Raw genomic sequence first — 56,005 nt, forward strand, 5'->3', positions numbered from 1 at the left:
CGCGGCCAGCGGGCATTCGCCGCGTTCGCGGCAGGCCTGCAGCTCGCATTCCTGCGCGGCCTCATCATCATCCAGCGCGGTCAGGTCGAACGTCTGCTTGTTCTCGCCCAGCACATACATCACCGGATAGTCCCAGACGTCGTCGCTGCGGGTGCCCTTCACGAAAAGCCGGCCGTGCGCGCGCGGGCCTTCCAGGGCCACGGTCAGGCCGACGTCGCGCTGGCCATTGATCGCGGTCTGCATGCTGCCCAGCGGCATCGATTCGGCACGCAGCGGCTCGCCGAAGGCTTCCACCAGTTCGATGCTGCATCCGGCGCGGCGCATCGCCTCGCGCATCGGCGGGCTCTCGCGTGCCGCCTCGCTCCAGCGCAGCACGCTCCAGGCCACCACGCCACCGGCACCGGCCAACACCAGCAGCACGGCCAGCGGCATCGCCCAGCGCCAGTGACGGGACCACCAGCCGGCAGGCTTCGGGCCATGGGTGGGAATCGGCGGCGGCAGTGTCATCGGCGGGCTCCTTCCCGTTTGTGCATCAGGGCTTCAGGCAGCGTCCCAGGAAGGCTTCGGCCACACGGTAGCGATGCAGGGCATCGGCGCCGGACAGGCCATGCTTGGCACCCGGATAGGTCATCAGCTCGAACGGCTGCCCGCGCTTCTGCAGCGCGCTCATCAGGCTGGTCGAGTTGGTGAACAGCACGTTGTCATCGGCCATGCCGTGGATCAGCAGCAACGGCGAACGCAGGCCGTCGATATGGGTCAGCACGCGCGCTTCGCGGTACCCCGCTTCGTTGCGCGCCGGCAGGTCCATGTAGCGTTCGGTGTAGTGGCTGTCATACAGGCCCCAATCGGTGACCGGTGCGCCGGCCACGCCACAGGCGTACTGGTTCGATGCCTTGGCCAGCAGCATCAGGGTCATGTAACCGCCGTTGGACCAGCCCTGCACGCCGATGCGCGCCGGGTCCACCCACGGCTGCTGCTTCAGCCAGGCCACGCCGCGCAGCTGGTCGGTCACTTCCACCGTGCCCTGCTTCCCGTACAGCGCACCACCGAAGTCGCGGCCGCGGCGCGGGGTGCCGCGGTTGTCCAGCGAGAACACCACGTAGCCCTGCTGGGCCAGGTACTGGTTGAACAGATGGTCGCCACGGCCGGGCCAGCTGTCAGTGACGGTCTGGCTGGCCGGGCCGCCGTAGACGTACACCGCCACCGGGTAGCGCTTGGACGGATCGAAGCCGGCCGGCTTGATCAGGCTGTAGTTCAACGGGGTCTTGCCGTCGGCAGCCATCAACGTGCCGAACTCGACCGGGCGCTGCGCATCGCGGTAGCGCGCATACGGGTGCTTGGGATCGGCCAGGTCGTTCTCGACCAGCGTGGCGATCTTCTCGCCGTTGGCGCGGAACAGTTCGATCTGCGGCGGCGTGGTGCTGTTGGACCAGCTGTCCACGTAGACGCTGGCATTGCGGGCGAAGCTGGCGCTGTGCATGCCCGGCGCCTTCGACAGGCGCTGCGGCTCACCGCCCTGCAGCGACACCGCGTAGATCTGGCTTTCGCGCGAGGTCTCGATGCCAGCACGGAAGTAGGCCTTGCCGGCCTTCTCATCGACCGCCAGCAGTTCGTCCACCGGCCAGTTGCCATGGGTAAGCGCAGTGGCCTTGCCCTTGCTGTCGATGCGGTACAGGTGCTGGAAGCCGGTGCGCTCGGACGACCACAGCACGCTGCCATCTTCAAGGAAGCGCAGGCTGCTGTGCAGCGGCACCCAGGTCGGGCTGGTCTCGTGTACGAGCACGCGCTGGCGGTTGGAGTCGAGCGCCACTTCGACCAGGTCCAGCTGCTTCTGGTCACGCGACTGGCGCTGGAAACTCAGGTGCTGCGCATCGCGCCAATCGACGCGGGCCAGGTAGATGTCCTGTTCCTTGCCCAGGTCGATCCAGCGCGGCTGCGCATCGGCGGCCGGTGCGATCACGCCCAGCTGCACGCGAACGTTGGCGTCGCCGGCGGCCGGGTAACGCTGTTCGATCACATCGGTGCGGTCGGCGTAGACCTCGTAGCGCTTCTGCACCGGCACCGGCGCCTCGTCGATGCGGGCGAAGGCGATGGCCGAATCATCCGGCGCCCACCAGTAACCGGTATGGCGATCCATTTCCTCGTCGGCGACGAACTCGGCCACGCCGTTGCCGATGGTGGTGCTGCCGTCGCGGGTCAGCTGCAGCTGCTTGCCACTGGCCAGATCGATCACCCACAGGTTGCGGCCGCGGATGAAGCTGACGAAACCGCCCTTGGGCGACAGCTTGGCGTCGGTGGCGAAGCCTTCACCGTGGGTCAGCTGGCGCACGGCCGCCTGGCCCTGCTGCTTGAGGTCGTACAGGTAGAGTTCGCCGCCCAACGGGAACAGCAGTCGTTGCGCGTCCGGCGACCACTGGTAATCGACGATGCCGGTCATCGCGGCGATGCGCTGGCGCTCGCGTCGGGCCTTTTCCTCATCGCTGAGGGTCTCGGTGCCGGGCAGCACCACCTTGGAATCAACCAGCAGGCGGGTCTGGCCGCTGCCGATGTCGTAGGTCCACAGGTCCAGCTGGTTGCGGTCGCTGTCCTTGCCGCGCAGGAAGCTGACCTGCGAACCGTCCGGCGCCACCTTGGGCTTCATCAGGGTCGGGCCGGACAGCGGCAGCGGGCCGGTGATGGCTTCCAGGGTCAGCTTTTCGGCGTGGGCGGCGGTACTGGTGGCGAGCATGAGGGCGAGCGAAGCGAACAGATGGCGCATGGAGGATCCCGGCAAACGGCAGGTCCGCCTCCACGCGGGGCGCGGGACGGTCGTCCCTCATCCTAACCAAGCCCGTGCGGGAAGGCAGCATGACCTTCTGCCCATAAGCGGTGCGGACGAGTGCCGACCAACGGTCGGCACCCACCTTCAGATGCCGGGGTCAGCGCTGGCCGAACAGGTGCTTGCGTTCTTCGTCGCTGAGCGGCTTGCCGGCGTTCGGGTTCACCTGCTGGCGCAGCGCATAGGCGCGCTGGGTGGCCGGGCGCGCGGCGATGGCCTCGTGCCAGCGCTTGAGGTTGGGGAACGCGGCGAAGTCCACCGGCAGCGTGTCGTAGGCGCCGACCCACGGGTAGCTGGCCATGTCGGCGATGGTGTACGCGTCGCCGGCCAGGAAGGCGTGCTGGGCCAGGCGCTTGTCCATCACCCCGTGCAGGCGGCGCACTTCGTTGTCATAGCGCTCGATCGCATACGGGATCTTTTCCGGAGCATACACATTGAAATGCCCCATCTGGCCGCTCATCGGGCCCAGGCCCGCCATCTGCCAGAACAGCCATTCCAGTGTGGTGACGCGGCCGCGCGGATCGCTGGGCAGGAAGCGGCCGGTCTTCTCGGCCAGGTACAGCAGGATCGCACCGGACTCGAACACGCTCTGCGGGGCGCCGCCGTCGGCCGGGGCGTGGTCGACGATGGCCGGCATCTTGTTGTTGGGCGAAATGGCGAGGAATTCCGGCTTGAACTGGTCACCCGAGCCGATGTTGACCGGGTGGATGCGGTATTCCAGGCCGGTTTCCTCCAACAGCAGGGTCACTTTATGGCCGTTCGGGGTGGGCCAGTAATACAGGTCGATCATGGCGTCGGCTCGGGGTGTGGAAAGGAACCTGAAGTCTAGTGCGTGAGTTGGGTTGGCACCGTCATGGCGGGCCGGTAACCTCGCCTCTCCCCCGAAACGCAGCATCCCCCGCATGAGTGCAAACCGCCCGCCGCTCTCCCCGTTGTCCACGCTGATCTTCGCCTCGCGCTGGCTGCAGCTGCCGCTGTACCTGGGCCTGATCGTGGCGCAGTGCGTCTACGTGTTCCTGTTCGGCAAGGAACTGTGGCACCTGATCTCGCATTCGGTGTCGATGGGCGAGCAGCAGATCATGCTGATCGTGCTGGGCCTGATCGACGTGGTGATGATCTCCAACCTGCTGGTGATGGTGATCGTCGGCGGCTACGAGACCTTCGTCTCGCGCCTGCGCCTGGAAGGCCACCCGGACCAGCCGGAATGGCTGAGCCACGTCAACGCCAGCGTGCTGAAGGTGAAGCTGGCGATGGCGATCATCGGCATCTCCTCGATCCACCTGCTGAAGACCTTCATCGCCAGTGGCGCACTGACTGGCATCCCGCTGTGCACGCCGGAGCAGATGAGCGTGGCCGCCGCCAACATCGGTGTCGCCCGCTGCTCGATGCTGACTCAGGAAGGCGTGCTGTGGCAGACCATCATCCACTGCGTGTTCATCCTGTCGGCGATCGGCATCGCCTGGACCGACAAGCTGATGTCCAACGGCCACAGCAAGTCGCACGACAAGGCGCACGACCACTGAGGTCGGCGCCAGCAACGGCACGGCCGCCGTTGCCCATCCCGGCCACTGCTCTTGTACGCGGCGGCGGCCGGGATGCTAGATTGCACCCTCGCCGTTGCCGGCGGTGGCGTCGGGAAACGTCACCCTGCCGCGCCCGGACCGCAGGTCCCGGCCATGCATATCAATGATTTACGTCACGTCGTCTTCTAGAGGGGAGCAGGATGTCGCACGTCTCAACGATCACCGCCGCGCGCCGGTGGCTGCCGGTTGCCCTGGCACTGGCACTGGCTGCCTGCTCGGGCAAGGAGGAAACTGCCGCACCGGCCCCGGCCGCCGCACCCACCGCCGCTGCACCGGCCGCACCGGTGGTTGCCGCCAAGGTGCAGTCGATGGGCACCGAGCAGCTGCGTGAGTCGGCCAGCCAGGCCCTGCGCGAGAACCGCATGTACGCGCCGGCCGGCGACAACGCCATCGAGTACTACCTCGCCCTGCGCGACAAGACGCCGGACGACGCCTCGGTGAAGAGCGCGCTGACCGACCTGCTGCCCTACACCCTGATTGCCGCCGAACAGCACCTGGGCCGCGAGGACTACACCGAAGCGCAGCGCCTGGTGGCACTGATCGAGAAGGTGGACGCCTCTGCGCCGGCGTTGCCGCGCCTGAAGGACGGCCTGGCCAAGGGCGTGCAGAACGCGGCCAAGCGCACCGAGGCCGAAGCCGAGAAGGCGAAGAAGGACGCCGAGGACCGCAGCAAGCAGCAGACCGAACAGCAGCGCCTGGCCGAGCAGCGTGCCAAGGAAGCCGACGCAGCCAAGCAGATCGCTGCCCAACAGGACGCTGCCCGCCGGGACAACGAGCGCCAGGAAGCCGAGCGCCAGGCTGCGGCCCGCCGCGAAGCCGAGCAGAAGCAGCAGCAGGCTGCCGCCCAGCAGGCCAGCGCCGCACGCCAGGCTGCAGCTCCGGCGGCCGCTGCGGCGCCCAACCTGCGCCCGGTCAGCACACCGGCGCCGCGCTATCCGTCCGAGGCGCTGCGTGCAGGCACCTCCGGCGAGGTGCTGGTGGAGATCACCGTCGGCACCGACGGTTCGGTGACCAACGCCCGTGTGCTGCGCGCAACACCGTCGCGCGTCTTCGATCGCGAGGCCATGAACGCGGTCAAGCGCTGGCGCTTCGAGCCGGTCAGCGCACCGGTCACCACCCGCCGCACCCTGGTGTTCGCCCCGGGCGGCAGCTGACCACGAAAAGGGGACGGAGGGGATTAAGTCGTTTCCGCCCCGCAATGACCACACGGCCCGGCATGTCCGGGCCGTGTTCGTTTCAGGAGAGGCTGTCGATCAGGCGTTGCAGTGCCGGATCACGCGCGGCCAACACCTGGAACAGGCCCAGCGCATGCAGGCCCGGCAGCAGCGCACGCAGGTCGGCTTCGGCGGTGGCGCGGGTGGCGTCATCGCTGGCGGGGTCCTGCCAGTCACGGACGCTGGCGAGGAAGGCGCCGACGCTGCCCTTGCGCACGGTGAGGCCGTTCACCTGCACCTCGTTCTGATGGTCGGGAAGGATGTCGTGTGGCTGCATGGGTGATGCTCCTGTGGGATCGGGAGCCCAGTGTGCCGCCCAGCCAGCGGCACTTCTGCCGTATAACTGCCAATGGATATGGCAGATCAGACATCACCCGCGTTGATTGACCCCGCTTTGGCGAACGCCGAAGACGGTCCCCTCATCCTGGCCTCGCAGCTGCGGGTGCCGGGACGGCGCCGCACCGCACGCCACCAGCACGTGCGCGGCCAAGTGCTGGGTGCCCACCACGGCCTGCTGCGGATCGAGGCCGGCGATCTGCACTGGTTGCTGCCGGCGGGGCACGTTGCCTGGATACCGCCCTTGCTGCCCCACGCCCTGGTAGGGGCAGAGGCATTCGATGGCTGGAGCCTGTACTTCAACGCCGAAGCCTGTCTGGAGCTGCCCGCCGTGCCGCGCATTTTCCAGCCGAACGTGCTGTTGCAGGCGGCGATGATGCGCGCACTGAGTTGGCCACATCAGGCGCTGGACGCCGCGCAGGCACGCCTGGCCGGCGTGATCACCGATGAGATCGCCGCCAGCACGCCTTTGCCGCTTGCCTTGCCACAACCGCAGGATCGACGGTTGCGGCGGATCGCGGCGGCGCTGGCACGGTCGCCGGACGACCTTCGCAGCGTCGAAGCGTGGGCAGCCGCCAACGGACTGTCCGGCCGCAGCCTCGCCCGCCGGTGGCAGGCCGAAACAGGCATGACCCTGGGCCATTGGCGGCAGCGCCTGCGCGTGCTGCTGTCGCTGCCACGCCTGCTGGCCGGCGAGCCGGTGATCAGCGTTGCGCTGTCGATGGGCTACGACACCCCGAGCGCGTTCATCACCGTGTTCAAGCGCGAGATGGGGGTGACGCCTGCGCGGTACGCAAAAGACGCAAAAGGGGACGGAGGGGATTAAGTCGCTTCTGACTCATCCGACGCGGCTTCGCGGCGTTGCCTGATGTCCGGCTTCGCGGCCGCAATGACAGGCTGAAACCCCGTCCAGTCTCCAGATCCCATGCCCCGACAAGCACGCCTGATGCTGGCAGGCCAGGCCTATCACGTGATCCAGCGCGGCGTGAACAAGGGCGCGATCTTCATCGACGACGTCGACCGCCAACTGTTCCTGCATCTGTTGCACAGCGCATTCCTCAAGCACCACGTCGCACTGCATGCCTATGTCCTGATGGGCAACCACATCCATCTGCTCGCCACGCCGTCCACACAGCAGGGACTGGCGGGCGCAATGCGCATGCAGGGCAACAACTACGTGCAGGCGTTCAACCAGCGGCACGGACGCAGTGGGCCGCTGTGGCAGGGTCGCTTCCATTCCTCGATGATCGACAGCGATGCCTATCTTCTCAGCGTATACCGCTACATCGAACGCAATCCGGTTCGTGCCGGAATTGCGGTCAGCGCCGAAGATCATCCGTGGTCCAGCGTGCACGGCAACCTTCAACGACGCGATGATCCGATGCTGACACCGCATCCTGCGTTCAAAGCACTGGCAGCGACCGCTCGGAAAAGGGCGTCGTTGTATGCCGAGTTCCTGCGCGACGTGAATGCATCCGCCGACGTACCTGCGATCCGCAACCACAGTGCCAGGCAAAGCCCAATGGGGGACGCTGCATTCCTGCGGATGGTGGAACAGACGCTGGGACGCCCCGTGGTGATGCGCAGACGAGGGCGCCCGCGCAAGCAGGGGACGGGAGAGGCAGAAACGACTTAATCCCCTCCGTCCCCTTTTTGGTCAGCCAGAGATCGCCAGACGTTCGTTGTGATAGCGGCGCACGGCGGCGAACCACAGCACGGCGGCCAGGCCGAGGCTGGCGCCGAGGTAGATCGCCCAGATCGCCGGGGTGATGATCTCGTGGCGGATCACTTTCAGAAGCATCTGGTTCTGCGACAGGAACGGCACGGCGTACTGCCACAGCTCGCTCTTCAGCGGATAGGCCACCAGTGCGTAGCCGGGCAGCATCGGCAGCAGCATCAGCCAGGTCATGTGGCTCTGCGCTTCCTTCATGCTCTTGGCCGCGGCCGACAGGAAGGTCAGCAGCGAGGTGCCGATCAGCAGCATCGGCAACATCACCAGCAGCATCTGCAGCATCGAGCCGACGTTCATGTTGAACTGGCGGCCGATGTTGCCAGGTGCGATCTGCGCGCTCACCTTGAACGCGACCAGGGTCAGCAGCAGCGACACGAAACCGACCACGCAGGCGGCGGCGATCTTGCCGCTGACGATCGCGCTGCGCGAACCCGGCGTGGCCAGCAGGGGTTCCAGCGACTGCCGCTCGCGCTCGCCGGCGGTGGCGTCCATCACCAGGTAGGCGCCACCGATGAACGAGGTCAGCGTCAGCAGTACCGGCAGCAGCATCGACAGGATCATGCCGCGCTTGGCCTCGGCACTGGCCAGGTCCTGGCGCGCCACGTCCAGCGGGCGTGCCACCTGTGCGTCGATGCCGCGTGCCATCAGGCGCAGTGCACCGACCTGGCCGTTGTAGGTGGCCAGCGCCGCTTCCAGGCGTGCACTGGGTACTTCGGCCGCGCGACGCGTGCTGTCCTTGATCACCTCCACCAGCGCCGGCTTGCCCTCGGCCCAGTCCTTGCCGAAGTCATCGCTGATGCGCAGCGCCACATCGATGTCCTGGGTGCGGATGGCCTCGGCCAGGTCCTTCGGTGCCGGTGCGGCATTGAGGCCCTGTGCGGCGAGGAAGCGCACCAGGTTCGGCGCGTTCCCGGCGCCGATGGTCGGGATCTGCAACGGCTCTTCGATCTGGGTGCGTACCCGGCTCTCGGCCAGCTTGCCCATGCCCAGCAGCAGTACCGGGTACAGCAGCGGCCCGAACAGCAGGGTCAGCAGCAGCGTGCGGCGGTCACGCGACAGGTCGCGCAGTTCCTTGCGCATCACCGTCATCAGGGTCGACATCATGCTCATGCGTGCAGGCCCTCTTCGCTGCCGATCAGTTTCACGAACGCGTCCTCAAGATTGGCTTCGCCGGCCTGCGCACGCAGCTCGTCGGCGCTGCCGGCAGCCATCACCGTGCCCTTGGCGATGATCACGATGTGGTCACACAACGCGCCCACCTCCTGCATGATGTGGCTGGACAGGATCACGCAGCGCCCCTCTTCGCGCAGGCCCAGCAGGAAGCGGCGCAGCGCGCGCGTGGTCATCACATCCAGGCCGTTGGTCGGTTCGTCGAGGATGACGTTGCGCGGGTCGTGCACCAGCGCGCGGGCAATCGCGGTCTTGGTGCGCTGGCCCTGCGAGAAACCATCGGTCTGCCGGTCGAGGATGTCCCCCATGTCCAGCGCGTGCGACAGCACCTCGATGCGTTCGCGGATGCGCTCGGCAGACAGGCCATGCAGTTCGCCGAAGTAGGCGATGTTCTCGCGCGCGGTCAGGCGCTTGTAGACGCCACGCGCATCGGGCAGCACGCCCAGGTGGCGGCGCACCTCCACCGGATTGAGGGCGGCATCGATGCCATCGACACTGATGCTGCCCTGGTCGGGCGTCATCAGTGTGTACAGCATGCGCATGGTGGTGGTCTTGCCGGCACCATTGGGGCCGAGCAGGCCGGTGATCTGCCCATCCCCGGCGCGGAAGCCGACGTTGGCGACCGCCTGGATGCGGCCCGTGCGGGTATCGAAGGCCTTGTGCAGGTTGTCGGCGACGATCATGGTTCCCATCCGTTGAACGAGGTGAACGCCGGCACGTAGCTCAGCGTGTCCAGGCAGCCGGCATCCAGCGCCTTGGCATCGGTCTTGTCGATGAACTGTCCGAGCAGCCGCGGCATGCAGCCGGCGGTCAACGTGCCATGGCCCTGGCCACGGGCGACCAGCGCACGGCCGTTGGGCAGGCCCTTGAGCACCTGTGCGGCGTAGCGCGGCGGCGTCACCGGGTCCAGCTCACCGGACAGCAGCAGTGCCGGCACGTCGCTGCGCAGCGGCACGGCATCGGTTGCCGGCGCCGGACGGTGCGGCCACACCGGGCAGGCCGCGAAGAACGCGCTGGCGACCTCGTTGCCGAACAGGCGTTCGGGATCTTCGGCCGGCGCGTGGTAGCGCGGCGCATCCTCGCTGCAGATCACCGACCATTGCATGCCGCGGTTGATCTGGAAATCCATGCTGCGGTTCGCGCCGCGCGCCAGCGATGCCAACGGGGCATAGCGCCCCTGTGCGGCTTCATCCAGCACCAGTGGCAGCAGCGAGGAATACTGCGGCACGTAGGAGAAGGCGAAGGCAAGGCCGACCACGCTGTCCGGCGTCAGGACATCCTGCCGGGGTGCGTTGGTACCCGGGTCGCGATACTCGACCGAGACCGGTGCACGGCGCAGGGAGTCGACCACGCTGCGCAGCTGCGCGCGGGTATCGGTCGGGAAACGCTTGCTGCACGTGGCATCCTTGCGGCACTGCGCCGACTGCAGGGCGATCGCATCCTCGAAGGTGGTTGCGAAGTCGCCACCGACCACCAGCTCGTTCGGTACCACGCCATCGATGACGATGCTGCGGGTGTGCTGCGGGTAGGCCCCGGCATAGCGCTGGGCCACGCGGGTACCGTAGGAGCCGCCAACCAGGTTGAGCTGGTCCACACCGAGCGCCGCACGCACCGCATCCAGATCGGCGATCGCCTCGGTGGTGGTGTAGAAGCGCGCATCGGCACGCCCCTGCAGCGATGCGGCGCAGCGCTGGGCGTAGTCGCGCAACGCTGCCTCGGAAGGCGCGGCATCCTCGTCCACCTGCAGCGGCTTGCCGTCCGCGCCCAGGCAGCTGAGCGGGTTGGAGCCGCCGGTGCCGCGCTGGTCGATCAGGAACACGTCGCGCTGTTTGCGCACCTGGCGCAGTGCAGTGTCGACGATGACCGCCACCTCGCTGGCCGCCTGGCCGGGGCCGCCGGCCAGGAAGAACACCGGGTCCGGCTGGCTGGCGCCGCTGCTGCCCGATTCCAGCCAGGCGATACGCAGGCCGATCCGGCGACCGCCGGGCTGGGCCCGGTCCTCCGGCACCTGCAGGGTGGCGCACTGCGCCTCCACGTTGGCGCTGGCGCCTTCGGTAGACAGCGTGCAGGGCTGGAAGTCGATCGTGCCGAAGCGGCGGCTGGGTGCATCGCTGGCGCTTCCGGCGTCGGCCGGCGGCGGCTGGCTGCACCCGGCAAGCATCAGGCTGGCCAGCATCCCGGCCAGCGCGAGGTGGTGTCTTTGCATCGTGCTCGTTTCCCCTGGAGGACGTTCCTGTCGACCACGACGGGCTGCCGCGGAAGATGTGACCCAACTTACACGGGCAGCGCGCCGACGGCGATGGGCAATGACGAATCCGCCGCCAACGGCGCGCAGACCAGGCGGTCCCGCCCCTCGGCCTCGGCCGGCACAGGGCGGCATCGGCGGCGGACCGCAGCGCCCCATGGGCCAGTGCCCCGGCCCGACGGCGATGCGGGGTCTGAAAACGGCGAGCACGGCCGCCGGCGCGCGCGCAGAATCCGCCGCAGACCCAGGAGACGCCCATGCACACGTGGTACCTCGGTGGCATCGACCATCGCCCCTTCCTGCACCTGTTCGAGATGAGCGACAGCGCGCTCGCCGCGCTCGGCATCCAGCGTCGCTGGGCCGGCGCCAACGGCGGACATCCCTGCCGGATCAGCCTGAGCGATCCCGCGCCTGGCAGCGAGCTGCTCCTGCTGTCCCACGTCCACCTGCCGCTGCATTCGCCGTACCGCGCCGCCGGCCCGATCTTCGTGCAGCGCGGCGTGACCCGTTGCGTCCTGACGCCGGGCGAGGTGCCCCCGTATGTGCAGCGCCGGATGATTTCGATGCGTGCCTATGACCACGCCGCGCTGATGTGCGGTGCCCAGGTCTGTGCGGGCACCGAGGTGGCCGACCATCTGGATGCACTGTTTGCCGACCCGTCGGTGGCGTTCGTCCAGCTGCACAACGCGGCGCATGGCTGTTTCTCGTGCCAGGCAGATCGGGTGGGTACCGGGACCGCGTAGCGTGGTCTCCATGACGTGATCGATGCCACGCCGATCACGTGACATACAGCGCATCTGTTCAGTCCTGCGTGAAGCCTGCGGGAAGGGCTTCACATGCGCAGTCACGGATCGGCACTTCGATGGTTCCGTCGCCTGCATCGCGACTCGATACTCGCCGTGGTGCCGCCGGAAGTCCGCCGCGCAGCGCAGCGCCTGCGGTCACCGTTCCCTTTCGACGACCACAAGGATGCGCCATGTCATTCCGATCCACACCGCTGTTGCTGGCCACCTCGTTCGTGGCTGCGGGCCTGTGCCTGGCCGGCAACGCGTTCGCCCACGGCACCATGACCACGCCTGTCAGCCGCGTCTACGCCTGTTTCCAGGGCAACCCCGAGAACCCGACCAACCCGGCCTGTGCCGCCGCCAAGGCCATCGGCGGTTCGCAGGCGTTCTACGACTGGAACGGCATCAACCAGGCCAATGCCAATGGCAACCACCAGGCCGTGGTACCCGACGGCAAGCTGTGCAGCGGCAACAACCCGACCTTCCGCGGGCTGGACGTGAACCGCAGTGACTGGCAGACCACGCCGATCCAGCCCGATGCCAATGGCAGGTTCACCTTCGTGTTCAAGGCGACCGCACCGCACGCCACCCGTGACTGGCGCTTCTTCGTCACCCGCGAAGGCTGGCAGCCGGGCAGCCCGCTGCGCTGGGCCGACCTGCAGGAGTTCTGCACCCTGGGCAATACACCGCTGTCGGCCGATGGCACCTACAAGCTGCAATGTACATTGCCGCAGCGCAGCGGCCAGCATGTGATCTACAACACCTGGCAGCGCTCGGATTCGACCGAGGCGTTCTATACCTGCATGGATGTGCGCTTCCAGGGCGGCGGCGGAACGGCACCGACAACACAGTGGCAGGATGCCGGCCCGGTCACCGCGCGCGGCGAGCTGCCGGTCGGCACCACGTTGGCGCTGCGTGTGTTCAATGCCAACGGCAATGATGTCGAACGCGTGGAAGCCACGCTGGCCAGCGGCCAGACTGCCGCCGCACAGTGGCCGCTGGTGCTGGCACGCAAGGTCAATGCCAGTGCGCAGCACGCACGCGTGGGCGTGCTCAGCAACGGCGTGATCACGCCGGCGGCCTCGGCCACCGACAACCGGGTGTACCTGAAGGACGGCAACCGCTTCCAGCTCGACACCCGGGTGCCGGACGCGGGCACGCCGTCGCCGGGCGGTGATTTCGACCACGTGTACCCCGCAGGCATGGGCAGTTACGTCCCGGGCCAGACCGTGGTGAAGGGCACCGACGGCAAGCTGTACGCCTGCCGCCCATTCCCGGAAGGGGCGTGGTGCAACGTCAATGCCGAGGCATATCGCCCCGGTATGGGCAGTGCATGGCGCGATGCTTGGGTGCCCTACTGACCCGTTGTAGAAGGCGGTGCGCATCGCGCCGCCTTCTGCCTGAGCCGCAGTGCTTTGAGCAGCGTGCTGCAGATCAGGCACGACAGCCACTGAAATCAAACTTGTCCGATATTGCCGGCCTGTCTGCATGTGAAGACTTCATGGGGTTTCCCATACCTCGCAAAGGAGTCTCTGCATGCACCTGTCCCATCGGGCAGTCCTCGCACTGTCCGTCGTTGCCGGCCTGGCCCTGTCCGGCAGCGCCTTCGCCCACGGCACCATGACCAAGCCGCTCAGCCGCGTGAAGCAGTGCCACGAGGGCAATCCGGAAAACCCGACCAACCCGGCCTGCGCCGCCGCCAAGGCCATCGGTGGTTCGCAGCCGTTCTACGACTGGAGCGCGATTGCCCACGGCAATGCCAATGGCAACCATCGCGAACTGGTGCGCGATGGCGAACTGTGCAGTGCCAGCATTCCCAAGTACCGCGGGCTCGACCTGAACCGCACGGACTGGCCGACCACGCCGATCCGCGCCGACGCCCGTGGCCGTTACACCTTCGAGTTCCGCGCGCCGGCGCCGCACGCCACCCGCGAATGGAAGTTCTACGTCACCCGCGATGGCTGGCAGCCGGGCAGCCCGCTGCGTTGGGCCGACCTGCAGGAATTCTGCACGCTGGGCAACACGCCGCTGTCCGAAGGCGGTGTCTACAAGCTGGACTGCCCGCTGCCCAAGCGCAGTGGCCAGCACATCATCTACAACACCTGGCAGCGCTCGGATTCGCAGGAGGCGTTCTATACCTGCATGGACGTGCGCTTCGAAGGCGGCGATGGCGTGGTTCCGCCGCCGCAGTGGCAGGATGCCGGCGCTGTGACCGCCAACGGTGCACTGGACGTGGACAGCACCGTGACCCTGCGTGTGTTCAATGCCAACGGCAATGACCTGGAGCGCGTGGAGACCACGCTGGCGGCCGGCCAGACCGCTCCCGCACAGTGGCCGTTGGCGCTGGCCCGCAAGGTCAATGCCAGTGCGCAGCACGCCCGCGTCGGTGTGATGAAGAACGGCGTGATCACGCCGGTCGCATCGGCCACCGAAAACCGCGTGTACCTGAAGCCGGGCAATCGCTTCCAGCTGGAAACCCAGGTGCCGGGCCCGGTTGATCCGGTCGACCCGCCGGGTGGCGATTTCGACTTCGTGTACCCGGCCGGCCTCGGCAGCTACACGCCGGGCGAGACCGTGGTGAAGGGCACCGACGGCAAGCTGTACGCCTGCCGCCCGTTCCCGGAAGGCGCGTGGTGCAACATCAATGCCGATGCCTATCGCCCGGGCACCGGCTATGCCTGGCGTGATGCCTGGGTCGCGTACTGAGGCAGGCACCGGGGGCGGCAGGGTGCCGCCTCCGGTTCGCGGGGTTGCCGGCCAGCGGCCGGCACGCCCCGCCTACTTGCTGCTGACGTACTTCTCGCGGCGGATCTGCGGGTTGCCCAGGCCGGCGGCCTTCAGCAGCTCGGCGCAGGCATCGACCATGTCCGGGTTGCCGCACAGGTAGGCGATGTCGGTGGCCGGGTCCGGCGTGAAGCCGGCCAGCGCCTGCTGCACGTAGCCGTGCTGTACGTCCGGGTGCGGATCAGCCGGGAGTTCACGCGACAGGCACGGAACATAGCGGAAGTTCGCGTGCTTTTCGGCGAAGCTGTAGAAATCTTCGCTGTACAGCAGCTCGCCGGGGCTGCGCGCGCCCTGCAGCAGCACGATCTGCACGCCGCGTTCGGCCATGGCCTTCTCCAGCAGCGGCAGCATGGAGCGGTACGGGGTAACACCGGTACCGGTGGCGATCAGCAGGTAACGGGCGTTGTGGTCACCGGGATTCAGGCAGAACCGGCCATAGGGGCCGGACGCACTGATCTGGCTGCCCTGCTCCAGTGCCTCGAACAGGGCCGTGGCGGCGCCACCGGGCACGAAACTGACCGCGATGTCCACCGCCTCGCCCGGGCCCAGCGCATGGTCGTGGATGGTCGCCAGCGAGTAGCTGCGCTTGGTTTCGGTGCCGTCGGCGTAGCTGAAATGGACCTGGATGAACTGGCCGGGCTGGAAATCCAGCGGCTGCCCATCGTCACGCACGAACTGGTAATGGCCGACGGTCGGGGCCAGCATGCGGCAGCCGACCAGCTTGAGGGGGAATTGAACAGGCACGACTTTTCGGGACAGTGTGTAGCCGGGGCAAGCCCTCGGGGTCTTCTATAATAGCCCCTCCCCGCCCCTCTCCAGCGCCAGCCCATGGGCGCGAAGGCTTCGAGCTTGGCATCCCAGAACGATACGGCGCCCGCCCTGCGCGTGCGCGACCTGCGCAAGACCTATGACAACGGCACCCAGGCCCTGAAGGGCGTTTCCCTGGAAGTGGCCCCGGGCGACTTCTTCGCCCTGCTCGGCCCCAACGGGGCGGGCAAGTCGACCCTGATCGGCATCATCAGCTCCCTGGTCAACCTCAGCGAGGGCCAGGTGGAAGTGTTCGGCAGCGACCTGGTGCGGAACCGCAGCGCCACCATGCGCCTGATCGGCCTGGTGCCGCAGGAAATCAATTTCAACCTGTTCGAAAAGCCCTTCGACATCCTGGTGAACTACGCCGGTTTCTACGGCGTGCCGCGCGAGGAAGCCGAGCAGCGCGCCGAAGAAGAACTGAAGCGCGCGCACCTGTGGGAAAAGGCGCAGGTGATGAGCCGCACGCTGTCCGGCGGCATGAAGCGCCGGCTGATGATCGCCCGCGCGATGATGACCCGCCCGCGGCTGCTGATCCTGGACGAACCCACCGCCGGCGTGGACATCGAGATCCGCCGCGACATGTGGCGCGTGCTGAAGGAGATCAACGGTGCCGGCACCACGATCATCCTCACCACCCACTACCTGGAAGAGGCCGAGTACCTGTGCCGCCACCTGGCGATCATCAACCATGGCCAGATCGTCGAGCAGGGGCCGATGCGCACCCTGCTGGCCAAGCTGGACGTGGAAGGCTTCCTGCTGGACATCGACGGTGACCTGCCGGCGCAGCTGCCGGTGATCGAGGGCGCGACGCTGACCGCGCCGGATCCGCACACGCTGGACATCGACATGCCACGCGCGATGGACCTCAACCGCGTGTTCGCCACGCTGAACGAGGCGGGTATCCGCGTGCGTTCGATGCGTACCAAGAGCAACCGCCTGGAGGAGCTGTTCGTGCGCCTCACCGGCAACATGGAGAAGCCTGCATGAGCACCACCGAGCTGACCGACGGCCAGCGCAACCGCATCGCGCTGATGACCATCGTGCGCCGCGAAGTCGCCCGCATCATGCGCATCTGGGGCCAGACCCTGGTGCCGCCGGCGATCACCATGACCCTGTACTTCCTGATCTTCGGCAACCTGATCGGGTCGCGCGTGGGTGACATGGGCGGCTACACCTACATGCAGTTCATCGTGCCGGGCCTGGTGATGATGAGCGTGATCCAGAACAGCTACGGCAACATCAGTTCCTCGTTCTTCGGTGCCAAGTTCGGCCGCCACGTCGAAGAACTGCTGGTCAGCCCGATGCCGAACTGGGTGATCCTGTGGGGCTACGTGGCCGGTGCCGTGCTGCGCGGCCTGATGGTCGGCGTGATCGTGCTGATCATCGCGATGTTCTTCACCCCGGTGCGAATCCCGCATCCGATCGTGATGCTGACCACGGTGATCCTCGGCGCGACGATCTTCTCGCTGGCCGGATTCATCAATGCAGTGTATGCGAAGAAGTTCGATGACGTGGCGATCGTGCCGACCTTCATCCTGACCCCGCTGACCTACCTGGGTGGCGTGTTCTATTCGGTGAAGCTGCTGCCGGGCTGGGCCGAAGCGGCCACGCACGCGAACCCGATCTTCTACATGGTCAACGCGTTCCGCTATGGCCTGCTGGGTAGCAGCGATGTGCCGCTGCCGGTGGCCTACGGCCTGATGATCGGTTTCGTGGTGGTGCTGACGGCGCTGGCCCTGTGGCTGCTGCGCCGTGGTGTGGGCATGCGCAGCTGAGACCTGCGTGGTAGTGCCGGCCGCTGGCCGGCAACACCAGATCCACGCCATGCGTGGATGCAGCAGTCTGTAGAGCCGAGCCTATGCTCGGCTCTTTTTTGCCTGCAATCTCCGGCACAATCGCAGTTCTGATTCCCCCCCAGAAAACGGTGAACGTGCAATGCGCATCCTGATCCTCGGCGCCGGCGGTACCGGCGGTTACTTCGGTGGCCGCCTGGCCCAGGCCGGCGTGGACGTGACCTTCCTCGTGCGCCCCGCGCGCGCCGCGCAGCTGGACCATGATGGCCTGGTCATCCGCAGCCCACTGGGTGATGCGCGTTTCCCGGTTCAGCACGTCACTGCTGATGCACTGCCCGCACTGGCCGCGCAGAAGCCCTTCGATCTGGTCATCCTCAGCTGCAAGGCCTACGACCTGGACAGTTCGATCGATGCCATCGCCCCGGCAGTCGGAGCGAACACCACCGTGCTGCCGATCCTCAACGGTCTGCACCACTACAACGCACTGGATATGCGCTTTGGCCGCGACGCGGTGCTCGGCGGCCTGTGCTTCATCAGCGCCACCAAGGCGCCCGATGGCGCGGTGCTGCATCTGGGCAAGCCGGCCAAGCTCACCTTCGGCGAGCGCGACGGCGGCGCGATCTCCGCGCGCGTGCGCGCCTTGGCTGCGGTCTGCGCGAAGGCCAACCTTGATCACCTTGCCAGCGAACGTATCGGCCAGGAACAGTGGATCAAGTACACCTTCCTGACCGCGCTGGCCGCAGCCACCTGCCTGCTGCGTGCGGATATCGGCACCATCGTCGCCACCGATGATGGCGAGGCGATCGTACGTGGCCTTTACGACGAGTGCCTGGCCGTCGCCGAAGCCGCCGGTGAACCGGTTCCGGAGGCAGCGCAGGACACTGCGCGCGGCACGCTGACCCAGGCCGGCTCGGCGTTGAAGGCCTCGATGCTGCGTGATCTGGAGGCCGGCCAGCAGGTGGAGGCCGAACAGATTGTTGGCGACATGCTGGTGCGTGCGCGCAGGGCTGATCAGGAAGCCCTGCTGCTGCAGGTTGCCTACAGCAGTCTGCAGGCCTACCAGGCACTGCGGGTCGCGTGAGTCCCGCCTTGCAGGCCAGCCTATTGCCCGCGCGGGTACTGATTCTCGGGCTGGGCTGGAGCGGACGCGTGCTGGCCGCGCAGCTGCAGGCGCACGGCATAGGCGTGGCCGGCACAGTGCGCGATCCCTCGTTCGCGCCGGACGATGGCCTGCCACGGCATCAGCTGCACGCCGACACGTCACCGTCGCCTGCCCTGCTCGATGTGATCGCGCAGGCCGATGCCGTGCTGTGCAGCGTGCCGCCCGACGCGGAGGGCGACCCGGCACTGCGCCTGCTGCTGCCCGCGCTGCAGGCCAGCCCGGCATTGCGCTGGGTCGGCTATCTGTCGTCGACCTCGGTGTATGCCGACCGCGCCGGCGGTTGGATCGACGAGCGCAGCGCGGCCGACGCCACTGAAGCGGCTGGCGTGCAGCGCCTGCTCGCGGAAGCCCAGTGGCGCGCACTGGCCGGACAACGCGGCATCGCCTCGGCGGTATTCCGCCTGCCCGGCCTGTACGGGCCGGGTCGCAATGCGCTGGTGCAGTTGGCGCAGGGGCGTGCGCGCCACGTGGTTCGCCCGGGCCAGGTGTTCAACCGACTGCACGTGGATGACCTGGCAACCGTCATCATCGCCGCAATGCGGCGCCCGGCCCGGCAGGGTCTCTACCTGCCCAGCGACGACGAACCGGCGCCGCCGCAGGATGTGCTGGCCTTCGCCGCGAAGCTGGGCGGGTTTGCGCTGCCGCCCGCCGTGGCCTGGGATGACCCGGTACTGAGCCCGACGCTGCGGCGCTTCTACGAGAGCAACAAGCGCATCGACAGCCGTGGCACGCGTGAAGCGCTGGGGTGGCAGCCGCGCTTCCCGAGTTACCGTGAAGGCCTGACGGACCTTGCCGCTTCGCTCGCCGGGCATGGCCCGGCGCTACCGGACAGCGCTTTGTAGAGCCGAGCCCATGCTCGGCTGCTCTTTGCGTCTTTCGCGCTGCGCGCGATAAGCCGAGCATGGGCTCGGCTCTACGGATCAACCCGCGTCGGGCAGGCGGAAGAACGCGCGGGCGGCCGCCGTGGCATTGGCCGCGGTCACCGCAACGTCCTCGCCACGGTCACGTGCCAGCTCTTCCACGATGTGCGACAGGAACATCGGCTCGTTGCGCCGGTCCTTCGGCATCGGCTTCAGCGTGCGCGGCAGCAGGTACGGCGCGTCGGTCTCGATCATCAGGCGGTTGGCCGGGATGTTCTTCACCAGTTCGCGCAGGTGCGCGCCACGGCGCTCGTCGCACAGCCAGCCGGTGATGCCGATGTACCAATCCTGGTCCAGGTAATCGAACAGCTCACCGCGTTCGCCGGTGAAGCAATGCACCACCGCCGGACCGATGCGACCTTCGAAGTTCTTCATCTGTGCCATGAAGTCGGCATGCGCATCACGCTGGTGCAGGAACAGTGGCTTGCCGTTGTCTGCCGCCAGCTGCAGCTGGCGCTCGAACGCGCGGTGCTGGGCCGGGCGCGGCGAGAAGTCACGGAAGTAGTCCAGCCCGCACTCCCCCACCGCCACCACTTCCGGATGCGCGTGCAGCGCGCGCATCTCGGCATCGCATTCCTCGGTGTATTCCACCGCGTGGTGCGGGTGCACGCCGGCGGTGGCGTACAGGAAGCCGGGGTGCTGCTGGGCCAGCTGCAACGCCAGCGGCGAGTGCTCGCGGCTGGCGCCGGTGATGACCATCTGCACCACGCCGGCCTGGCGCGCGCGGTCCAGCACGGCATCGCGGTCGCGGTCGAAGGAGTCGTGGGTCAGGTTGGCGCCGATATCGATCAGGTGCATGGTCATCGCGGGGGAAAAGTGCCCGCGCATTGTACCTGCGCCCGCCGTGCCCCCTTATCCTTTGCACATGAACGCCCCGCTCTTCCCGATTTCCCCGCTGCTGCCGCAGATCCAGCAACATCTGGCCGCGCATCAGCGACTGGTGCTGGAGGCCCCGCCCGGTGCCGGCAAGACCACCCAGGTGCCACTGGCACTGCTCGACGCACCGTGGCTGCAGGGCCGCAAGATCATCCTGCTGGAACCACGGCGGGTCGCAGCCCGCAGCGCCGCGCTGTTCATGGCGCGGCAGCTGGGCGAGGAGGTCGGTGGCACGGTCGGCTACCGCATCCGCTTCGAAAACAAGGTTTCGGCGCGCACGCGCATCGAGGTCGTCACCGAAGGCATCCTGACCCGCGTGCTGCAGGACGACCCGATGCTGGAAGAGGTCGGTGCGATCCTGTTCGACGAATTCCACGAGCGCCATCTCAGCGGCGACCTCGGCCTGGCGCTGGCGCTGGATGTGCAGGCGCAGCTGCGCGATGACCTGCGCCTGGTGGTGATGTCGGCCACGCTGGACGGCGAGCGGCTGGCACGTTTTCTCGATGCGCCGCGGCTGAGCAGCGAGGGCCGCAGCTACCCGGTGGCGATCAGCCATTTCCCGGCGCGCCGCGATGAGGCGCTGGAACTGCAGGTGCGCCGCGCGGTGCAGCAGGCCCTGGCCCAGCACCCCGGTGACCTGCTGGTGTTCCTGCCCGGCCAGCGCGAGATCGCGCGGGTGCAGGCGGGCCTGCAGGAATCGCTCAATGGCGATGTCGAGGTCCTGGCGCTGCACGGTGAACTGCCGGTGGAACAACAGGCGCGCGTACTTCAGGTGGCCAGCGATGGCCGCCGGCGCGTGGTGCTGGCGACCAACGTCGCCGAGTCGTCGGTGACGTTGCCCGGCGTGCGCGTGGTGATCGACAGCGGCCAGGCACGCGAACCGCGCTACGACCCCAACAGTGGTTTCACCCGGCTGGACGTGGTGGCCATCGCGCAGGCATCGGCCGACCAGCGCGCGGGCCGCGCCGGCCGCGTCGCCGAGGGCGTGGCCTGGCGGCTGTGGCCACAGTCGCAGCGGCTGGAACCGCAGCGCCGCGCCGAGATCTACCAGGTGGAACTGGCCGGACTGGCACTGGAGCTGGCGGCCTGGGGCAGCAGCGATCTGCGCTTCCTCGATCCGCCACCGGCCGGCCCGATGGGTGCCGCGCGCGAACTGCTGCAGCGGCTCGGCGCCCTGTCCAGCAGTGGCGCGATCACCGAACTGGGCCGGCGTGTGCTGGCGCTGGGCACGCATCCACGGATGGCGGCGATGCTGCTGGCAGCGCCCGATGCCCGCGCCCAGGCGCTGGCTGCCGACCTGGCCGCGCTGCTGGAGGCGCGCGACCCGTTGCGCCAGGGCGGCGACGCGCTGGCGGCCCGCTGGCGCGCACTGGCCGCGTTCCGCAATGGCCGCACACCGGGCGATGCCAACCGCAGCGGGCTGGCCGCGATCGATGCCGCCGCCAAGCAGTGGCGTAGCCGCCTGCGCTGCGAAGCCACGCCGCCGGCCAGCATCGAGGCCCATGAGCTGGGCGACCTGCTCGCTCATGCCTTCCCTGACCGGATTGGCTTCCAGCATCCCAGCGATCCTCTGCGCTACCTGCTGGCCAATGGCCGCAGCGCGCGCCTGCACGAGCTGAGCGACCTGCGCGGTGAGCCGTGGCTGGTGGCCAGCGAACTGCGCTTCGAGGCGCGCGATGCACTGCTGCTGCGCGCCGCACCGGTGGACGAGGATCGGCTGCGCAAGGCGTGGCCGGAGCGCTTCGTCACTGAAGACGTGGTGCGCTGGGACAGCGAACGACGCGCCCTGGTGGCGCTGCGCGAGACCCGTTTCGACCGCATCGTGCTGGACAGCCGCTCGGCCGGCCGGGTCGATCCGCAGCACGCCGCGCAGGCACTGACCGACGCGGTGGCTGAACTCGGTCTGCAGGCGCTGCCGTGGACCGAGGGCCTGCGCCAGTGGCAGGCGCGCGTCGAGTCACTGCGGCGCTGGATGCCGGAGCTGGACCTGCCCGACTGCAGCGACGCGGCCCTGCTGGCCAATCTCACGCAGTGGCTGCAACCCGCGTTCGCCGGCAAGAGCCGCTTGGACGCGCTGGATGAGGCCAGTTTCGGCGAGGCACTGAAGTCGCCGCTGGAATGGTCACAACGGCAGCTGGTCGAGCGCAATGCGCCGACCCGCATCACCGTGCCGTCCGGGCTGGAGCGGCCGATCACCTACGCGTTGGACAGCGAGAGTGGTGATCCGCTGCCGCCAGTGCTGGCGGTGAAACTGCAGGAACTGTTCGGCCTGGCCGACACGCCGCGCATCGCCGATGGCCGCGTGCCGCTGACCCTGCACCTGCTCTCCCCCGGCGGCCGCCCGCTGCAGGTCACCCAGGACCTGCGCAACTTCTGGGAAAACACCTACGCCGAAGTGAAAAAGGAAATGAAGGGCCGTTACCCGCGCCATCCGTGGCCGGACGATCCGTGGACCGCGACAGCCACGCACCGCGCCAAGCCGCGTGGAACCTGACGGGTAGTGCCGGCCGCTGGCCGGCAATGCATTCCACAGGGTGCCCGGGACTGCCGGCCAGCGGCCGGCTACCGGTTTGGGACCCTGCCTGATCCTGAATGGCTGCGGTAGAGTCACACCACGTGCGTCCCCGACTGACATACCGTTTACGGGCAACGCGCGACACTGGACTTCGACCCGAGGCAAAGGACCCCCGCATGAGCAAGCTGACCGTAATCACCGACCGCGCTCTGGAGCGCGCCCTGGAGCTGGCCCACACCGCTGGCGATGGCCTGAAGAGCGCCGGTGGCAGCCTGCGCAACGCGGATTGGATCAAGACCGGCGCCGCCCTCGGCGCAGTGAAGACCGGCGGCAAGGTCGCCACCAAGTTCGTGCGCCGCAATCCGGCCGTGGCCGTGGCCGCTGCTGCGGTGGGTGTCGGCCTGCTCGGCTATGCGCTGTACCGCAAGCAGCAGAAGAAGAAGGCTGCCAATGGCCATGTGGTGAATGGGCAGGCGCAGCGCATCAGCGCGCGTGACCGCCGCAACGACACCGTCGTGGACGAGCACAGCGATATCGGCAGCGACGCCTGAGCCTGCCGGGGTCGGATCCTTCCACAGGAAGGGCTCTGACCCCAAGGCACTCCATGAGGGCCGGATGCCGAGAGGCCTCCGGCCCTTTCTGTTTCAACCGATCTGCCGCCACTGTCCGGGCTGCAGGTCCTCCAGCCGGTACGGTCCCATCGACACCCGCACCAGCCGCAACGTCGGCAGGTTCACTGCCGCTGTCATCCGCCGCACCTGGCGGTTGCGGCCTTCGCGGATCGTGATCGCCAACCAGCTGTCCGGCACGGTCTTGCGGAAGCGTACCGGCGGATCGCGCGTCCACAGCAATGGTGCTGGATCGAGGCGCTCGATCTTCGCCGGCAGGGTCGGCCCATCGTTGAGTACCACGCCGTCGCGCAGCTGTTGCAGCTGCTCGTCACTGGGCGTGCCTTCCACCTGCACCCAGTAGGTCTTGTCGGCCTTGTGCCTGGGGTCGGTGAGCTTGTGCGCCAGCGTGCCGTTGTCGGTCAGCAGCAGCAGGCCCTCGCTGTCATGGTCCAGGCGGCCGGCGGCATACACGCGCGGCGGCAGGCCGAACCCGGCCAGGGTCGGCCGCGGCGGCACGCTGCGGTCGGTGAACTGGCAGAGCACGTTGAAGGGCTTGTTGAAGGCGATCAGCATTGCAGGCACGGCGGGCGGCGGGTGGGGCATTGTCCCACGCCTCGCGCCCAGGCAACTGTAGAACCGGAGGCAGCGGCAGGAGCCGCTGCCAACGTCGCGTGCGACGGTCCGAAGGGTGCCGGTCAGGACGGCCGGCATTGCCCGCGCTCGGCTGCTGTTGTACTCCGTCGCGCTGCGCGCAATGAGCCGAGCATCGGCTCGGCTCTACGGGGCACTCCGCGCTGGCAACAGGGCGTGCCGGCTTACGGCTTGATGAAACGCAGGGTCATGCGGTCGCTTTCGCCGATCGCCTGGTACTTCGCATCATCGGCCTTGTCGTGCTGGTTGGTCGGCGGCAGCGTCCACACGCCGTTGGGGTGGTCCTTGGTGTCGCGCGGGTTGGCGTTGACCTCACTGCGCGCATCCAGCTTGAAACCGGCGGCCTCGGCCATCGCGATCACCTGCTGCTGGCCGACATAGCCGGTGTCATCGTCGTCGGCCACGTCGGTCTTGGCGCGATGCTCGACCACGCCCAGCACGCCACCCGGCTTGAGCACGTTGAAGAAGCCCTGGAACATGCCCTGCGCCTGGCCGGCCTTGCGCCAGTTGTGCACGTTGCGGAAGGTCAGCACCACGTCGGCTGAATTGGCCGGGCCGAACACCGGCTTGGCCGGATCGTAGGCGACCACGGCGGTCTTGCCGAACTGCGCGGGTGCACCGGCGTACTTCTTTTCCAGGCTGTCGCGGCTGCGCTGCTGGTAGTCACGGCCACGGCCTTCGGGCACCGCCATCGGATCGACCACCGCAGCGACGTAGTGGCCCTTGTCATGCAGCAGCGGCGCCAGGATTTCCGAATACCATCCGTTGCCGGGGGTGATCTCGATGACGGTCTTTTCCGGCGCTACCTTGAAGAACGACAGCGTCTGCGCCGGATGGCGGAAGCCATCGCGCTTGACGTTGTTGGCATCGCGGGTGGGCGCCTTCACCGCCGCGTCGATGGCCGGCAAGACCTCGATCTTCGCCGGTGCCACCGTGGCCGGTGCGGCGAACGCGGGAACAGCAGCAAGCAGGGCCGAAGCAAGCAGCAGTCGGCAACCACGCAGGGACGAAGCAGGCATCATCGGGACGACTCCAGCGGAAGATGCGGCGAGACTAGCAGTCGCAGCGTCCCAGGTGTTCACAAAACGTTAGCGGCGTGCGCGTCGCGGAACACTGTTTTGTGGTCGTCGCCGCAGCACGGTCACACATCGCGTTCTATTCTGGAACACTTCCCCCAAGGAGTCCGTGCCCATGACGGCAACCCGCGAACTGGGCCGTTCCGGCCTGCATGTACGTCCGCTCGCCTTCGGTGGCAACGTGTTCGGCTGGAGCGCCGATGAGAAGGCCAGCTTCGCCCTGCTTGATGCCTTCGTCGATGCCGGCTTCAACCTGGTCGACACCGCCGACGTTTACTCGGCCTGGGTGCCGGGCAATTCGGGCGGGGAATCGGAAACGCTGATCGGCAAGTGGTTCGCCCGCAGCGGCAAGCGCGACAAGGTGGTGCTGGCGACCAAGGTGGCCAAGTGGGCCGAACGCCCCGGCCTGACCCCGGACAACATCAATGCGGCGGTCGAGGATTCGCTGCGCCGGCTGCAGACCGACGTGATCGATCTGTACCAGGCCCACGAGGATGACGAGTCGACGCCGCTGGAAGCCACGCTGGCCGCGTTCGGCCGCCTGATCGAGGCCGGCAAGGTGCGTGCGATCGGTGCTTCCAACTACAGCGCCACGCGCCTGGCCGATGCGCTGAAGGTGTCCACCGACTACAAGTTGCCGCGTTACGAAACCCTGCAACCGGAGTACAACCTGTATGACCGCGCCGGCTACGAAAAGGAACTGGAACCGCTGGTGCAGCGCGAGCAGATCGGCGTGATCGGCTACTACGCGCTGGCCAGTGGCTTCCTCAGTGGCAAGTACCGCACGCCGGCCGATGCAGCCAAGAGCCCGGCACGTGGCGAGACGGTGGTGAAGCGCTATCTGAACCCGCGCGGCCTGCGCATCCTGCAGGCGCTGGATGACGTAGCCAGCAAGCACAGCGCCAGCGCTGCGCAGATCGCACTGGCCTGGCAGATCGCGCGGCCGTCGATCACCGCGCCGATCGTCAGCGCTACCAGCGTCGAACAGCTGCACGACCTGCTGGCCGCAGCCAACGTATCGCTGAGCGTGCAGGATGTCGCGCAGCTGGATGCCGCCAGCGCCGAATCATGAGACCCGGTTGTGCCGGCCGCTGGCCGGCATGACACGTACATCGAAGAAAATAATTCAACAAAATGGTTGCACGCGACTAAATCGTGGTTTATCGTGCGCACCTCGCTTCAACACCCACTGGAAACTTCCCTTGAACGCGCATTCCGTCGCCATCGCCAAACTGCTGCCATGCCTGCGCATGGACCGGCCGGCGCGCGCGTTCGGCAAGGAAGACCAGCTGACAACGGCCTGATACCCGCCCTGCGGAGATCGGCCACCCCGATCTCCGAGGCCTGACGACGCCCTCGGAACGCAAGTCCCGGGGGCGTTTTCGTTTGCGTCGGCACAAGGACCCGCGATGCCAGAACTGCACCCCGCGCGGCAACCCGCCGCTCACTGATCCAGGTTTTTCTGCCGCGCCGGAGGATTTTCTCCGCGTGCACGGCAACGCCTGGACATTATCTGCATTGCAGCCAAACATTATCGCTCGCCGATAATGTCGGTGGCCTGCACCCTCGATTCTCCAACGGTCCCGTTTCCACCACGGGCTGGTGCGCGCGGCGTTGCCGTGGCGTATGCCGGAGGTCGCGGACAAGCCATCGCCTGGATCGCCTGCTGGAGGCAGGCGCCGGTTCGCCGGTACGCGGTTCGATTCCGCGCGGTTCACCACTGGATAGCTCAGTCGGGTAGAGCAACGGATCCTGATTCCGTCTGTCGTGGGTTCGACTCCCACTCCAACCACATGACCTGTCACGTCATGAATTGAAGCAACACCCGGGGCGCAAGCCCCAGCGGCCATCGTCGCCGTCCACGGTCACTGCCTTCGGGCGGGGGCGTGGAAGGCAGCGGACCGCACGCCGGGCCTCGGCCCGCCGTCAATGCCAGCCACGTTCCGCCCCGGTGCTGCCTGCCGGGAACGACGATGGCAGCACTGCCGGTGCACCGAAGGCTCCGCGCGCGGACCGTCCGCCGATGGCCGCCCTCTTCCGCTGCCTGCACGTGGTGTGCAGGCGGCCTCGCCACGACCTGATCGACCCGGGTCATGGTGATTCATCCGCAACGGGTCGAACCACCAGAGCCATACAAGGAGAGACTCCCATGTTCTGGACCATCAAGGTCGTGATCGGCGACGGCGAGCGCGGCCTGGTGTATCGCAACCGTCGTTTCCAGCAGATCCTGCTGCCGGGCGTGCACCGCCTGTCGCCGTTCGGCGGCCGCCCGCAGGTGGACATCCACACCGCATCGAAGGGCGCGGCCTACACCGGCAGCGACCAGGACAGCCTGATCGAAGCACTGGGCGCGCAGTTGGAGACGCACTTCGTGCTGGCCAACGTCGGCGCCAGCGAAGTTGGCCTGTTGCTGCGCAATGGCCGCATCGATGAAGTGCTGCCGCCGGGCAGCCGTCGCCTGTACTGGCGCGGTTCGGTCGACACCCAGGTGCGCGTGATGGCGCTGGGTGACGAGCCGCGCATTCCGGCGGACGTGCAGCAGCGCCTGGGCCAGCTGGGCGTGCTGCCGCGTGTGGCGGTGATCAGCAGCGTGCCGAGCGAGTCGGTGGGCCTGCTGTTCATCGATGGCACGCTGCGGCAGACGCTGGACGCCGGCCTGCACGCGTTCTGGAACTTCAACGGCAACGTGTCGGTGGAGCGTGTGGAACTGCGTGCACGGTCACTGGACGTATCCGGCCAGGAGCTGCTCAGCCGCGACAAGGTGACCCTGCGGGTGAACCTGGCCGCGACCGTGCAGGTGGTCGACCCGGTGCGGGCACACCGCACGCTCAGCAATGCCGATGAGTTTGTCTACCGGCAGCTGCAGTTCGGCCTGCGCCAGGCGATTGCCGCGCGCAGCCTGGACGAGCTGCTGGGCGACAAGGCAGCACTGGACGGTGAGATCGCCGCCCATGTGCAGGCGGCGATCGAGGGCCACGGTGTACGTCTGCTTGGCGTGGGCATCAAGGACGTGATCCTGCCGGGCGAGATGAAGGAGATCCTCAACGGCGTGGTGCTGGCCGAGAAGCAGGCCCAGGCCAGCGTGATCCGCCGCCGCGAGGAGGCCAATGCCACCCGTTCGCAGCTCAACACCGCAAAGCTGATCGAGGACAACCCGGTGCTGATGCGCTTGAAGGAGCTGGAGGCGCTGGAGAAGGTCACCGAGAAGATCGACACGCTCACCGTGTTCGGCGGCCTGGACGGCGTGCTGAAGCAGCTGGTGACGATCAGGTAGGGGGTCGCGGTGGCGCAGGGACGCGCCGCCGGCCCATCAAGGACATACACGAAGACATGGACACTCAACACAATTATCAATGGCTGCATGCCGAGGGCAGCACGCCGATCAAGGGCTGGGTCAACGGCGTGCCACTGGAGGCGCAGGCGCATGAGCAGCTGCGCAACATCGCCGCGATCCCGTTCGTCGGGCCGTGGGTGGCGGTGATGCCGGACGTGCACCTGGGCAAGGGCGCGACCGTCGGCTCGGTGATCCCGACCCGCGGTGCAATCATCCCGGCGGCGGTCGGCGTCGACATCGGCTGCGGCATGGCGGCCGTGCGCACCACGCTGCGCGCCAACGACCTGCCCGATGACCTGCGGCAGCTGCGCAACAGCATCGAGCGCAGCATCCCGGTCGGCAACGGGCGCGGCGGCGAGCATCAGCGCATGCCCGACAGCATCCATACCCGGCTGGTGCAGTCCGGGCTGGCCGCCGGCCTGGAGAAGATCAAGGACAGGCACCGCAGGATCCGTACCGACAAGCTCGACCGCCAGCTCGGGACGCTGGGTGGTGGCAACCACTTCATCGAACTGTGCCTGGACGAGACCGACACGGTGTGGGTGATGCTGCACAGCGGGTCGCGCGGCACCGGCAACCTGATCGGTACCTACTTCATCGAGAAGGCGCGCGAGGAACTGGCCCGGCGCGTGCTCGGCTTCCACCTGCCGGACAAGGACCTGGCGTTCTTCATGGAAGGCGAGCCGCTGTTCGATGACTACGTCGAAGCCGTGTCGTGGGCGCAGGACTACGCCCGGCAGAACCGCGAGGCGATGATGTCGCGCGTGCTGGCCGAGATGCGCCACCGGCTGCCGAAGTTCCAGCTGGCGGCGATGGCAGTGAACTGCCACCACAACTACGTGCAGAAGGAAACGCACCACGGGCAGGAGCTGCTGGTGACGCGCAAGGGGGCCGTCAGTGCCCGCGAGGGTGAGCTGGGCATCATTCCCGGCAGCATGGGCACGCGCAGCTACATCGTGCGTGGCAAGGGCAACGCGGACAGTTTCCACAGCTGCAGCCACGGTGCCGGCCGGGTGATGAGCCGTGGCGCCGCGCGCCAGCAGATCACGCTGGCCCAGCACCGCGAGGCCACCGCGCACGTGGAATGCCGCAAGGACAGCGGCGTGCTGGACGAGTCACCGGCCGCGTACAAGTCGATCGACGATGTGATGGCCGCGCAGCTGGACCTGGTCGACGTGGTGCACACCCTGCGCCAGGTGTTGTGCGTGAAGGGGTAAATGGGGCGGTGCCGGCCAAGGCCGGCACCCACCGCACCCAATTGCAGTAGATCCACGCCATGCGTGGATGGAACGGCGCCGACCAGGGTCGGCCTCTACCTGTGCAACGTTCAGCGCGCGCTGCTGTCTTCGGCCACCAGCGCGTGGTGCACGCCGATGCCCGCGCGCACGCCTTCGGCCATGGCCAGGGTGATGTTGCCGACCGTGGTCGCATCGCCTGCGGCGTACACGTTAGGCACCGAGGTCTGCTTCATCATGTCGACCTCGATCAGCTCGCCCAGCGGGCTCTCGGCCAATGTGCAGCCCAGCTGCTGCACCAGCGGCGTGGCCATCACCTGGGTGGCCGGCACGAACAGCGCACGCTGGGCGATGCGGCGGCCATCGGCCAGCTCCACTTCCAGCCAGGTCGGCTGGTCGCCCTGCACGCCCAGCACCGGCGACGTCTCGATCCGCACGCCGCGCTGCTGCATGGCAGCCCGTTCCTCATCGGTGATCGGCAGGCCCTGGCTGAAGAAGGTGACATTGCCCCAGTCGGCAAACAGCGGCGCCTTGCTGGCGGACATCGGATGGCCACCAAGCAGGCCGATGGCGCCGCCACCCACTTCGTAACCGTGGCAGTAGGGGCAGTGCAGCACGGTGCTGCCCCAGCGCTCGGCCAGACCCGGCAGCGCCGGCAGCTGGTCGGCGATGCCGCTGGCCAGCAGCAGCTTGCGCGCGGCCAGCACCTGGCCATCGGCGGTACGTACTTCCACGGCCTCTGCGCTGGCGTTGGCCTGCACGGCCTCGGCATGCACCCAGCGCACGCTGGGGTAGTCCAGCAGCTGCTGGCGCGCGGCCTTCAGCAGCTCGGCACCGCTGATGCCATCCAGCCCCAGCACCCCGTGCGAATGGCTGGCGAAACGATTGCGCGGCAAACCGGCGTCGATGACGGTGACCGCGCGGCGGGCACGGGCCAGGATCAGGCCCGCAGCAATGCCGGCATAGCTGCCGCCGACGATGAGCACATCAGGATTCATGGTGACCTTCCAGGGAACGGTGATGGGCGAGATGGCGGGCGAAGTCGGCGCCGAGCTTGTCCAGCGTGGTCGCCCGCAGGCGCTGTTCGAGCAGGCGCTGTGCTTCGCGTGCACCCTCCAGCAAAGCGCTGTTGACCAGCTGCTGGATCGGGCAGCCACCGCCGGAATCACGGGTACCGACCTGCACCAGCGACGGTGCGCCCACCGCCAGGTAGACGTCATGCAGGGTGATGGCTGCGGCATCGCGGGCCAACTGGCTGCCACCGCCATGACCACGGGCGCTGTGAACCAGGCCCGCCCTGTGCAGCTGCGCCAGCAGGCGGCGGATCACCACCGGATGGGTCGGCAGGCAGGACGCCAGCTGCTCGGAGGTGCGCGGGCCGTCCTGGCCGACCAGGTGCGCCATCACGTGCAGGGCGTCAGAGAGCAGGTTCGCGGATTTCATGTAACTACATTAGTTACATTTATATCCCCTGTCCAGGGTCCGTATTCGTTCCATATGGACACATTTGTCCTATGAAACACTTTCTTCACATCACTAAACGAAACGCTAATGTGATGTTGGTCGCACTTCAGCGGGAGCTTGGCGGGTCGATACCGCATTGCCCCTTCCCGAGAGTGCTTCCCGATGAATGCGTCTGTCCGTGCTCCGCGCCTGCAGTCCAAGCTGCTCGGCGCGGTTTCTGTTGGCTTGGCCGTGGTCCTGCTGTGCGCGCTGGCTGGCCTGGCCTCCGCCTGGTTCAAGTTGTCCACCGAGGTTCCACCCGAAGTCGCGCACAGCCGCGACGCCGAACGCCTGCAGCGTGAGTTCCGCGGCCAGGTGCAGGAATGGAAGAACGTGCTGCTGCGTGGTCACGACGACGCGTTGCGTCAGCGCCATCTGGACGCCTTCGACAACGAAGGCCGCCTGGTCGAACGGCTGGCCAAGGGCCTGGTGACCAGCCCGGACGCGCGCACGCGTGAACTGGCGCAGGCGTTCATCGGCCTGCACGCGCAGCTGCAGCAGGACTATCACGCGGCGCTGCAGGCATTTGCCGCGGCAGGCTACGATCCCGCCGCCGGCGACACCCTCGTGCGCGGCAAGGATCGCGCGGTGGCGACCGCACTGGATGCATTGAGCACGCATGCCACGCAGGTGGCCGAAGCGGCGCTGGCGGCACGTTCGCAGCAGGCGCGGCAGACCCTGCTGCTGTGCGCGTCACTGACGGTGCTGGCCGCCGTGCTGTTGCTGATCGGCCTGTCCTGGTGGCTGCGGCGCGCCGTGGTGCAGCCGGTACTGGCGGTGGAAGCCGCTGCACGCGCAGTGGCTGCCGGCGACCTGCAGCATGTGGTACAGGTGCGCAGCCGCGACGAGATCGGACGCCTCGCCCAGGCGATGCAGGCGTTGCAGTCCACGCTGCGCGGCGTGCTGGATGCGCAGGCCGCGATGGCCCAGGCGCACGAGGCCGGCACCATCAGCCATCGCATGGACGCCGCTGCCTTCCCCGGCGCGTTCGGCACCATGGTGGCCGACTGCAACACGCTGGTCGACGCGCACATCCGGGTGAAGATGCGCGCGATCTCGATCATGGGCCGCTACGCCGTCGGCGACCTCAGCCAGGACATGGAACGCCTGCCCGGCGAGAAGGCAGTGATCACCGAAGCGCTGGATGCGGTCAAGCACAACCTCGGGGCGATCAACGGCGAAATCCGCCGCTTGGCCGAAGCGGCGGCCGCCGGTGACTTCAGCCAGCGCGGCGACAGCGCGCGCTTCGAGCATGACTTCCGCGCGATGGTCGATGGCCTGAACCGCCTGATGCAGACCACAGAACTGAACCTCGGCGAAGTCTCGACGATGCTGCGCGCGATCGCCGATGGCCGCCTCGGTGCACGCATGCACGGTGATTTCCAGGGTGTGTTCGCGCGTATCGCCGGCGATGCCAATACCACCGCCACGCAGCTGGCGACCATCGTCACCGACATCAAGCACGCCTCCGGCAACATCCACACCGCCGCCGCGGAGATCGCCGCCGGCAACAATGACCTGTCGCGCCGTACCGAGCAGCAGGCCGCCAATCTGGAAGAGACCGCGGCATCCATGGAAGAGCTGACCTCCACCGTGCGCCAGAACGCCGAACACGCGCGCCAGGCCAACCAGCTGGCGATCGGTGCACAGGGTGTCGCCTCACACGGTGGCAGCGTGGTCGGCCAGGTGGTGGCGACCATGGGTGCGATCGAAACGTCGTCGCGGCAGATCGCCGACATCATCAGCGTGATCGATGGCATCGCGTTCCAGACCAACATCCTGGCGCTGAACGCGGCGGTGGAAGCGGCACGCGCCGGTGAGCAGGGCCGCGGATTCGCGGTGGTCGCCAGCGAAGTGCGCACGCTGGCGCAGCGCTCTGCGGCGGCGGCAAAGGAGATCAAGTCGCTGATCGAGGCGTCGGTGGAACAGGTCGGTGAGGGTGCGCAGCGCGTGCGCGAGGCCGGCGACACCATGGCCGAGATCGTCGCCTCGGTGCAGCGCGTGACCGACATCATGGCCGAGATCTCTGCGGCGTCGCAGGAGCAGAGCGCAGGCATCGAACAGGTCAGCCAGACGGTGATCCAGATGGACGGCACCACCCAGCAGAACGCCGCGCTGGTGGAGGAAGCCAGCGCCGCGGCGCGCAGCCTGGAACAGCAGGCGAACCGGTTGATCGATGCGGTCGATGTGTTCGACCTGTCGGCCACGGCGACAGCGAAGGACGCGTTGGCGCGCGCGGCCTGAGGGATCCGGTTGCCGGCCAGCGGCCGGCACCACCGTGGAGCGCGGACTGGGGTAGTGCCGGCCGCTGGCCGGCAGCGTCCAACGCTACATGGGTGGCGGCATGAACAGTGCGGACCAACGTTCCGCACTCATTACGGCCTGTGGTCGTACACGGCAGTGCAATGCACCGTTGCCGGCATGCACACGGCCGCTGGCCTACCCTTTCGTGGATAGTCCCGTCTCCCTCCCCCACTGCTGGAGCCCCTCATGACAGTCCCCGCCTTCGGTCTTGGCACTTTCCGCCTCAAAGACCAGACCGTGATCGATTCCGTGCGCAACGCGCTGGAGGTCGGCTACCGCGCCATCGATACCGCGCAGATCTACGGCAACGAAGCCGAAGTCGGCCAGGCCATCGCCGATTCCGGCGTGCCGCGCGATGAGATCTACCTGACCACCAAGATCTGGATCACCGAGTTCAAGCGCGAAGCGCTGCTGGCCAGCCTGCGTACCAGTCTGGAAAAGCTGCGCACCGATCATGTGGACCTGACGCTGATCCACTGGCCGTCGCCGAACGACAAGGTCGACGTGCCGATGGAGGAGTACCTGACCGCACTGGCCGAGGCCAAGGCACAGGGCCTGACGAAGGAGATCGGCATCTCCAACTTCACCATCGCGCAGACCCGCAAGGCGATCGGCATCCTGGGTGCCGGCGCCATCGCCACCAACCAGATCGAGATCCACCCGTACCTGCAGAACCGCCTGCTGGTGAAATTCCTGCAGGACAACGGCATCCACATCACCGCCTACATGAGCCTGGCCTATGGTGAGGTAATCAAGGACCCGGTGATCCAGGCCATTGCCGGCCGCCACCAGGCCACGCCGGCGCAGGTCGCGCTGGCCTGGGCGCTGCAGCAGGGCTTCTCGGTCATTCCGTCCTCGACCAGGCGCGAGAACCTGGCCAGCAACCTGGAAGCGGCAGCGATCCGCCTGACCGACGAAGACATGGGACAGATCGCCAAGCTCGACCGCGGCCATCGCCTGGCCAACCCGGAAGGCATCGCGCCGGCCTGGGATTGATTCCAACGACGGCGCGCAACTGCTCTGGTAGACGCCGACCCTGGTCGGCGCAGACGTCTGACCGATCGATGAAACGCCGTGCCGACCAAGGTCGGCACCTACCAGAACGCGGGGATCATCCCCTGCCCTGCAACAACCACCGACGCATTGCCGCACTGACCTCGTCCGGTTTCTCCATCGGCGCCAGGTGCCCGCAATCGGGCACCACCACCAGCTGCGAGTGCGGCACCATCGCGTGCATTTCCTCGCTCACCGCGAGTGGCGTAATGCGGTCGTTGGCGCCACATACGATCAGCAGCGGATCGCGGTAACCGGCCAGCACATCATGGCCATCGCGGCGTTCCAGTGCGCTCTGGCGCAGGAACACTTCCGCGCCCAGGCGAGCGGTCATGTCGCGCACGCGCTGCACCAGCACGTAGTCGTCCAGCCGCGAGGCGTCGATGTAGCTGCGCATCAGCACATCGCCGAAGCCGTGGAACTTCCCCGGCAGACGCACGCTGGCGCGCTGGCTGCGCCGCTGCTCGGCGCGCTCCGGCGAGTCGGCGTGGATCGAGGTGTCAATCAGCGCCAGCTGCAGCACCCGTTCCGGCGCGATGCGCAGGATCTGCTGGGCCACGAAGCCGCCCAGCGAGAACCCGGCCAGCGCAAAGCGCTCCGGTGCCTGCGCCAGCACGTCTTCGGCCACCGCCTGCAGGGTCTCGCCACGGGTCTGGTCGCCCACGGTGCAGTCGGCGATATCGGCCAGGTCGGCCAGCTGCGCGCGCCACAGCTCGGCATCGTTGAGCAGGCCGGGCAGCAGCAACAGGGGGATACGGTCGGTCATGGGGATATTGTCGCGCCAGCACGGTGACGGAACCATGCCGCAACGGGCGATTGCGTTGTAGAGTCGCGCCATGCTCGACTGCAGCACAGCCCGTCGAGCATGGCTCGACTCTACAGAAGGCAGCGACACGGACGCGACCATGGCAGCCCCCTACAACAGCGGCACCCCTTCCCCGCCGGCACTGCGCTTCGACGATGCGCTGGTCACCACCGCCTTCGAGCTGCCCGGCCATCGCGTCGTGCGCAACCTCGGCGTGGTGCGCGGTATCACCGTGCGCTCGCGTTCGATCGTCGGCAACTTCCTGGGCGGTATCCAGACGCTCTTCGGTGGCAACATCACCATCTACACCGAGCTGTGCGAACAGGCTCGCGAGGAAACCTACCGCGACATGGTCAAGCACGCGCGGCAGCTGGGTGCCAACGCGATCATCGGCATGCGCTACGACGCCACCGATGTGATGACCGGGCTGACCGAAGTGCTGTGCTATGGCACGGCGGTGGTGGTAGAGCCGGTGCGGTGATGCAGCCGCCAAGCCTACGCAAAAGCAGCCGAGCGTAGGCTCGGTTCTACAGGAATTACGCCACCGGCGGCACGTCGGGCACCTCGACCTGCTGCACCGGCAAGGTCACCATCATCACCGTCGGGTCGTCCGGGTCCAGCCTGGTCTTGAATCCCAGGCTCTGGCACATCGCCAGCATGGTGCTGTTCTCGCGCAGCACCTGGCCTTCGACCACGTCCAGGCCCAGCCACTTCGCGTACTCGATCATGATCGCCATCAGCCGCCAGCCGATGCCGTGGCCCTTCAGGTCCGAGCGGATCAGGATGCCGTACTCGCCACGGTGGTAATCGGCATCGGCGTGCAGGCGCACTGCGCCCAGCATCTCGCCGCTGCGCGGTTCGATCGCTACCAGCGCGATCGAGCGCGCGTAGTCGAGCTGGGTCAGGCGCGCGATGAATTCGTGGCTGAAGTGCTTCACCGACTGGAAGAAGCGCAGGCGCAGGTCCTCGTCGCTGACACGGGCGAAGAACGCACGGAACAGCGCGTCATCCTCCGGCCGCACCGGGCGCACGAAGGCCCGGCCGCCATCGGACAGTTCGATGGTGCGCTCCCACTCCTTCGGATACGGAAACACCGAAAATCGCGGATGGCCACGGCCCTTGTGCAGGATGCGCGACGGTGCCACTGCCACGCGCGCGTCGAGGGCGAGGATGCCCTTGCTGTCGACCAGCAGCGGGTTGATGTCCAGCGTGCGCACTTCGGGAATATCGGCGGCCAGCTGTGCCAGCTTGACCAGCGCCAGCGCCAGTGCGCGCTCGTCGGCGGCGGGCACATCGCCGTAGGCCTTGAGGATGCGCGAAGCGCGGGTCTGGCCGATCAGCTCGTGGGCCAGGCGCAGGTCCAGCGGCGGCAGGGCCAGCGCCTTGTCGTTGATCACTTCGACGGCGGTGCCGCCACGGCCGACCACGATCACCGGGCCGAACGTCGCGTCATCGGCGATGCCGACAATCAGTTCGCGCGCCTTCGGGCGGACGATGGTCGGCTGCACCAGCAGGCCATCGATGCGCGCATCCGGCCGCAGCTGGCGCGCACGCGACAGGATCGCGTTGGCCGCGCTCTGCACCGCCGGCAGCGTGGACAGGTTCAGGCGCACGCCGTCCACTTCCGACTTGTGCGGGATGTCCGGTGACAGGATCTTCAACGCGACCGTGGCACCGCGTTCCAGCAGCGGCTGCGCCAGGTCCATCGCCTCGTGCGCATCACGCGCGTGCATCACCGGCGCGGACGGGATGCCGTAGGCCTTGAGCAGCTCATGCGTGGCCAGCGGGTCCAACCACTGCTGACCATTGGCCAGCGCAGCATCAACCAACGCTCGCGCGGCCGCCGCATCGACATTGAAGTCCTGCGGCAGGCTGGGTGGCGTTTCCATCAGGGCGTTCTGCGCTTCGCGGTAACGCACCAGATGCTGGAAGCCGCGTACGGCCTCCGCCTCGGTCGGATAGGTCGGCACCCGCGCCGCGTTGAGCGTGGCGGTGGCCTGGTCATCGTTGCCCAGCCAGACCGCGAACACTGGCTTGTCGCGATGATGGCGCGGGCGCAGGCCGAGCGTGCGGGTCAGTGCCTGCGCAGCGTCTGCGGACGAGGTGAACGCGGTTGGCACGTTGACCACCATCACCGCGTCGTTCTCGTTGTCGGCCAGCAGCGCTTCGATGGCCGCGGCATAGCGCTCGCCATCGGCATCGACCACGATGTCGACCGGATTGCTGCGCGACCAGCCCTGCGGCAATACCGAATCGAGCTTCTGCACCGTGCTGTCGGACAGGGTGGCCAGCGTGCCACGCAGCGCGATCAGCTGGTCCACGGCCAGGCGGCCGACACCGCCGCCATTGCTGAGAATGGCCAGGCGACGACCGGGGAAGGTACCCAGCCGCCCCAGCGATTCGGCGGCGGTGAACAGCTCGTCCAGCGCGCCGACGCGCAGCAGGCCGGCGCGGTTGAAGGCCGCGCCGTACACATCATCGGCACGCGCCAGGGCCTGCACATGGGTGTCGCGGCTGCCCGGCTGCACGCGCTCGGCGCGGCCGGACTTCACCACCACCACCGGCTTGGCGCGGGCGGCGGCACGCGCGGCCGACATGAATTTGCGCGCGTCCTTGATCTGCTCGACATAGAGCAGGATGGCGCGGGTGCGGTAGTCGGTGGCGAAGTAATCGAGCAGGTCGCCGAAGTCGACGTCCATCGTGTCGCCCAGCGAGACCACGGCGGAGAACCCGACCGAGCGCGCCACGCCCCACTCCACCAGCGCGGCGGCGATCGCCGAGGATTCGGAAATCAGCGCGAGGTCGCCTGCCTGCGGGAAATGTGCGGCGATACTGGCATTCAGTCGCGCGTGCGGCGCGATCACGCCCAGGCAGTGCGGCCCGAGGATGCGCAGGCCATGCTTGCGCGCCACCGCCTCTACCTGTGCGGACAACGAACCCGGGCCCTCGCCCAGGTGCGCGGTGAGGATGATCGCCGCCTGCACGCCGCGCTCGGCGGCGGTACGCACCACCTGCGGCACGATCGCCGCCGGTGCGGTGATGACGACCAGGTCCGGTACCCAGTCCAGATCCTTCAAGCGCTTGACCGTGCGGATGCCATCGATTTCGGCATGCCGCGGGTTGATCCACGCCACCTTGCCGGGGAAACCGGTGCCGCGCAGGTTACGCATCACCGCGCGGCCGGCCGAACGCTCACGCGGACTGCCGCCGATCACCGCGACCGACTGCGGACGGAACACAGACTGCAGGTGGTAGGTACTCATGCGCCTACGGTACCCAAAAAAGGGGACGGAGGGGATTAAGTCGTTTGTGCACAAACGACTTAATCCCCTCCGTCCCCTTTTTCTGTTACAGCAGCGTGCCGTGCAGGATCAGCGCGGCGATGCTGAAGTAGATCACCAGGCCGGTCACATCCACCAGGGTGGCCACGAACGGGGCCGAGGCGCTGGCCGGGTCGAAGCCGAGCCGCTTCAGGATGAAGGGCAGCATCGAGCCGGACAGCGAACCGAAGGTGACGATGCCGACCAGCGCGGCACCGATGGTGATCGCCAACAGGATCCAGTGCTCGCCGTAGTCATGCAGGCCACCCAGCTGCCAGATCACGATGCGCACGATCGCCAGGCAGCCGAGGATGGCACCCAGCACCATGCCGGTCGGGATCTCGCGGATGGCCACCTTCCACCAGTCGCGCAGGCGCAGTTCGCGCAGCGCCAGGCTGCGGATCAGCAGCGAGGTGGCCTGCGAGCCGGAATTGCCGCCCGAACTCATGATCAACGGGATGAACAGGGTCAGCACCACCGCGCGCGCCAGTTCGTCCTCGTAGTGCTGCATCGCGCTGGCGGTCAGCATCTCGCCCAGGAACAGCACGCTCAGCCAGCCGGCGCGCTTGCGCAGCATCTCGAAGAAGCCGATCTGCATGTACGGCTTGTCCAGCGCTTCCATGCCGCCGAACTTGTGCGCGTCCTCGGTGGATTCCTCGATCAGCGCATCGAGCACGTCGTCCACGGTGACGATGCCGAGCATCTGCTGCTGCGCGTCGACCACCGGGATCGCCAGCAGGTCGTGGCGGCGGATCAGCCGCGCCACTTCTTCCTGGTCCATCAGCGCGTCCACCGTCACCGGCGGATTGACCTGGGCCACGTCCAGGATCGATTCCTCGGGCAGGCCGGTGATCAGCCGGCGCATGGTCACCACCTGCTGCAACTGCTGGCTGGCCGGCTCCAGCACGTAGATCGCGTACACCGTCTCGCGGGTACGCTCGACCTGTCGGATGTGCTGCAGGGTCTGCGCCACGGTCCAGCTGGCGGGTACCGCCACGTACTCGGTGGTCATCAGCGCGCCGGCGGTGTTCGGCGGATAGCTCAGCAGCTTCTGGATGGCCTGGCGGGCGTCGGTGCCCAGCAGCGGGATCAGCCGCGCGCGTTCTTCCTCATCCAGCTCGTGGACGATGTCGGTGGCGCGATCGTCAGCCATCAGCCCGAGCAGGGCAGCGGCGCGTGCCGGCGGCAGCGCGGCCACCAGCTCACCGCTGCGGTGCAGTTCCGGCGCTTCCAGCATCTTCACTGCACGCGGCAACGGCAGCGCGGCCAGCGTTTCCGCAGCGCGGGCCAGTTCCAGTGTGTTGAGGAATTCCACCGCATCGGCGGTGTTGTAGTTCGCCAGCGGTGCGGCCAATGCGGCGGCATCGGCCACCGGGCGCAGCAATTGCTTCTGGTTCATCGGTTTTGCCTTGTGGGGGTGCGACCTCGCGCAACGCCAACGCAGGCAAACCGTCCCGATGTCAGGCGGTGGCCATCGCTGGCGTCGAACGAGGTCGACTTCTACTGTCGCTGGACATGGGTTGGGGACTCCGGGATGCGTGTGCCGGCGGACGCGCCGCCAGCGGCGGGCAGTCTGGACCCGCGGGCCATGCAGGTCAACCCGGCATCCCTGCGCCGGGCGCCGGCCGGCCGGTTGTTCTCGTGCATACACCGACCGGCGCGCATAATGGCCGGGTGGCGCTCGCCACGCTTTCCCCACCCGAACGGACGCACTGCGGGCTTCCCCGATGACCAGGTATTCCCATGCATAGCGGCGGTCTGGAACTGGCCCTGGTGCTGCTGCTGGCGGCGGTCATTGCCGTGCCGGTGTTCAAGAAGTTCGGCTTCGGCGCGGTGCTGGGCTACCTGGCGGCCGGCGTGGTGCTGGGCCCGGACGGGCTGGGCTTCGTGCAGGACGCCGACCGCATCCTCGGCGCGGCCGAGATCGGCGTGGTGATGCTGCTGTTCGTGATCGGCCTGGAGCTGTCGCCGGCACGCCTGAAGGTGATGCGGCGCTCGGTGTTCGGCGCGGGCGCGGCGCAGGTGGCGATGTCCGGGCTGGTGCTGGGCGGCCTGCTGCTGCTCGACCACTTCCAGTGGAAGAGCGCGCTGGTGGTCGGTGTTGCGCTGGCGCTGTCATCCACCGCGGTAGGCCTGCAGCTGCTGTCCGAGCACAAGGCGATCAACAGCGACCATGGCCGGCTGGGTTTTGCCATCCTGCTGTTCCAGGACCTGATCGCGATCCCGCTGCTGGCGGCCATCCCGCTGCTGGGCGGGGCGAAGAACGAGACCCTGCGCTGGGAAGACGCCGCCGTGGCCCTCGGCGCGCTGGCCGTGGTGATCCTGTGCGGGCGACCGGTGCTGCGCAAGGTGTTCAGCATCATCGCGCGCACCCGTAGCCCGGAAGTGTTCACCGCCACCGCTCTGCTGGTGGTGCTGGGCACTGCCTGGTTCATGCAGGAAGCGGGCCTCAGCCCCAGCCTGGGCGCGTTCCTGGCCGGGGTGCTGCTGTCCGATTCGGAGTTCCGGCACGAACTGGAAGCGCAGATCGAGCCGTTCAAGGGCCTGCTGCTGGGGCTGTTCTTCATCGCGGTGGGCATGGGCATCGATCTCGACCGCATCGCCGCAGAGCCGTGGCTGATCGCCGCCGGCGTGGCGATCCTGCTGGTGGTCAAGTTCAGCCTGCTGTATGTGATTGGCCGTATTGCAAAGCTCAGTCCGCGGCAGTCGCTGCTGCTGGGCAGCGTGCTGTGGCTGGGGGGCGAGTTCGCCTTCGTGGTGTTCAACGAAGCGCAGCGCGCGCACCTGCTCGGCAACGCCAATCACGATCGACTGGTGGCGATCGTCGGCCTGTCGATGGCGATCACGCCACTGCTGATGATCGCGCTGCTCAAGCTGCTCGGCCAGGAGAAGGCTCCACCGCGCGGGACCGCCGAGGCCGACAAGGTGGCACCGGACAACCGGCCCAAGGTGCTGATCGCCGGCATGGGCCGCTTCGGCCAGGTGATCGCACGCCTGCTGACCGCACAGAAGGTGCCGTTCGTGGCGCTGGAGGCGAACCCGGACACCGTGGCCGACCTGCGCCGCTTCGGCAACCAGCTGTACTACGGCGACCCGACCCGCCCGGAGATGCTGCGTGCAGCGGGTGGCGAACACATCGATGTGTTCGTCATCACCGTGGACGACCCGGAGACCAACCTGCGCGCGGTGCGCATGGTGCGCCGGCTGTACCCGGACGCGAAGGTGCTGGCGCGTGCACGCAACCGCCAGCATGCCTGGCGACTGATGGACATGTCGGCCGAGCCGTTCCGCGAAGTGTTCGGCACCAGTCTGGAAATGAGCGGGCGCGTGCTGACCGCATTGGGCGTGGCACCGGACGTGGCCGAGCGCCATGTGCAGCGTTTCCGTGAGCATGATGAACAGCTGCTGCGCGACCAGTACCTGGTGTACGACGACGAGGCCGCGGTGATCCAGACCTCGCGTGATGCACGCAACGACCTGATGCACCTGTTCGAAGCTGACGCGGAAAGCGACGGCGAGTAGGTGTGCCGGCCAACGGTCGGCATCCACCTGATCGATGGCGGACCCGGTAGTGCCGGCTGCTGGCCGGCAATCCCGTGATCCCGGAGATGTCATGAGGTAGCCGGCCAGCGGCCGGCACTACGCTTTTCCAGGGATCAGCCGTTGTCGCGCAGGAACCGGGCCATCGAGGAGACGCCCGGCACGCGCGGCTCGAACTCGCCAGCCACGTCGATGAAGCCGCGCATCACTGCGATCTCGCGCGGACTGCGGTTGAGGCTGTCGCGCGCTTCAGGATCGGCGCCGGCGCGCAGCAGGCGCTGCACCAGCAACGGCAGGCCATGCAGCGCGGCCAGGTGCAGCGGGCCGAAGCCGCGCGGGTCGCGTACGTCCAGGCTTACGTCCTCGTCCAGCAGGCGCTCCACTGCGGCCATCACCACCTGCTCGTCGCAGGCGGTACCCGGCTCGGCGCGCGCGCCCAGCAGCAGCAGCAGCGGCGTGACAGCACCAGCGGCGGCCTGGTCCGGTTCGGCACCGGCCAGCAGCAGGGTGTCGAGCAGGGCCAGCAGGCGCGAGCGGTCGCGGGCACTGAAACCGTACAGCGCGGCACAGTGCAGCGGACCCAGCTGCTGCGCGTCACCGGCATGCACGTCGGCACCCGCCGTGAGCAGGCGCGCGACGATGTCCGGAAGGCCCAGCGCGGAGGCCAGCATCAGTACCGTCACGCCACCCGGCAGGCGGTGTTCCAGCTTGGCGCCAGCGTCGAGCAGGGCCGAAACGATGTCCACCTGGCGCATGCTGACCGCCGCCGACAGCGGCGTCGCGCCACTGGCCGCCGCGTGCTGCGGATCGGCGCCGCGCGCCAGCAGCAGGTCGGTTACCGCCAGGTGGCCGCCACCGGCAGCACGCAGCAGCGCGGTGCAGCCCTGTGCGTCGACCGCGTCGACGGCGAAGCCCAGATCGATGAGGCGGCGCACTGCATCGACGTCACCGGCCATTGCGGCGGCCGGCAGATCGGCCTCGCGCAGGGTCCGGCGCGGCAACGGCCACACCCGCCAATCGAGCCAGTCGGCCAGATCGCGGCGACCGATCGACAGCGCCACGCCCAGCGGTGTCTGGCCGTCGGCGGCACGTGCTTCGGGCGAGGCACCATGCTGCACCAGTAGCTTAAGCGCGCCTTCGCGGGCCAATGCGGTGGCCAGGTGCAATGCGGTCATGCCATGGCTGTCGCGCGCTTCACGATCGACGCCCGCCTTGAGCAGGGCCTGCTGCAGGCGCAGCCAGCCCAGGCGCACCGCCAGCGACAGCGGCGGATCGCCCGCCGGCGAGGCGGCGAACGGATCGGCGCCACGCTCAAGCAGTTCCAGTGCCAGCTGTTCCAGGCCGCGCGCGGCCTGGTCGTGCTGTGCGCAGGCAGCAAGGAAGCGCGCCAGGCCACCGCGGCCGGCCGGCGACAGGCCACGCTGCAGCATCACCTGCAACGCCGGCACCGCATCGATGCCGCGCGACAACAGCGCGAACATCGGCGTATCGGAGCAGGCATCACGCACATAGGGATCGGCGCCGTGGCCCAGCAGCCAGTCCACCGCACGCGGTTCCAGCGCCAACTCCGGATCGAGCAGCAGCCCGCCCAGTTCCTCCGGCTGGCACAGCCTGGCCAGCGCCGCCATGCCGTCGGTATTGCCGAAGCCCAGGGCCTCGCGCAGCAGGGTCAGCGGCGGACGATCCGGCAGCAGGCCGCTGGCACTGGCCGCTTCGCCACGATCGGCCAGGCCATCACTGACCGCGGCCGGCAACGGATAGGACGGGTCCAGCAGGGCTACGATCGCCCAGCGGCCGGCCTCGGCGGCGTAGTCCACCGCACGGCGGCCGAGCGGATCGGTGGCATCGGCCGCGATGCCCAGTTCGACCAGGCGCTTGATCAGCAGCGGCGAGACATCCTCGGCCATCGCCGCCAGCTGCACCGCATTGCGGCCTTCGCCGTCCACCGCGACCAGGTCCGGCTTGTGCGGCAGCAGGTGCTCGATCGCGGCGGCGCGACCGGCACGGGCCGCTTCCAGCCACGGCGTACGCCCCAGTGCATCGCGCGCCTCCAGATTGGCGCCCGCGCCGAGCAGCACGCCGATGATCTCGACATGGCCGGCCAGGGCCGCCTCATGCAGCGCACTGCGGCGCTGGCGATCGCGGGCGTCGGCCCGTGCCTTGTGCTTGAGCAGCAGCTGCACGCCCGCCGGATCATCATCCTCGGTGGCGGCGGCGGCCAGCAGCACCGGGGTGCCATCGGCCGGTTCGCAGCGTGCACCGCGTTCGAGCAGGAAGCGGGCCAGACGCCAGTTGCCCACCTGGCAGGCCACCGCCAGCGGCGACCAGCCATCACGGTTCAGCGCATCGACTTCGGCAGCGGCATCGCGCAGCAGCGCGGCCACCCCCGGGTCGGAACTGCGTGCGGCATGGTGCAGCGGGGTGTTGCCATCACTGTCGGTGGCACGCGAGTCGGCGCCGTTGGCGAGCAGGGTCATCACCGCTTCGGGGCGGCCATGCCAGCTGTCGCGGGTCGCCGCCAGCAGCGGGGTCATGCCCCGGTGCGGCGCATTCACATCGACGCCGCGGGCAATCAGTTCGCGCAGCAGGCGCAGGTCCGGCAGCACCGCAGCCAGCACCGCCAGGCTGCGCTGGTCACGCCAGTTCGGGTCCGGCAGCGCATACGGATCGGCACCGGCCTGCAGCAGCTGCAGGCCCCGGTCGATGCGGCCCTGGCGGGCGGCTTCATACAGCGCCGGTGTCAGTTCCTGCGGCGCCATCGCCTCCAGCGGCACGGTTTCGGCCGCCGCTGCGAACATCGGTTCGGGTTCAGCGCTGGACGCCGCCAACGGGCTGGAGCGCAGCGACACCAGCGGCGCAGGCGCGACCCGCTGCAGCAGCAGGTGCAGCACCGGCGACAGCAGTACGACCGCCAGTGCGGCGGGCCAGCGCGCGCTTTCCGGCAACAGGCCCGGCCAGGCCGGCAGCACCACCAGCGCGGCCAGCGCAATGACCAGCGCGGCCACGCCGAGGCCACGCCAGGCAGTCAGGTCGCGCCCCGCCAGCGCCTGCCAGTGCTGGGCCAGGCTGCCATCCAGGCGTTCGACATCGTTCCACAATGGCCAGGTGCGCCAGGCCGCCAACAGGCCGGCACTGACCAGTACGCTCAGGCCAAGCACTGCCGCCAGGCTGCCGCTGTCACGCAGTGCTGCGAGCGGCCAGGCCAGCAGCAGCGCCAGCAACAGCGGGGCGGCTGCCCACAAGGCCAGCAGCGCCGGCAGGTCCTGGCGTGCGACCACCTTCAGCGGCAGCAGCGCGCGGCTGCGGCGCCACCACGATATCGCCAACGCGAACGCGGGCTGCGCCAGTGCGGCAAGGACCGCACCCGGAACGCCGCCCACGGCGGCGCCCAGCGCCAGCACGGCGCCCGCGGCGAAGGCAATTGACAGAATGCGCGGACGGGAGGCGTCAGTCATAGTGGCGCGGCATCAGGCTGGCCACCGACGGCGGCACCTGCAGGTAGAACCCGCGCTCGCTCATTTCGCTGCGGACCTTTTCCGGGTCAGCCTGTGCCAGGCGGCGCTGGGCATCCAGGGCCACCTCCAGCACGAAGGCGAGCGTCCCCAGCGAGGTGAGCAGCGGCGCGGGCAGCGCGCTGAAATCATCGCGTCGGGGAACGTAGACGTAGGTGTCCGGCTTGAGTTGGCTTTTATAGACGTAGGCGTGCATGTCCGCGGGACGATAACCCGGGAAGAGCCATGATTGTGTCGGAAAGCCGACACCGGGGAAAGCCGTCAGCCGACGATGGCGGCGCGATCGGCGGCGTTTCGCCTGCGGGGTTCAGCAATGTGGCGGCGACGTTCAGGCTGCGCCGCCGCCACACGGGCGCTTACTTGACCTTGGCGTAGGTGCCCTTCAGCGCGACACCCGCGAGGATGGCACCGGCGTAGCACTCGTAGTTGGTGCTGCTCTTGAACTCGTTCTTCTTGTAATAGCTGACGATGTCGACCACGGCGTTGGCGCCGCGCGACTTGGCACCGTCCTGCAGCGCGCGCAGTGCCGACAGCGCAACCCAGCGGCAGGCCTCGGCATCGCTCTTGTTGGCGGCGTTGGTCTTCTTGTTGGTCACGTCTTCGCCCAGGCGCTGCTGCACGCTGACCGGCTGGCCGGCCAGATAGAAGCGCACGCTGCCGTCGATGCCGGCGTCCTTGGCGGCCTGCGAATTGACCAGTTCCTGCAGGGACTGTTCGACACGCGTGTCGCGGGCGGAAGCGGTGGAAGTCAGGGCCAGCAGCGCGGTAGCCGTGGCGATCATGAGAGTGCGGCGCATCGGAACATCTCCTTGTCGAGGGTGCGGGGGTAACGGGAACGGTGTGTTGGCGCAGTGGATCACTCGCTCCAGCGGCGGAACACCAGCGAGGTGTTGATGCCGCCGAAGGCGAAGTTGTTGCTCATCACGTACTCGGCCTGCAGTTCGCGGCCCTGCCCGGCGATGAAGTCGAGCTGGCCACAGCGCGGGTCGACCTCGGCCAGGTTCAGGGTGGGCGCGAACCAGCCGGCACGCATCATCTGGATGCTCACCCAGGCCTCGAACGCGCCACAGGCACCCAGCATGTGGCCGACGTAGCTCTTCAGCGAGCTGATCGGCACGCGGCTGCCGAACACCTGTGCGGTAGCCTGGCTCTCGGCGATGTCGCCGTGGTCGGTGGCGGTGCCATGGGCGTTGACGTAGTCGATCTGCGCCGCGTCCAAGCCGGCGTCCTCCAATGCCAGGCGCATGGCCTGGGCCATGGTGTCGGCACTGGGCTGGGTGACGTGCTGGCCATCGCTGTTGGTGCCGTAGCCGACCACCTCTGCAAGGATGGTGGCGCCGCGCGCCTGCGCGTGTTCCAGGTCTTCCAGGATCAGCGTGCACGCGCCCTCGCCCAGCACCAGGCCATCGCGGCCGGCATCGAACGGGCGAGGCGTGGTCTGCGGCGCGTCATTGCGCACGCTGGTGGCGAACAGCGTGTCGAACACCGCTGCAGCGGTGGCATCGAGCTGCTCGGCACCGCCGGCCACCATCACCGTCTGCTTGCCGCTGCGGATGGCTTCATAGGCCGCGCCCACACCCTGGCTGCCCGACGTGCAGGCGCTGGAGGTGGTGTACACGCGCCCGGACAGGCCGAAGAACACGCCGATGTTGACCGGCGCGGTGTGGCTCATCATCTTCAGGTAGGTGGTGGCGCTGATGCCATCCGTGGTGAATTCGTTGAGCATGCGCCCGAATTCGCCGGTGGCCTCGTGGCTGCCGGACGAGGAGCCATAGGCCACCCCGGTACGGCCACTGCGCAGCACCGGATGCTCATGCAGGCCGGCCTCGCGCAGCGCCACCTCGGTGGCGCGCACCGACATGATCGCGACCTTGCCCATCGAGCGGGTGGTCTTGCGGTTGTAGTTCGGCGGCAGCTCGAAGTCCTGCGCCGGCGCGGCCAGCTTGGTGTTCAGCCCGGCATAGACATCCCACTCGGGCATCGCACGCACCGCGTTGCGGCAGCTGCGCAGGTGTGCCTCGATGGTCGGCCAGTCGTGGCCGATTGGACTGATGGCGGCGGCGCCGGTGACCACCACGCGACGATCGGCGGCCATCAGAGCATGCCTCCGTTCACCGAGATCACCTGCCGGGTGATGTAGCCGGCCGGTTCGGACAGCAGGAACGCCACGGTAGCCGCCACTTCGTCCGGGCGGCCAACGCGGCCGGCGGGAATCAGCTTGAGCGCGTGTTCAACCACTTCGTCATTGAGCATTTCGGTCTCGATCAGGCCCGGGGCCACGCAGTTGACGGTGATCTGGCGGCTGGCCAGTTCCAGCGCCAGGGCCTTGGTGGCGCCGATGATGCCGGCCTTGGCGGCACTGTAGTTGACCTGCCCGCGGTTGCCGGCCAGTCCGGAGACCGACGACAGGGTGACGATGCGGCCCGGCTTGCGCCGCCGCACCATCGGCATGATCAGCGGATGCAGCACGTTGTAGAAGCCATCCAGGTTGGTGTGGATGACCTGGTCCCAATCGTCCGCTGACAGCGCCGGGAAGGCGCCATCGCGGGCGATGCCGGCATTGCAGACCACGCCGTAGTACGCGCCGTGCGCTTCGACATCGGCCTCCAGAGCGGCCCGCGCAGACGCGCGGTCGGCCACGTCGAACACCAGCACGCGGGCCTGCTGGCCCAGTGCCTGGATCTCGGTGACCACCGCCTGTGCTTCATCCACGCGGCTGCGGCAATGCACCACCACGTCGAAGCCATCGCGCGCGATGCGCAGCGCGATGGCCCGGCCGATGCCCCGGCTGGCGCCGGTCACCAGCACGCTTCGATTCCCTGTCATGCCTGTCCACTCTCCAGATAGGCCATCGCGTCGGCCGGTTCGAACACCGAGACGTTGGCTGTCGCCCATTCTTCCTCGCCTGCCAGGATGCGGCAGGCGAACATCCCCAATCCATTGTCACCCAACAGCTCGCAGCGCGCCTGTACGCGCAGCCGCGAACCGCTGGGGAAGCTGCTGCGCGCGCTGCTGTAGCGGCGGCTGCCGAGCAGGAAGCCCAGCTGCGGTGGCCTGCCGGCCGCACGCGCGCGGCAACCGGCCCAGGCCGCGATGGCCTGCGCCATGTACTCGATGCCGACCCATGCCGGCACCTGGTCATCCTCGACGAACAGGCCGGCCTCGGGCACCACCAGTTCGGCCTCGATGGCGTCCTGGTCCCATTGCGTGATGCGCTCCAGCAGGCACATGTCCTGGCGGTGCGGCACCACGTCTTCGATCGCGTACAACGTGTTCATCGACGCTCCAGTGCCAGCACGGCATTGCTGCCGCCGAAGGCGAACGAATTGCTCAGCACCCGCCGCGGCGGCTGCGCAAGGCGCGTGCCCGGTGCGACCAGCGGCAGCACCGGCAGTGCCGGGTCGGCCACGCCGTCCCACCAGTGCGGCGGCAGCAGCTGCTGCGGGTTCTCGGCCAGCACGATCCAGCACAGCGCCGCCTCGATGGCACCCGAGGCACCCAGGGTGTGGCCGGTCAACGGCTTGGTCGAACTGGCCGGCACGTGGCAGCCCAGCACCTGCGACACGGCCAGGCTTTCCATCGCATCGTTGTGGCCGGTCGCGGTCCCATGCAGGTTCACATAGTCCACTTCGCCGGCGGCCCAGCCAGCACGCTGCAGCGCCTGCTGCAGGGCGTCGATGGCGCCCAGGCCCTGCGGGTCCGGGGCGGACATGTGGTGGGCGTCGGCCGACTCGCCCCACCCCGCCAGGCATACCGGGCCGGGTTCGCGGGTGAGCAGGAACAGCGCGGCGCCTTCGCCGATGTTGATACCGGTACGATGCTGCGAGAACGGATTGCAGCGTTGGGCCGCGACCGATTCCAGCGCGCTGAAGCCGGCCACGGTGAAGCGGCACAGCGAATCGGCGCCACCGGCGATCACCGCATCGACGATGCCGGCGCGCAGCATGCGTGCAGCCGACATCAGCGCCTTGGCACTGGACGAGCAGGCAGTGGACAGGGTCCATGCCGGCCCCTGTGCGCCACTGCGCTGGCGCACGAACTGCGCGGCGGTGCCCATTTCCTGCTGGGCGTAGTCAAAGCCCTGCGGCCACTGGCCCTGTTCGGCATGGCTGCGCAATGCCTGCTCGGATTCACCAATGCCCGAGGTGCTGGTGCCCAGCACCACCGCCACGCGCTCGGCGCCATGGCGGGCGATCGCCGCGGCCACTGCCGGCGCGATCTGAGCCAATGCCACGTCCAGCAGGGCATTGTTTCGCCCGCGCAGGGCCACCGGCAGATCATCCAGCGCCGGCAGCGGCGTGCGTACTTCTCCCAGCGCCAGGGTGCGCCCCGGCAACAGGCTGTCGTTGTCGCTGAGCCCGCCCGGCGCGTCGGCGAACAGTGCCGACGTCACTGCGGCGCGGCCAGCGCCGAGTGCACAGACCACACCCAGGTCGTTCAGGTAGATCGGTGCGCTCATCGGTCCGGCCCGGCCATGTCGATCGATTCGATGCGCAGCGCATAGCCTTCGGCGCGGTTGTCCAGCTGCACGCTGCCATCGTCCAGCCGCTGCAGGTGCAGCCACACGGTGCCCTCACGCGACAGGCTGCGCTGATGGCCATCATCACTGACCTGCCAGCCCGCCGGCAGCACGGCGGCAATGGCCGCGGTCGGCCACAGCGCGAACTGCAGGTCATCCAGCACGCGCTCGGCGCGCACCTGCGGTGGCAGCCATGGCGCGCGCTGCTGGGTCAGCTGCTGGCCGTCCCATTGCAGGCGCACGCCGGTCTGGCCCATCGCCTGCACGGCCAGCTGCACCTGCTGGGCGTCGGCTTCCAGCAGCGCGTCGAGATCGCGCTCATGCGTGCCGAAGCGGAAATGCAGCTGCTGCTGCAGCGCCAGCGGCGCCGGCAGGCTGGCTGGCGCCAGGCGCAGCGGCGGCAGTTCCACCTGCGGTTTCGGCATGCGGCCGGCACAGGCGGCCAGCAGCAGGCACAGCAGCAGGGCCGCAGTACGGAAGATCAGGCGCTGCACAATTCCTCCAGCACGCGCATGCGGCGACCACTTTCATCGGCCACATACGGATTCTTGGTGTCCCAGGCGTAACCGGCCAGGATGGAGCTGATCATGTCGCGCACTTCGGGCTGCTGCTGCGGGTGGTAGATGATCTTCTGGAAGCCGCCCTGGTACCAGCTTTCGACGAAGCGGCGGAAGGTCTTCACGCCCGCGCGCAGCGGGATCGAGAACTCGGCCTCCCAGTCCACGGCCTGGCCGGCATAGCGGCGCTTGAGGCATTCACTGGCGAGCTGCGCGGACTTGAAGGCAATGGTCACGCCGGAGGAGAACACCGGATCGAGGAACTCGCCGGCGTTGCCCAGCAACGCGTAGCCGGGCCCCCACAGCGAGCTGACGTTGGCCGAATAGCCGGTGATGCGGCGCACCGGCAGCACCGCCCATTCGGCGTTGACCAGCAGGCGGGTCAGGTTGGGGTCCTCGCCGACGATGGCCTGCAGCTTCTGCAGGTCGTCACCCTCGTAGCGCTCGAAGAACGACGGCTCGGCGACCACGCCCAGCGAACAGCAGCCATTGGAGAACGGGATCGTCCAGTACCAGACGTCGATGTGCTCGGGGTGGGTGGTGATCAGGATCTTGTTGCGATCGAAGTCCGCTTCGGCCGGAATGTTGTCGCGCACGTGGCAGAAGATCGCGCCGCGCACCGGGAAGTTGGACGGCGACTCCAGCTGCAGCAGCCGCGGCAGCAGCCGCGCGAAGCCGGAGGCATCGAGGATGAAATCGGCCTCGATGCGGTATTCACTGCCGTCCGGGCGACGTACCGTCACCGCCGGTTGCTCGCCCGGCTCGACCGCAAGCACTTCGTCGCCGAAGCGCAGCGTGGTGCCCATGCGCTCGGCGCCGCGTGCCAGCACGTTGTCGAAGTCGGCGCGCTGCACCTGGTAGGTGGTGCCCCAACCCGGCGAGAACTTCTTCCTGAAATCGAACGCCGTACGCGCTTCGCCGTGCACGAAGGCGGCACCGTTCTTGTACTGGAAACCCGCCTCGACCACGTCCTGCAGCAGGCCGGCCGCCTCGATGTACTCCATGCTCTGCGGCAGCAGGCTTTCACCGATGGAGAAGCGCGGGAACTGCTGGCGCTCCAGCATCAGGACCTGGCGGCCCTGCTGGCGCAGCATCGCCGCGGCCACGGAACCGGCCGGGCCGGCGCCGATGATCAGGATTTCAGTGCGTTCGACAGCATCCACAGCAGTGTTCATCGGTGCGTCCTTGTTGCTCGATCAAGTGGAAAGAAGGAAGTCGGAAAACAGGCTCAGGCCGGCGGCAGATCGTGCGGCGGCGGGCGGAACAGCGGCGAGATCAGCCAGACCAGGCCGATGCCGAACAGCAGGGTCAGGCCGAACGCGCGCAACGCCGGGGTCTGCGACAGGCCCAGCAAGCCGAACGACAGCCAGGTGCTGGCCGCGCCCACGCACACGGCCAGCCAGGCACTGGCGTCGCCGCGGTGCTCGATCAGGAAAATGCCGTAGTCGATGCCCATGCCCAGCAGCAGCATCAGTGCCAGCACGTTGAACAGCTGCAGCGGCTGGCCGAACAGGCCCAGCAGGCCCAAGGTCAATGCGCCGGCAATCAGGGTCGGCGCGAACACGCGCCAGGCCTGGCGGCGGTAGCGCAGCCACAGCGCGCCGAACACCAGCACGATGCCGACCAGCAGCAGCCCGCCCATCAGCTTGCGGTAGTGGCCCAGCAGCTGCGAGAAGTCGGCGGTGCGATCCACCCAGCGAACGCCGGGCAGGCCTTCGGCGGCACCGCGCAGGGTGGCCAGCGTATCCGCGCGCGACAGGTCATCGACCATCACCACGCTGATCATCTGCCCGCCGACCTCGCCCACCCACAGGTGCCGGAACGGCTGCGAGGCCGGCGAGGCCAGGAACGCTTCGGCGGTGAGTGGCGCGTCCGCGAACGGCGGTCGTTGCAGTGGCTCTCCCACGGCCTCGGACACGGCCGCAAGCACACCCGGTTCAACCTTCGCAGTCAGCGCCGCGTCGGCCTGCTGGCGCGACGGCGACGGCAGCCAATCGCTGATCGCGCGATAGCCCCCAATGCGCTTCTGGTTGGCCAGTACGCGCAGGCGTTCGGTCAACGCTTCCTCACGCTGCAGCAACTGCGCCGCGTCGGTGCCCTGTACCAGGTAGAACTGTGCCGGGCTGGGCATGCCCAGCAGCTGGCTCAGGCGGATCTGCTGCGCCATCAGCGCGGGCGGCGACGATTGCAGGCTGCGCAGGTCGTCGTTGCTGTGCAGGCGGGCGATACCGATTGCAGCCAGTGCCAGCGTGATCACCACGAACACCGTCACCGGGCGACGGCCATGCAGGCGCGGGAAGCGCTCCAGCGTGTTGCCCAGCCACTGCGAGAAACGGGTCTGGCGGATCTCTCCGCCATCCAGCCACGGGAACCAGAAAATCACCGTGAGGAAGGCGGCGGCCAGGCCGACCACCGAGAACAATGCCATCTGGCGCAGGCCCGGGAACGGGGCCAGGCCCAGTGCCAGGTAGGCCAGCGCACTGGTCAGCAGGGCCAGCCACAGGCCGGGCAGCAGGTGCCGCAGCAGTTTCCAGCGACGATCAGCCGGTTCGGCCTGGCGCGAAGCGAACCAGTGGATGCCGTAGTCCTCGGCCACGCCCACCAGCGACGCACCAAACACCAGGGTCAGCACATGCACCTTGCCAAACACCAGCACGGTCACCGCCAGCGCCACGCCACAGCCGATCAGCAGTGAGGCGGCAACCAGCAGGATCGGTCGCAGCGAACGGAACGCCAGCCACACCAGCAGCAGCACCGCGGCCAGCGAGCCCCAGCCGATCGTGTTGATCTCCTGGTTGGCCTGCACCGCCGCCGCTTCGGCGTGCAGCGGCACACCCGCATGCAGGATTTCCAGTTCTGGCGCCGCCGTCCTGGCGGCCAGCCCGGCACGTTCCAGCAGGCCGTCGAGATGGCGCTCGCCGTCAAGCTGGAACGCCGACCCCGGGGTGTCGAACTGCAGTACGGCCCAATGCCTGCCCTCGGCTTCGAGCAGGCCGTCATCGCCCAGCCGCAACCCCGACCCCTGCGCCTGCTGCTGCCACCATTGCGGCCACAGCGACAGCGGGTCCTGGCGCCAATCGGTCAGGCGCGGGGCGCCCATCGGACCGTACAGCGCAGCCAACGCCTGCTCGGCCAACGCGCCCGGCTCGCTGCCCTGCAGCTGCTCGCGCTGGGCCGGGGTCAGCAGGCGGTCGCGGTACGGCGCGTAGAACGCGCGCGCCTCGTCGAACCAGCCTTCGACCGAACCGCTGGGCACCAGCAACGCACTGTCGGCATCCGCCGCCATCGCCGCAGCGAACGCCGCCTGTGCGCGCTTGGCGGCGGCGCCATCCTTGCTGCCCAGCAGCACCACCACCTGGCGCGAGCTGCCGTCGGCGATGCGCCGGGTGACGTCACTCAACAGGCGGTCATGCGCGTCCTGCGGCAGCAGGGCGAGGATGTCGGTGTCGATCCGCGACTGCTGGCTCCACAGGCGCCATTGCTGCGCACCCAACACCAGCAGGAGCACCAGCCAGGCGATGCCCAGCCAGTGCCACCAGCGCCGCAACCGGTCCGGCCCGTTCGATGCTGCCCCCTCACTCAAAGCGGCGTGCCTCGTCGGCGGTGAGCGTGGCCGGCGCTTCGCTCAGTGCACTGAACTGGATCTGCGTGCGGTCCTTGTTGGCCTCGACGATCTCGACCTGGCGCACGTAGCGGTCACCTTGCAGGGTCAGCGACTGGAACGCCTTGGCCAGCATCGCCGACTTCGGCGTCAGCCGCAGCCGCCAGCCCTGCCCTTCACGGCTGGCCGCCACGTTGAACTGGCCGGACAGCGCCTGCACGTCGCCACTCATCAGCGCGAACATGATCGCGTTCACCGAACGCATCGCCGGCTGCTGCCGTGCATCGAGCTCGACACGGGTGCTGCCATCGCGCTGGCGGCTGAGGATGCGGTCGGCGGTGACCACCACTTCGGAGGGGAACGGCTTGAGCGTGGTCCAGATCACGCCATGCTGGCGCGCGACCACGAAGCGGCCCTGCGAGCGCAGCGGGTTCTTGAAGCCGCTGACCTGCTTTTCCTGGCTGAACTGGCCACGCAGCACGTCCGGCCGCGCCACCGCCTGGGTGATCACATCGATGGCGGGGTCGGCGGCCTGCACCTGCGGTGCGGCAATGAACATCAGCGCGCACAGCAGCACGCTGGAAAGACGGACAAGCATGTTCACGGCGCAGGCACTCCCAGGCGTTCCCACAGTACCGGCGGGCACTGGTACAGCATTTCCCTGCTGGTCGCGTCCACCGCGACCTGGATGGTCATCGCACGGGTCAGCACTTGGCCGCTTTCCGCATCAAGGATCTCGTACTCGATCTTCAGCCGGTTCTCCCATTCCACGATGCGCGCAATCACGCGCAGCGCCTGGTTGAACAGCAGCGGGCGCACGTACTTCACCCGCGCATCGACCACCGGCCACAGGTAGCCCGATTCGAGCATCTGCGGATAGTCGTAGTCGTAGCGCCCAAGCAGCGCGCAGCGCGCGATCTCGAAGTACTTGAAGTAGTTGCCATGCCAGACCACGTTCATCGGATCGCAGTCATGGAAGGCGGGGGTCAACGCAATTTCGCCAACCCGTTCAATAGCCTCATTCACCGGCATACAGCTCCCAACGTTGCGCGCGGATCTCCACCAGCAGTTCCCGCAGTTCGCGATCCAGCGCGCGGTCTTCTTCAACCAGGGCGATGCGCTGCCCCAGGTCGGCGTACATGCCGGCCAGACTGCCATGCAGCTGCGCGTTCAGGCCAACCCGTTCGCGCAGCGCCAGGCCCTGGCGGGCGGCGATCAGCATCGCGGCCACCACCTGCTCGGTCAGCTCGATCACGCGCAGGCAGTCGCGCGCGGCGATGGTGCCCATGCTGACCTTGTCCTGGTTATGGCACTCGGTGGAACGCGAGAACACGCTGGCCGGCAGGGTCTGCTTCAGTGCTTCTGCGGTCCAGGCCGACACGCTGATCTGCAGCGCCTTCAGGCCATGGTTGATGGCCGCGCGCTGGCCGGTGGCCGCCGACAGGTTGGCCGGCAGGCCATGGTTGTAACGGGCATCCACCACCAGCGCCAGCTGCCGGTCGAGCAGGTCGGCAACGTTGGCCACGGTGTTCTTCAGGGTGTCCATCGCCAGCGCGATGTGGCCGCCGTAGAAGTGGCCGCCATGCAGGATGCGCTCGCCGTCGGCATCGATCAGCGGATTGTCGTTGGCGCTGTTCAGTT

General features: G+C 68.1%; 49 protein-coding genes and 1 tRNA gene (2 of these 50 running past the window's edge). 21 read left to right on the forward strand and 29 right to left on the reverse strand.

Annotation, left to right across the window (positions count from 1 at the left end; translation table 11 throughout):
* The 3 genes from ACSDHM_RS18110 to ACSDHM_RS18120 form a co-directional block, all read right to left on the reverse strand.
* Positions 1–507, reverse strand: partial view of a cytochrome c oxidase assembly factor Coa1 family protein gene (locus tag ACSDHM_RS18110; RefSeq protein ID WP_049414402.1) — the 5' portion only. Its footprint begins 9 nt before the window's first position; 507 of the gene's 516 nt are visible here — the first part of the coding sequence; it begins with the start codon at positions 505–507; its stop codon lies off the left edge, out of view.
* 25 nt (positions 508–532) lie between these two features.
* Positions 533–2,758 carry a S9 family peptidase gene (locus ACSDHM_RS18115; RefSeq protein ID WP_439426473.1) on the reverse strand — a complete coding sequence of 742 codons (2,226 nt, stop codon included), beginning with the start codon at positions 2,756–2,758 and terminating at the stop codon, positions 533–535.
* Positions 2,759–2,918: 160 nt separating this feature from the next.
* Positions 2,919–3,608 carry a glutathione binding-like protein gene (locus ACSDHM_RS18120; protein ID WP_061479000.1) on the reverse strand — a complete coding sequence of 230 codons (690 nt, stop codon included), beginning with the start codon at positions 3,606–3,608 and terminating at the stop codon, positions 2,919–2,921.
* A gap of 112 nt (positions 3,609–3,720) precedes the next feature.
* Here ACSDHM_RS18120 and ACSDHM_RS18125 point away from each other — a divergent pair, with 112 nt between their 5' ends.
* Positions 3,721–4,341: a TIGR00645 family protein gene (locus ACSDHM_RS18125; RefSeq protein ID WP_334271629.1), complete on the forward strand. Its 621-nt coding sequence runs from the start codon at positions 3,721–3,723 to the stop codon at positions 4,339–4,341.
* A 200-nt stretch (positions 4,342–4,541) separates the two neighbouring features.
* Positions 4,542–5,555 carry an energy transducer TonB gene (locus ACSDHM_RS18130; RefSeq protein WP_061478999.1) on the forward strand — a complete coding sequence of 338 codons (1,014 nt, stop codon included), beginning with the start codon at positions 4,542–4,544 and terminating at the stop codon, positions 5,553–5,555.
* Between the two features lie 82 nt (positions 5,556–5,637).
* Here the strand turns inward: ACSDHM_RS18130 and ACSDHM_RS18135 are convergent, their stop codons facing one another.
* Positions 5,638–5,892 (reverse strand): hypothetical protein, encoded by a 255-nt coding sequence (locus ACSDHM_RS18135; protein WP_061478998.1) that lies wholly within the window; start codon positions 5,890–5,892, stop codon positions 5,638–5,640.
* A 78-nt stretch (positions 5,893–5,970) separates the two neighbouring features.
* Between ACSDHM_RS18135 and ACSDHM_RS18140 the strand changes: the two genes are divergently transcribed.
* Together ACSDHM_RS18140 and ACSDHM_RS18145 are read left to right on the forward strand one after the other, a co-directional pair.
* Entirely contained in the window at positions 5,971–6,777 is an 807-nt protein-coding gene (locus tag ACSDHM_RS18140; RefSeq protein ID WP_072168032.1) for an AraC family transcriptional regulator, read from the forward strand.
* 99 nt (positions 6,778–6,876) lie between these two features.
* On the forward strand, positions 6,877–7,587 hold the full coding sequence (locus tag ACSDHM_RS18145) for a transposase (protein ID WP_072168033.1): 711 nt from the start codon (positions 6,877–6,879) through the stop codon (positions 7,585–7,587).
* Between the two features lie 21 nt (positions 7,588–7,608).
* Here the strand turns inward: ACSDHM_RS18145 and ACSDHM_RS18150 are convergent, their stop codons facing one another.
* Genes ACSDHM_RS18150 through ACSDHM_RS18160 form a run of 3 tightly spaced genes read right to left on the reverse strand, consistent with a single transcriptional unit; the run spans position 7,609 to position 11,059 of the window.
* On the reverse strand, positions 7,609–8,793 hold the full coding sequence (locus tag ACSDHM_RS18150; RefSeq protein WP_188241445.1) for an ABC transporter permease: 1,185 nt from the start codon (positions 8,791–8,793) through the stop codon (positions 7,609–7,611).
* A complete protein-coding gene (locus ACSDHM_RS18155) occupies positions 8,790–9,536 on the reverse strand; it encodes an ABC transporter ATP-binding protein (protein WP_151355173.1) in 747 nt (248 codons plus the stop codon). The genes ACSDHM_RS18150 and ACSDHM_RS18155 overlap by 4 nt, the downstream gene beginning before the upstream one ends.
* Positions 9,533–11,059 (reverse strand): alpha/beta hydrolase, encoded by a 1,527-nt coding sequence (locus ACSDHM_RS18160; protein WP_227837084.1) that lies wholly within the window; start codon positions 11,057–11,059, stop codon positions 9,533–9,535. The genes ACSDHM_RS18155 and ACSDHM_RS18160 overlap by 4 nt, the downstream gene beginning before the upstream one ends.
* A gap of 296 nt (positions 11,060–11,355) precedes the next feature.
* On the opposite strand from ACSDHM_RS18160, the gene ACSDHM_RS18165 reads away from it, so the two are divergent.
* The 3 genes from ACSDHM_RS18165 to ACSDHM_RS18175 all read left to right on the forward strand — a co-directional run bounded on the left by ACSDHM_RS18165 (position 11,356) and on the right by ACSDHM_RS18175 (position 14,589).
* Complete coding sequence (locus ACSDHM_RS18165; protein ID WP_061478993.1) at positions 11,356–11,841, forward strand: DUF1203 domain-containing protein; 486 nt, start codon at positions 11,356–11,358, stop codon at positions 11,839–11,841.
* A 233-nt stretch (positions 11,842–12,074) separates the two neighbouring features.
* On the forward strand, positions 12,075–13,244 hold the full coding sequence (locus tag ACSDHM_RS18170) for a lytic polysaccharide monooxygenase (RefSeq protein ID WP_439426474.1): 1,170 nt from the start codon (positions 12,075–12,077) through the stop codon (positions 13,242–13,244).
* Positions 13,245–13,419: 175 nt separating this feature from the next.
* Positions 13,420–14,589 carry a lytic polysaccharide monooxygenase gene (locus tag ACSDHM_RS18175; RefSeq protein ID WP_072168038.1) on the forward strand — a complete coding sequence of 390 codons (1,170 nt, stop codon included), beginning with the start codon at positions 13,420–13,422 and terminating at the stop codon, positions 14,587–14,589.
* A 72-nt stretch (positions 14,590–14,661) separates the two neighbouring features.
* On the opposite strand, the gene ACSDHM_RS18180 is transcribed toward ACSDHM_RS18175, so the two are convergent.
* Complete coding sequence (locus ACSDHM_RS18180; RefSeq protein WP_072168039.1) at positions 14,662–15,411, reverse strand: ferredoxin--NADP reductase; 750 nt, start codon at positions 15,409–15,411, stop codon at positions 14,662–14,664.
* Between the two features lie 84 nt (positions 15,412–15,495).
* Here ACSDHM_RS18180 and ACSDHM_RS18185 point away from each other — a divergent pair, with 84 nt between their 5' ends.
* From ACSDHM_RS18185 to ACSDHM_RS18200, 4 genes are all read left to right on the forward strand, one after another.
* The gene (locus ACSDHM_RS18185; protein ID WP_072168040.1) at positions 15,496–16,464 is read left to right on the forward strand and encodes an ABC transporter ATP-binding protein; all 969 of its coding nucleotides are present in this window, start codon (positions 15,496–15,498) and stop codon (positions 16,462–16,464) included.
* Positions 16,461–17,252, forward strand: a complete 792-nt coding sequence (locus ACSDHM_RS18190) for an ABC transporter permease (protein ID WP_005420226.1) — start codon at positions 16,461–16,463, stop codon at positions 17,250–17,252. Before ACSDHM_RS18185 ends, ACSDHM_RS18190 begins: the two co-directional genes overlap by 4 nt.
* Before the next feature lie 160 nt (positions 17,253–17,412).
* Positions 17,413–18,351: a 2-dehydropantoate 2-reductase gene (gene panE, locus ACSDHM_RS18195; RefSeq protein ID WP_061478988.1), complete on the forward strand. Its 939-nt coding sequence runs from the start codon at positions 17,413–17,415 to the stop codon at positions 18,349–18,351.
* Entirely contained in the window at positions 18,348–19,274 is a 927-nt protein-coding gene (locus ACSDHM_RS18200) for an NAD-dependent epimerase/dehydratase family protein (protein ID WP_439426475.1), read from the forward strand. Before panE ends, ACSDHM_RS18200 begins: the two co-directional genes overlap by 4 nt.
* A 78-nt stretch (positions 19,275–19,352) precedes the next feature.
* Here ACSDHM_RS18200 and ACSDHM_RS18205 read toward each other — a convergent pair whose 3' ends face one another.
* A complete protein-coding gene (locus tag ACSDHM_RS18205; RefSeq protein ID WP_088497037.1) occupies positions 19,353–20,150 on the reverse strand; it encodes a TatD family hydrolase in 798 nt (265 codons plus the stop codon).
* A 67-nt stretch (positions 20,151–20,217) separates the two neighbouring features.
* On the opposite strand from ACSDHM_RS18205, the gene hrpB reads away from it, so the two are divergent.
* Together hrpB and ACSDHM_RS18215 are read left to right on the forward strand one after the other, a co-directional pair.
* Positions 20,218–22,722, forward strand: coding sequence for an ATP-dependent helicase HrpB (hrpB, locus tag ACSDHM_RS18210; RefSeq protein WP_353080479.1), 2,505 nt, complete (start codon positions 20,218–20,220; stop codon positions 22,720–22,722).
* A 197-nt stretch (positions 22,723–22,919) separates the two neighbouring features.
* Positions 22,920–23,294 (forward strand): hypothetical protein, encoded by a 375-nt coding sequence (locus ACSDHM_RS18215; RefSeq protein ID WP_061478985.1) that lies wholly within the window; start codon positions 22,920–22,922, stop codon positions 23,292–23,294.
* Between the two features lie 93 nt (positions 23,295–23,387).
* Here ACSDHM_RS18215 and ACSDHM_RS18220 read toward each other — a convergent pair whose 3' ends face one another.
* Both ACSDHM_RS18220 and ACSDHM_RS18225 read right to left on the reverse strand, forming a co-directional pair.
* The gene (locus tag ACSDHM_RS18220) at positions 23,388–23,927 is read right to left on the reverse strand and encodes a pseudouridine synthase (RefSeq protein WP_072168044.1); all 540 of its coding nucleotides are present in this window, start codon (positions 23,925–23,927) and stop codon (positions 23,388–23,390) included.
* 242 nt (positions 23,928–24,169) lie between these two features.
* Positions 24,170–25,027: a class I SAM-dependent methyltransferase gene (locus ACSDHM_RS18225; RefSeq protein ID WP_061478983.1), complete on the reverse strand. Its 858-nt coding sequence runs from the start codon at positions 25,025–25,027 to the stop codon at positions 24,170–24,172.
* A 169-nt stretch (positions 25,028–25,196) separates the two neighbouring features.
* Here ACSDHM_RS18225 and ACSDHM_RS18230 point away from each other — a divergent pair, with 169 nt between their 5' ends.
* The 4 genes from ACSDHM_RS18230 (at position 25,197) to ACSDHM_RS18245 (ending at position 29,632) form a co-directional block, all read left to right on the forward strand.
* Positions 25,197–26,153, forward strand: a complete 957-nt coding sequence (locus tag ACSDHM_RS18230) for an aldo/keto reductase (protein ID WP_053496774.1) — start codon at positions 25,197–25,199, stop codon at positions 26,151–26,153.
* Positions 26,154–26,802: 649 nt separating this feature from the next.
* Positions 26,803–26,873, forward strand: a tRNA-Gln gene (locus ACSDHM_RS18235).
* 357 nt (positions 26,874–27,230) lie between these two features.
* Positions 27,231–28,355, forward strand: a complete 1,125-nt coding sequence (locus tag ACSDHM_RS18240) for a slipin family protein (RefSeq protein ID WP_088497010.1) — start codon at positions 27,231–27,233, stop codon at positions 28,353–28,355.
* A 56-nt stretch (positions 28,356–28,411) separates the two neighbouring features.
* A complete protein-coding gene (locus ACSDHM_RS18245) occupies positions 28,412–29,632 on the forward strand; it encodes an RtcB family protein (RefSeq protein WP_005420260.1) in 1,221 nt (406 codons plus the stop codon).
* A 110-nt stretch (positions 29,633–29,742) separates the two neighbouring features.
* Here the strand turns inward: ACSDHM_RS18245 and ACSDHM_RS18250 are convergent, their stop codons facing one another.
* Both ACSDHM_RS18250 and ACSDHM_RS18255 read right to left on the reverse strand, forming a co-directional pair.
* Positions 29,743–30,648: an NAD(P)/FAD-dependent oxidoreductase gene (locus tag ACSDHM_RS18250; RefSeq protein ID WP_188241453.1), complete on the reverse strand. Its 906-nt coding sequence runs from the start codon at positions 30,646–30,648 to the stop codon at positions 29,743–29,745.
* On the reverse strand, positions 30,638–31,093 hold the full coding sequence (locus tag ACSDHM_RS18255; RefSeq protein WP_072168047.1) for an Rrf2 family transcriptional regulator: 456 nt from the start codon (positions 31,091–31,093) through the stop codon (positions 30,638–30,640). Before ACSDHM_RS18255 ends, ACSDHM_RS18250 begins: the two co-directional genes overlap by 11 nt.
* Positions 31,094–31,276: 183 nt before the next feature.
* Here ACSDHM_RS18255 and ACSDHM_RS18260 point away from each other — a divergent pair, with 183 nt between their 5' ends.
* Both ACSDHM_RS18260 and dkgB read left to right on the forward strand, forming a co-directional pair.
* Entirely contained in the window at positions 31,277–33,397 is a 2,121-nt protein-coding gene (locus ACSDHM_RS18260; protein ID WP_188241455.1) for a methyl-accepting chemotaxis protein, read from the forward strand.
* A gap of 246 nt (positions 33,398–33,643) precedes the next feature.
* Complete coding sequence (gene dkgB / locus ACSDHM_RS18265) at positions 33,644–34,453, forward strand: 2,5-didehydrogluconate reductase DkgB (RefSeq protein WP_072168049.1); 810 nt, start codon at positions 33,644–33,646, stop codon at positions 34,451–34,453.
* 115 nt (positions 34,454–34,568) lie between these two features.
* On the opposite strand, the gene ACSDHM_RS18270 is transcribed toward dkgB, so the two are convergent.
* A complete protein-coding gene (locus ACSDHM_RS18270) occupies positions 34,569–35,276 on the reverse strand; it encodes an alpha/beta fold hydrolase (RefSeq protein WP_072168050.1) in 708 nt (235 codons plus the stop codon).
* Between the two features lie 139 nt (positions 35,277–35,415).
* Between ACSDHM_RS18270 and ACSDHM_RS18275 the strand changes: the two genes are divergently transcribed.
* Positions 35,416–35,796 (forward strand): YbjQ family protein, encoded by a 381-nt coding sequence (locus ACSDHM_RS18275; RefSeq protein WP_072168051.1) that lies wholly within the window; start codon positions 35,416–35,418, stop codon positions 35,794–35,796.
* Positions 35,797–35,851: 55 nt separating this feature from the next.
* Here the strand turns inward: ACSDHM_RS18275 and ACSDHM_RS18280 are convergent, their stop codons facing one another.
* On the reverse strand, positions 35,852–38,578 hold the full coding sequence (locus ACSDHM_RS18280) for a bifunctional acetate--CoA ligase family protein/GNAT family N-acetyltransferase (protein ID WP_088497005.1): 2,727 nt from the start codon (positions 38,576–38,578) through the stop codon (positions 35,852–35,854).
* 85 nt (positions 38,579–38,663) lie between these two features.
* The gene (gene mgtE, locus ACSDHM_RS18285) at positions 38,664–40,034 is read right to left on the reverse strand and encodes a magnesium transporter (protein ID WP_061478973.1); all 1,371 of its coding nucleotides are present in this window, start codon (positions 40,032–40,034) and stop codon (positions 38,664–38,666) included.
* Positions 40,035–40,378: 344 nt separating this feature from the next.
* Here mgtE and ACSDHM_RS18290 point away from each other — a divergent pair, with 344 nt between their 5' ends.
* On the forward strand, positions 40,379–42,157 hold the full coding sequence (locus ACSDHM_RS18290) for a monovalent cation:proton antiporter-2 (CPA2) family protein (RefSeq protein WP_072168053.1): 1,779 nt from the start codon (positions 40,379–40,381) through the stop codon (positions 42,155–42,157).
* Between the two features lie 134 nt (positions 42,158–42,291).
* On the opposite strand, the gene ACSDHM_RS18295 is transcribed toward ACSDHM_RS18290, so the two are convergent.
* From ACSDHM_RS18295 to ACSDHM_RS18355, 13 genes are all read right to left on the reverse strand, one after another.
* On the reverse strand, positions 42,292–45,630 hold the full coding sequence (locus ACSDHM_RS18295; protein WP_227837069.1) for an ankyrin repeat domain-containing protein: 3,339 nt from the start codon (positions 45,628–45,630) through the stop codon (positions 42,292–42,294).
* Positions 45,623–45,883: a YcgL domain-containing protein gene (locus tag ACSDHM_RS18300; protein WP_014648833.1), complete on the reverse strand. Its 261-nt coding sequence runs from the start codon at positions 45,881–45,883 to the stop codon at positions 45,623–45,625. Before ACSDHM_RS18300 ends, ACSDHM_RS18295 begins: the two co-directional genes overlap by 8 nt.
* A gap of 160 nt (positions 45,884–46,043) precedes the next feature.
* Positions 46,044–46,484: a hypothetical protein gene (locus ACSDHM_RS18305; RefSeq protein ID WP_005420284.1), complete on the reverse strand. Its 441-nt coding sequence runs from the start codon at positions 46,482–46,484 to the stop codon at positions 46,044–46,046.
* Positions 46,485–46,543: 59 nt separating this feature from the next.
* Positions 46,544–47,782 carry a beta-ketoacyl-ACP synthase gene (locus ACSDHM_RS18310; protein ID WP_438914864.1) on the reverse strand — a complete coding sequence of 413 codons (1,239 nt, stop codon included), beginning with the start codon at positions 47,780–47,782 and terminating at the stop codon, positions 46,544–46,546.
* Positions 47,782–48,513: a 3-oxoacyl-ACP reductase FabG gene (gene fabG / locus ACSDHM_RS18315; protein WP_111128537.1), complete on the reverse strand. Its 732-nt coding sequence runs from the start codon at positions 48,511–48,513 to the stop codon at positions 47,782–47,784. Before fabG ends, ACSDHM_RS18310 begins: the two co-directional genes overlap by 1 nt.
* A complete protein-coding gene (locus tag ACSDHM_RS18320; protein ID WP_005420287.1) occupies positions 48,510–48,965 on the reverse strand; it encodes an ApeP family dehydratase in 456 nt (151 codons plus the stop codon). The genes fabG and ACSDHM_RS18320 overlap by 4 nt, the downstream gene beginning before the upstream one ends.
* Entirely contained in the window at positions 48,962–50,146 is a 1,185-nt protein-coding gene (locus ACSDHM_RS18325; RefSeq protein WP_353080484.1) for a beta-ketoacyl-ACP synthase, read from the reverse strand. Before ACSDHM_RS18325 ends, ACSDHM_RS18320 begins: the two co-directional genes overlap by 4 nt.
* Positions 50,143–50,700, reverse strand: coding sequence for a DUF3261 domain-containing protein (locus ACSDHM_RS18330; RefSeq protein WP_065177844.1), 558 nt, complete (start codon positions 50,698–50,700; stop codon positions 50,143–50,145). The genes ACSDHM_RS18325 and ACSDHM_RS18330 overlap by 4 nt, the downstream gene beginning before the upstream one ends.
* The gene (locus tag ACSDHM_RS18335) at positions 50,688–51,938 is read right to left on the reverse strand and encodes an NAD(P)/FAD-dependent oxidoreductase (protein ID WP_438914863.1); all 1,251 of its coding nucleotides are present in this window, start codon (positions 51,936–51,938) and stop codon (positions 50,688–50,690) included. Before ACSDHM_RS18335 ends, ACSDHM_RS18330 begins: the two co-directional genes overlap by 13 nt.
* Before the next feature lie 53 nt (positions 51,939–51,991).
* Positions 51,992–54,346 (reverse strand): MMPL family transporter, encoded by a 2,355-nt coding sequence (locus ACSDHM_RS18340; RefSeq protein ID WP_438914862.1) that lies wholly within the window; start codon positions 54,344–54,346, stop codon positions 51,992–51,994.
* A complete protein-coding gene (locus ACSDHM_RS18345) occupies positions 54,339–54,962 on the reverse strand; it encodes a LolA family protein (RefSeq protein ID WP_172412127.1) in 624 nt (207 codons plus the stop codon). Before ACSDHM_RS18345 ends, ACSDHM_RS18340 begins: the two co-directional genes overlap by 8 nt.
* A gap of 2 nt (positions 54,963–54,964) precedes the next feature.
* Positions 54,965–55,396: an acyl-CoA thioesterase gene (locus tag ACSDHM_RS18350; RefSeq protein WP_010482317.1), complete on the reverse strand. Its 432-nt coding sequence runs from the start codon at positions 55,394–55,396 to the stop codon at positions 54,965–54,967.
* Positions 55,383–56,005, reverse strand: the 3' end of a protein-coding gene (locus tag ACSDHM_RS18355) for an HAL/PAL/TAL family ammonia-lyase (protein WP_088497002.1). 928 nt of this gene lie beyond the right edge of the window; 623 of the gene's 1,551 nt are visible here — the last part of the coding sequence; its start codon lies off the right edge, out of view; the stop codon is at positions 55,383–55,385. The genes ACSDHM_RS18350 and ACSDHM_RS18355 overlap by 14 nt, the downstream gene beginning before the upstream one ends.

Source organism: Stenotrophomonas sp. T8, from assembly GCF_051853085.1.
In the GTDB taxonomy this organism is placed as follows: Bacteria; Pseudomonadota; Gammaproteobacteria; order Xanthomonadales; family Xanthomonadaceae; genus Stenotrophomonas; species Stenotrophomonas sepilia.

What these genes read in the sequence shown, in the direction of transcription:
- ACSDHM_RS18115 (WP_439426473.1), bottom strand. Translation starts at nt 2,758, where the DNA reads ATGCGCCATCTGTTCGCTTCGCTCGCCCTCATGCTCGCCACCAGTACC.
- ACSDHM_RS18120 (WP_061479000.1), bottom strand. Translation starts at nt 3,608, where the DNA reads ATGATCGACCTGTATTACTGGCCCACCCCGAACGGCCATAAAGTGACC.
- ACSDHM_RS18125 (WP_334271629.1), top strand. Translation starts at nt 3,721, where the DNA reads ATGAGTGCAAACCGCCCGCCGCTCTCCCCGTTGTCCACGCTGATCTTC.
- ACSDHM_RS18130 (WP_061478999.1), top strand. Translation starts at nt 4,542, where the DNA reads ATGTCGCACGTCTCAACGATCACCGCCGCGCGCCGGTGGCTGCCGGTT.
- ACSDHM_RS18135 (WP_061478998.1), bottom strand. Translation starts at nt 5,892, where the DNA reads ATGCAGCCACACGACATCCTTCCCGACCATCAGAACGAGGTGCAGGTG.
- ACSDHM_RS18140 (WP_072168032.1), top strand. Translation starts at nt 5,971, where the DNA reads ATGGCAGATCAGACATCACCCGCGTTGATTGACCCCGCTTTGGCGAAC.
- ACSDHM_RS18145 (WP_072168033.1), top strand. Translation starts at nt 6,877, where the DNA reads ATGCCCCGACAAGCACGCCTGATGCTGGCAGGCCAGGCCTATCACGTG.
- ACSDHM_RS18150 (WP_188241445.1), bottom strand. Translation starts at nt 8,793, where the DNA reads ATGAGCATGATGTCGACCCTGATGACGGTGATGCGCAAGGAACTGCGC.
- ACSDHM_RS18155 (WP_151355173.1), bottom strand. Translation starts at nt 9,536, where the DNA reads ATGATCGTCGCCGACAACCTGCACAAGGCCTTCGATACCCGCACGGGC.
- ACSDHM_RS18160 (WP_227837084.1), bottom strand. Translation starts at nt 11,059, where the DNA reads ATGCAAAGACACCACCTCGCGCTGGCCGGGATGCTGGCCAGCCTGATG.
- ACSDHM_RS18165 (WP_061478993.1), top strand. Translation starts at nt 11,356, where the DNA reads ATGCACACGTGGTACCTCGGTGGCATCGACCATCGCCCCTTCCTGCAC.
- ACSDHM_RS18170 (WP_439426474.1), top strand. Translation starts at nt 12,075, where the DNA reads ATGTCATTCCGATCCACACCGCTGTTGCTGGCCACCTCGTTCGTGGCT.
- ACSDHM_RS18175 (WP_072168038.1), top strand. Translation starts at nt 13,420, where the DNA reads ATGCACCTGTCCCATCGGGCAGTCCTCGCACTGTCCGTCGTTGCCGGC.
- ACSDHM_RS18185 (WP_072168040.1), top strand. Translation starts at nt 15,496, where the DNA reads ATGGGCGCGAAGGCTTCGAGCTTGGCATCCCAGAACGATACGGCGCCC.
- ACSDHM_RS18190 (WP_005420226.1), top strand. Translation starts at nt 16,461, where the DNA reads ATGAGCACCACCGAGCTGACCGACGGCCAGCGCAACCGCATCGCGCTG.
- panE (WP_061478988.1), top strand. Translation starts at nt 17,413, where the DNA reads ATGCGCATCCTGATCCTCGGCGCCGGCGGTACCGGCGGTTACTTCGGT.
- ACSDHM_RS18205 (WP_088497037.1), bottom strand. Translation starts at nt 20,150, where the DNA reads ATGCACCTGATCGATATCGGCGCCAACCTGACCCACGACTCCTTCGAC.
- hrpB (WP_353080479.1), top strand. Translation starts at nt 20,218, where the DNA reads ATGAACGCCCCGCTCTTCCCGATTTCCCCGCTGCTGCCGCAGATCCAG.
- ACSDHM_RS18215 (WP_061478985.1), top strand. Translation starts at nt 22,920, where the DNA reads ATGAGCAAGCTGACCGTAATCACCGACCGCGCTCTGGAGCGCGCCCTG.
- ACSDHM_RS18220 (WP_072168044.1), bottom strand. Translation starts at nt 23,927, where the DNA reads ATGCTGATCGCCTTCAACAAGCCCTTCAACGTGCTCTGCCAGTTCACC.
- ACSDHM_RS18225 (WP_061478983.1), bottom strand. Translation starts at nt 25,027, where the DNA reads ATGATGCCTGCTTCGTCCCTGCGTGGTTGCCGACTGCTGCTTGCTTCG.
- ACSDHM_RS18230 (WP_053496774.1), top strand. Translation starts at nt 25,197, where the DNA reads ATGACGGCAACCCGCGAACTGGGCCGTTCCGGCCTGCATGTACGTCCG.
- ACSDHM_RS18240 (WP_088497010.1), top strand. Translation starts at nt 27,231, where the DNA reads ATGTTCTGGACCATCAAGGTCGTGATCGGCGACGGCGAGCGCGGCCTG.
- ACSDHM_RS18245 (WP_005420260.1), top strand. Translation starts at nt 28,412, where the DNA reads ATGGACACTCAACACAATTATCAATGGCTGCATGCCGAGGGCAGCACG.
- ACSDHM_RS18250 (WP_188241453.1), bottom strand. Translation starts at nt 30,648, where the DNA reads ATGAATCCTGATGTGCTCATCGTCGGCGGCAGCTATGCCGGCATTGCT.
- ACSDHM_RS18255 (WP_072168047.1), bottom strand. Translation starts at nt 31,093, where the DNA reads ATGAAATCCGCGAACCTGCTCTCTGACGCCCTGCACGTGATGGCGCAC.
- ACSDHM_RS18260 (WP_188241455.1), top strand. Translation starts at nt 31,277, where the DNA reads ATGAATGCGTCTGTCCGTGCTCCGCGCCTGCAGTCCAAGCTGCTCGGC.
- dkgB (WP_072168049.1), top strand. Translation starts at nt 33,644, where the DNA reads ATGACAGTCCCCGCCTTCGGTCTTGGCACTTTCCGCCTCAAAGACCAG.
- ACSDHM_RS18270 (WP_072168050.1), bottom strand. Translation starts at nt 35,276, where the DNA reads ATGACCGACCGTATCCCCCTGTTGCTGCTGCCCGGCCTGCTCAACGAT.
- ACSDHM_RS18275 (WP_072168051.1), top strand. Translation starts at nt 35,416, where the DNA reads ATGGCAGCCCCCTACAACAGCGGCACCCCTTCCCCGCCGGCACTGCGC.
- ACSDHM_RS18280 (WP_088497005.1), bottom strand. Translation starts at nt 38,578, where the DNA reads ATGAGTACCTACCACCTGCAGTCTGTGTTCCGTCCGCAGTCGGTCGCG.
- mgtE (WP_061478973.1), bottom strand. Translation starts at nt 40,034, where the DNA reads ATGAACCAGAAGCAATTGCTGCGCCCGGTGGCCGATGCCGCCGCATTG.
- ACSDHM_RS18290 (WP_072168053.1), top strand. Translation starts at nt 40,379, where the DNA reads ATGCATAGCGGCGGTCTGGAACTGGCCCTGGTGCTGCTGCTGGCGGCG.
- ACSDHM_RS18295 (WP_227837069.1), bottom strand. Translation starts at nt 45,630, where the DNA reads ATGACTGACGCCTCCCGTCCGCGCATTCTGTCAATTGCCTTCGCCGCG.
- ACSDHM_RS18300 (WP_014648833.1), bottom strand. Translation starts at nt 45,883, where the DNA reads ATGCACGCCTACGTCTATAAAAGCCAACTCAAGCCGGACACCTACGTC.
- ACSDHM_RS18305 (WP_005420284.1), bottom strand. Translation starts at nt 46,484, where the DNA reads ATGCGCCGCACTCTCATGATCGCCACGGCTACCGCGCTGCTGGCCCTG.
- ACSDHM_RS18310 (WP_438914864.1), bottom strand. Translation starts at nt 47,782, where the DNA reads ATGGCCGCCGATCGTCGCGTGGTGGTCACCGGCGCCGCCGCCATCAGT.
- fabG (WP_111128537.1), bottom strand. Translation starts at nt 48,513, where the DNA reads ATGACAGGGAATCGAAGCGTGCTGGTGACCGGCGCCAGCCGGGGCATC.
- ACSDHM_RS18320 (WP_005420287.1), bottom strand. Translation starts at nt 48,965, where the DNA reads ATGAACACGTTGTACGCGATCGAAGACGTGGTGCCGCACCGCCAGGAC.
- ACSDHM_RS18325 (WP_353080484.1), bottom strand. Translation starts at nt 50,146, where the DNA reads ATGAGCGCACCGATCTACCTGAACGACCTGGGTGTGGTCTGTGCACTC.
- ACSDHM_RS18335 (WP_438914863.1), bottom strand. Translation starts at nt 51,938, where the DNA reads ATGAACACTGCTGTGGATGCTGTCGAACGCACTGAAATCCTGATCATC.
- ACSDHM_RS18345 (WP_172412127.1), bottom strand. Translation starts at nt 54,962, where the DNA reads ATGCTTGTCCGTCTTTCCAGCGTGCTGCTGTGCGCGCTGATGTTCATT.
- ACSDHM_RS18350 (WP_010482317.1), bottom strand. Translation starts at nt 55,396, where the DNA reads ATGCCGGTGAATGAGGCTATTGAACGGGTTGGCGAAATTGCGTTGACC.